The 57671-nt window shown below is 39.0% G+C and carries 39 protein-coding genes and 1 pseudogene (1 of these 40 only partly in view); 24 read left to right on the forward strand and 16 right to left on the reverse strand.

The genetic code is table 11. The annotated features are described in order from the left end of the window. Positions 1–404 precede the first annotated feature (404 nt). From OM074_RS07690 to OM074_RS07795, 22 genes are all read left to right on the forward strand, one after another. On the forward strand, positions 405–1112 hold the full coding sequence (locus OM074_RS07690) for an ATP-binding protein (RefSeq protein ID WP_301198878.1): 708 nt from the start codon (positions 405–407) through the stop codon (positions 1110–1112). Further along, positions 1113–2330 (forward strand): radical SAM protein, encoded by a 1218-nt coding sequence (locus tag OM074_RS07695; protein WP_301198879.1) that lies wholly within the window; start codon positions 1113–1115, stop codon positions 2328–2330. A gap of 8 nt (positions 2331–2338) precedes the next feature. Further along, the gene (locus OM074_RS07700) at positions 2339–3898 is read left to right on the forward strand and encodes a polyprenyl synthetase family protein (protein ID WP_301198880.1); all 1560 of its coding nucleotides are present in this window, start codon (positions 2339–2341) and stop codon (positions 3896–3898) included. Then, positions 3895–4767, forward strand: coding sequence for a hypothetical protein (locus OM074_RS07705; protein WP_301198881.1), 873 nt, complete (start codon positions 3895–3897; stop codon positions 4765–4767). Before OM074_RS07700 ends, OM074_RS07705 begins: the two co-directional genes overlap by 4 nt. 675 nt (positions 4768–5442) lie before the next feature. Next, positions 5443–7191, forward strand: a complete 1749-nt coding sequence (locus OM074_RS07710) for a prenyltransferase/squalene oxidase repeat-containing protein (RefSeq protein ID WP_301198882.1) — start codon at positions 5443–5445, stop codon at positions 7189–7191. Between the two features lie 40 nt (positions 7192–7231). Further along, entirely contained in the window at positions 7232–8437 is a 1206-nt protein-coding gene (locus OM074_RS07715) for an outer membrane protein assembly factor BamB family protein (RefSeq protein WP_301198883.1), read from the forward strand. 31 nt (positions 8438–8468) lie between these two features. After that, positions 8469–9893: an outer membrane protein assembly factor BamB family protein gene (locus OM074_RS07720; protein WP_301198884.1), complete on the forward strand. Its 1425-nt coding sequence runs from the start codon at positions 8469–8471 to the stop codon at positions 9891–9893. Positions 9894–9914: 21 nt separating this feature from the next. Continuing rightward, on the forward strand, positions 9915–10826 hold the full coding sequence (locus OM074_RS07725) for an NHL repeat-containing protein (RefSeq protein ID WP_301198885.1): 912 nt from the start codon (positions 9915–9917) through the stop codon (positions 10824–10826). Positions 10827–10904: 78 nt separating this feature from the next. Then, complete coding sequence (locus tag OM074_RS07730) at positions 10905–11939, forward strand: NHL repeat-containing protein (RefSeq protein WP_301198886.1); 1035 nt, start codon at positions 10905–10907, stop codon at positions 11937–11939. A 75-nt stretch (positions 11940–12014) separates the two neighbouring features. Beyond that, entirely contained in the window at positions 12015–12587 is a 573-nt protein-coding gene (locus OM074_RS07735; protein ID WP_301198887.1) for a 4Fe-4S binding protein, read from the forward strand. Between the two features lie 163 nt (positions 12588–12750). Then, positions 12751–14007, forward strand: coding sequence for a 4Fe-4S binding protein (locus tag OM074_RS07740; protein WP_301198888.1), 1257 nt, complete (start codon positions 12751–12753; stop codon positions 14005–14007). 112 nt (positions 14008–14119) lie between these two features. Continuing rightward, positions 14120–16030 carry an outer membrane protein assembly factor BamB family protein gene (locus OM074_RS07745; RefSeq protein ID WP_301198889.1) on the forward strand — a complete coding sequence of 637 codons (1911 nt, stop codon included), beginning with the start codon at positions 14120–14122 and terminating at the stop codon, positions 16028–16030. Continuing rightward, a complete protein-coding gene (locus OM074_RS07750) occupies positions 16023–18431 on the forward strand; it encodes an NAD(P)H-dependent oxidoreductase subunit E (protein WP_301198890.1) in 2409 nt (802 codons plus the stop codon). Before OM074_RS07745 ends, OM074_RS07750 begins: the two co-directional genes overlap by 8 nt. 78 nt (positions 18432–18509) lie before the next feature. Continuing rightward, positions 18510–19481, forward strand: a complete 972-nt coding sequence (locus tag OM074_RS07755) for a 2Fe-2S iron-sulfur cluster-binding protein (RefSeq protein WP_301198891.1) — start codon at positions 18510–18512, stop codon at positions 19479–19481. Between the two features lie 88 nt (positions 19482–19569). Beyond that, positions 19570–20724, forward strand: a complete 1155-nt coding sequence (locus OM074_RS07760) for an outer membrane protein assembly factor BamB family protein (RefSeq protein ID WP_301198892.1) — start codon at positions 19570–19572, stop codon at positions 20722–20724. Between the two features lie 4 nt (positions 20725–20728). Next, complete coding sequence (locus OM074_RS07765) at positions 20729–21400, forward strand: ABC transporter ATP-binding protein (RefSeq protein WP_301198893.1); 672 nt, start codon at positions 20729–20731, stop codon at positions 21398–21400. Beyond that, entirely contained in the window at positions 21397–24516 is a 3120-nt protein-coding gene (locus OM074_RS07770) for an ABC transporter permease (protein WP_301198894.1), read from the forward strand. The genes OM074_RS07765 and OM074_RS07770 overlap by 4 nt, the downstream gene beginning before the upstream one ends. Positions 24517–24774: 258 nt before the next feature. Further along, complete coding sequence (locus OM074_RS07775) at positions 24775–26031, forward strand: glycosyltransferase family 4 protein (protein WP_301198895.1); 1257 nt, start codon at positions 24775–24777, stop codon at positions 26029–26031. 31 nt (positions 26032–26062) lie between these two features. Beyond that, positions 26063–27337, forward strand: a complete 1275-nt coding sequence (locus OM074_RS07780) for an outer membrane protein assembly factor BamB family protein (RefSeq protein WP_301198896.1) — start codon at positions 26063–26065, stop codon at positions 27335–27337. A gap of 293 nt (positions 27338–27630) precedes the next feature. Then, positions 27631–28644 carry a sensor histidine kinase gene (locus tag OM074_RS07785; protein ID WP_301198897.1) on the forward strand — a complete coding sequence of 338 codons (1014 nt, stop codon included), beginning with the start codon at positions 27631–27633 and terminating at the stop codon, positions 28642–28644. A 3-nt stretch (positions 28645–28647) separates the two neighbouring features. Beyond that, positions 28648–29400: a LytR/AlgR family response regulator transcription factor gene (locus OM074_RS07790; RefSeq protein WP_301198898.1), complete on the forward strand. Its 753-nt coding sequence runs from the start codon at positions 28648–28650 to the stop codon at positions 29398–29400. Between the two features lie 355 nt (positions 29401–29755). Next, a complete protein-coding gene (locus OM074_RS07795) occupies positions 29756–30994 on the forward strand; it encodes a radical SAM protein (protein ID WP_301198899.1) in 1239 nt (412 codons plus the stop codon). 495 nt (positions 30995–31489) lie between these two features. Here the strand turns inward: OM074_RS07795 and OM074_RS07800 are convergent, their stop codons facing one another. The 10 genes from OM074_RS07800 to OM074_RS07845 all read right to left on the reverse strand — a co-directional run bounded on the left by OM074_RS07800 (position 31490) and on the right by OM074_RS07845 (position 48205). Then, the gene (locus OM074_RS07800; RefSeq protein ID WP_301198900.1) at positions 31490–32260 is read right to left on the reverse strand and encodes a pyrroline-5-carboxylate reductase family protein; all 771 of its coding nucleotides are present in this window, start codon (positions 32258–32260) and stop codon (positions 31490–31492) included. Positions 32261–32351: 91 nt separating this feature from the next. Beyond that, positions 32352–32762, reverse strand: coding sequence for a hypothetical protein (locus tag OM074_RS07805; protein WP_301198901.1), 411 nt, complete (start codon positions 32760–32762; stop codon positions 32352–32354). A gap of 257 nt (positions 32763–33019) precedes the next feature. Then, positions 33020–35842 carry a M16 family metallopeptidase gene (locus OM074_RS07810; protein WP_301198902.1) on the reverse strand — a complete coding sequence of 941 codons (2823 nt, stop codon included), beginning with the start codon at positions 35840–35842 and terminating at the stop codon, positions 33020–33022. A gap of 5 nt (positions 35843–35847) precedes the next feature. Continuing rightward, on the reverse strand, positions 35848–37014 hold the full coding sequence (locus OM074_RS07815; protein ID WP_301198903.1) for a retropepsin-like aspartic protease: 1167 nt from the start codon (positions 37012–37014) through the stop codon (positions 35848–35850). 71 nt (positions 37015–37085) lie between these two features. Next, positions 37086–38312: a thioredoxin family protein gene (locus OM074_RS07820; RefSeq protein ID WP_301198904.1), complete on the reverse strand. Its 1227-nt coding sequence runs from the start codon at positions 38310–38312 to the stop codon at positions 37086–37088. Positions 38313–38490: 178 nt separating this feature from the next. Continuing rightward, complete coding sequence (locus tag OM074_RS07825; protein ID WP_301198905.1) at positions 38491–40050, reverse strand: DUF4998 domain-containing protein; 1560 nt, start codon at positions 40048–40050, stop codon at positions 38491–38493. After that, positions 40050–41423: a DUF4959 domain-containing protein gene (locus OM074_RS07830; protein ID WP_301198906.1), complete on the reverse strand. Its 1374-nt coding sequence runs from the start codon at positions 41421–41423 to the stop codon at positions 40050–40052. The genes OM074_RS07825 and OM074_RS07830 overlap by 1 nt, the downstream gene beginning before the upstream one ends. A 128-nt stretch (positions 41424–41551) precedes the next feature. Then, the gene (locus OM074_RS07835) at positions 41552–43507 is read right to left on the reverse strand and encodes a RagB/SusD family nutrient uptake outer membrane protein (RefSeq protein ID WP_301198907.1); all 1956 of its coding nucleotides are present in this window, start codon (positions 43505–43507) and stop codon (positions 41552–41554) included. 12 nt (positions 43508–43519) lie between these two features. Continuing rightward, on the reverse strand, positions 43520–46948 hold the full coding sequence (locus OM074_RS07840; protein ID WP_301198908.1) for a TonB-dependent receptor: 3429 nt from the start codon (positions 46946–46948) through the stop codon (positions 43520–43522). A gap of 93 nt (positions 46949–47041) precedes the next feature. Further along, entirely contained in the window at positions 47042–48205 is a 1164-nt protein-coding gene (locus tag OM074_RS07845; protein WP_301198909.1) for a FecR family protein, read from the reverse strand. Between the two features lie 262 nt (positions 48206–48467). Between OM074_RS07845 and OM074_RS07850 the strand changes: the two genes are divergently transcribed. After that, complete coding sequence (locus OM074_RS07850) at positions 48468–48641, forward strand: sigma-70 family RNA polymerase sigma factor (protein ID WP_301198910.1); 174 nt, start codon at positions 48468–48470, stop codon at positions 48639–48641. 30 nt (positions 48642–48671) lie between these two features. Beyond that, a pseudogene (locus OM074_RS07855) lies at positions 48672–49013 on the forward strand (sigma-70 family RNA polymerase sigma factor); the annotation flags it as partial. Between the two features lie 186 nt (positions 49014–49199). Here OM074_RS07855 and OM074_RS07860 read toward each other — a convergent pair. From OM074_RS07860 to OM074_RS07885, 6 genes are all read right to left on the reverse strand, one after another. Further along, entirely contained in the window at positions 49200–50591 is a 1392-nt protein-coding gene (locus OM074_RS07860) for a TlpA family protein disulfide reductase (protein ID WP_301198911.1), read from the reverse strand. Positions 50592–51158: 567 nt separating this feature from the next. Further along, positions 51159–52367 (reverse strand): thioredoxin family protein, encoded by a 1209-nt coding sequence (locus tag OM074_RS07865; protein WP_301198912.1) that lies wholly within the window; start codon positions 52365–52367, stop codon positions 51159–51161. A gap of 10 nt (positions 52368–52377) precedes the next feature. Beyond that, positions 52378–53517: a TlpA disulfide reductase family protein gene (locus OM074_RS07870; protein WP_301198913.1), complete on the reverse strand. Its 1140-nt coding sequence runs from the start codon at positions 53515–53517 to the stop codon at positions 52378–52380. Between the two features lie 139 nt (positions 53518–53656). Next, positions 53657–54865: a TlpA disulfide reductase family protein gene (locus OM074_RS07875; RefSeq protein ID WP_301198914.1), complete on the reverse strand. Its 1209-nt coding sequence runs from the start codon at positions 54863–54865 to the stop codon at positions 53657–53659. 75 nt (positions 54866–54940) lie between these two features. Continuing rightward, entirely contained in the window at positions 54941–56440 is a 1500-nt protein-coding gene (locus OM074_RS07880; RefSeq protein WP_301198915.1) for a RagB/SusD family nutrient uptake outer membrane protein, read from the reverse strand. Positions 56441–56459: 19 nt separating this feature from the next. Further along, positions 56460–57671: the 3' end of a TonB-dependent receptor gene (locus OM074_RS07885; RefSeq protein ID WP_301198916.1), read on the reverse strand. 2235 nt of this gene lie beyond the right edge of the window; 1212 of the gene's 3447 nt are visible here — the last part of the coding sequence; the start codon falls outside the window, past its right edge; the stop codon is at positions 56460–56462.

Here is a 57671-nt window from a genome sequence, read left to right on the forward strand (position 1 = left end):
AAACAATAGAGGATATCCTATACCCAAAGGTTATCCTCTTTTTTGTTATTCCCTCCAAAGCATCTATTCCATAAAATTCCCTCTATCCGTTATTTTGGTAGGTAAATCCGTAATCTGTATAAATATCTGGTATAGATAAAATCTAATTTTGTAATTGGAAAATTGTTGATCAGAAACCAACGTAGAATGGTCTGTGTTAAAGTTGCTGAATAATAAAGCATATCACTGGTTATATGACTCAAAACAGAACTCTAATACCGATCTAAAAATCAAAAGATTAAAAGACTTTTTTATCTTATTTACGATTCGTTTTTACCTATATTTTTTTCCTTTTTAGGAATATAATAAGGTCTTCAACAATAAAAGGTTGTAATTTAGAGATAAGAAACAAAATGTTATTAAAGATGCCATCAGAAACGATATCTATTTGTTGTTGTAAATCAAGATCTTTTATCGAAAAAGAAAAAGTTGCACGTATTACTTCTATTTTAAGAAAGGCTGGTAAAAAAGTAAATTTAATAGATGATTTATGTGCCCTGTTTACTAATGATCCTGATAAGGTAAAAGAAATAACACAAGGTACCATTATGGCGTGTCATACCAGAGCTGTAAGTTCACAGTTAAAAGCTCTGGATTTAGAGCCCAATCAAATCATCAATATCAGGTCGCAAACAGCGGAAGAAACGCTTAATGGCTATCAGTTAAATCTGGGAGATTCCTCATTAGCAGACTATAATGAAATTATTAAAGAAATTGAAGATTTGCCACAGGCCATAGGTACTGATGCCTGGTATCCGGTAATTGATAAAAGCCGGTGTACTAATTGTGGGAAATGTAATGATTTCTGTTTGTTTGGTGTTTACACTGTCGAAAACAACGAAGTTCTGGTAACAAATCCTCAAAACTGTAAAAACAACTGTCCGGCATGCGCCAGAATGTGCCCCAGTCTGGCTATCATCTTTCCGAAATATGAGAAATCACCAATAAACGGAGGAACAGAGATTGAAGAATCCTTTTCTGAGGAAGATAAGCAGGCAATGTATCAAAAGCGTCTTCAATATCGCTTGCAACAAAACAGAAACCGTTTTTCCCTGCTAAAAAAAGATCAATAAATGACAATAAACCAATATATAGCCAATATTAAAACTGCTATGCGGGTTCCTCTGGAGTGCTCTCCCCGACTGGTATGGAAATTTGCGTATAATTTTGGATGGCGTAATTTGAAAAATATCAACCAGTTTGAAAAACGACAGGCTAAAGGAGAACCCTTCTTCCCTGCTTTTATCATGATTTCGGTAACAGAAAGCTGTAACCTGACCTGTAGCGGTTGCTGGGTGACTCCGGGAGGTAAGAAAGCACTTACCCCAAAACAAATTGATGGCATCATCACCGAAAGCAAAAAAAAGGGTTCGTATTTTTTTGGAATTTTAGGCGGCGAACCACTGCTATACAAAGGTTTATTTGAAATCATAGAAAAACATTCCGATTGCTATTTTCAGCTCTTTACCAACGGGATGCTAATCACTGAAGAAGTCGCTTTTCGCATGAAAAAGCTGGGCAATATCACGCCCCTCATCAGCATTGAAGGACTAAAAGAAGAAAGCGACCAAAGAAGAGGTAAAAACGATGTTTTTGATAAAACTCTTTCAGGAGTAAGAGCCTGCAAAAAAGCAAAACTCATATTTGGAGCCGCAGCAAGCATCTGCAAGAGCAATTATCCAGATTTGGTAAACAGGGAGTATATTAACCTATTGGCCAAAGAAGGGATTCATTATTTATGGTACTATATTTATCGTCCGGTAGGCCCTCATCCAAACATGGAAAATGCACTTAACGAAGATGAAATTTATGCCTTAAGAAAGTTTATTGTTGAGCAACGAAAAGATGCTCCTTTATTTATTATAGAAACCTATTGGGATGCCTACGGCAATGCGCTTTGCCCTGCCGCTACAGGTATGAGCCATCATATATCTCCGGGAGGTGCTGTGGAATTTTGTCCACCCATACAAATGGCTCGCGAATTTATAAATGAAGACAGTTCAAACCTAGTGGAGGTATTTGAACAGTCTGAGTTTTTAGCTGATTTAAGAAAACAAACCGCACAAAACTCACGGGGCTGCATCATTTTAGAAGATCCTGGCAGGCTGGCTCAACTGTTAGAGAAACACAATACAGTGGATACTACAACAAGGAATACCGTTTTGAAGGAATACAAAAATATGGTTCCTGTAGCAGGACACGATCAACGAGGTAGAGAAATACCTGAGCAAAACGTTTTTTATAAACTCATGAAGAAGAAATATTTCTTTGGTTTTGGTGCTTATGGATAATTGGATTTATGGAAAAAACAAAGTTTAAATATACAGTACCCAACAGTAACAAACTCCGGAGTCAGCTTAGAAACGAAGCCCGGGTGTTTGTGAAAAACCAGTTGCTGAGTCCCCCTTTGTCGATGAATTCATTGATTGCTTTGGCCAATGATTTTATGATTCAAAACCAGGTGGATCATGACATTAAAGGATGGTTGATGGTGGAGATGAATAATGCCATCTGGCTCGATACGGTTGCTTCCATCCCTCATGAAAAAAGAATTCTGCTGTTGCCCAAATGTTTAAGCAATTCAAAGAATTGCAAGGCTGAGATTGATGATTTAGGTTTACTATGCAACTTATGTGGAGGTTGTAATATTCCTGATTTACAAACCAAAGCAGAAGAATTGGGCATGATGAGTTTAGTGGCCGAGGGGTTTACTTCGGTAATTGGCCTGGTTGAAAGCGGGGTAATTGATGCTGTGATTGGGGTGAGTTGCCTTGAATCCCTGGAGAAGGCCTTCCCCTTATTAATCAATCATGCCATACCCGGGCTGGCCATTCCTTTAAATGTTGATGGATGTAAGGATACAACCGTAGATGAGGATTATGTACTTCAGATTATGGAAATGCAAGATGTTCAGGAAGCCCCGCTTTTGGATTACGACCAGTTGAAGTCTACCATAAAAACATGGTTCACTAAAGAAAACCTTGAAAAAGTGCTGACTGCTTCAAACGACCAGACCTCCATGATTACCATAAAATGGATGAGTGAGGAAGGGAAACGCTGGAGACCTTACTTATTAGCGGCTACTTACATGGCGCTAAACGGAAAAAATGAAATTCCGGAAGAAGTACAACTTGCCGCCATTGCCATTGAGTGTTTCCATAAAGCTTCGTTGGTTCATGATGACATAGAGGATGAAGATGCAATCAGGTATGGAAAAGAAACCATCAATGCCGCATACGGGGTTCCCATAGCAATAAACGTTGGTGACATGTATTTAGGCGAAGGCTATCGTTTATTGTCGCAATGTAAACATATGGAGTTATTCAAAGTGGCCTCTGATGCCCATATCGCATTATGCAAGGGACAGGGAATGGAGCTGGAATGGAGTAAAAAACCTACAGCCCTGGATATGGATTTTGTGCTGGATATCTTTTGCCATAAAACAGTCCCCGCGTTTGAGGTTTCCCTGCTAATGGGTGCCATCTGCGTTAATAACAACGAAGAGGTTAAAAAACACCTGAGTGAATATTCAAAAGCTTTGGGTATTGCTTATCAGTTAAAAGATGATATAGAGGATTTTGCAGATAATAATTCATTAAGCATCCGACCCTCATCGGTATTGGCTGCAATATGCGATATTAATCGTGATGAATTGTTTATTCATACCATGTTACACCATACTGACGTCAAAACATTTTTAAGAGCCGATGAGAATACAGACTTATTGAACAAAGCTCTGAAAACGGTTCATAACATGGCCAATGAATACCACAATCAGGCTTTGGGCATCATAGAAAAGATTTCTAATGTTGAATTGAAAAGACTCTTATTCAGAGTAACTCAAAAGATATTAAAATGAAAGGGGGCATTTCTTCAAAGCTATTAAACAGGCTTAACAAAGGTAAGCTTAGCCTTGGTAATGAAGCCAGGGATTGCTTTGTGAAGTTTATTCAATCTCAATTATTGGATGACCAGTCTTTCAAGGACAAATCAGGTATATCCGATTTATATTATACCGGGTTTGGATGGATACTTTGTCTGGTTTTGGGAATCCGGCTCGACACACAAAAGATGTCTGTTTATTTGAAAAAGCATCAGGAAGGAGACCTGGATCTGATTCACTATGCTTCCCTGAAAAGATGTGAGTTAATACTCCAATTGATGGCATCCGGTAAAATCCTTACCTGGCTTAGGTTGATAAAAACTCAACCCATAAAACCATTAAATGAATTTAACCACGTCCCTCATCTGGATATTTATGCACCCTATTCACAATTTATATGGATGCTATTATTGGAAGCTACCGGAAACAGGAAACAAAGCGATGTGGAAATGCAAAAAGTTTTGACCCAATATCAACTACCCCAGGGAGGGTATAAGAACAGCAGTGAAGGAGCGTGTGCCACAACAAATGCCACAACGGCAGCCTTATCGGTACTGGGAGAAACAAATGGATATAAAACAAATAAAGATATAGTTGCTCTAAAATCATTTCAGGATATAAGCGGAGGCTTTTGGGCTGTCAAATCAGCACCTGTACCTGATTTATTATCTACAGCAACCGCTCTGTTTACATTAAGTTGTTACAAGGAGGAACCAACCTATCCTCCATCGGATTTTATTGAAGCTCATTGGACAGAATCCGGCGGTTTTGTACCTACATTAATGGATAATAAAAGTGATGTGGAATATTGTTTTTATGGATTATTGGCGTTGGGATGTGTGTGAAAAGAGCGGAGGGCAGAGGGCGGAGGGCGAAGGGCTGAGAGTTGAGGGCAGAGAGTGGAGAGCCAAGAGCAGAGAGCGGAGAGTTGAGGGCCTTGATTAATGAGATGAAGGAAACTGGGAAAAGGGAAAAAGGAGAAAGGAGAAAGGAAATTGATGATTAATTGAGTTAAAGAAAGAAGTAATTTAAACGAGATATATTTTGAAAGATAGAGTTTCAATCTCGAATGGTTCTCCCGGCATCAGCTGGTGAGCCAAAAAACAAGACACTGTAGTCGGCAAAAGCGGTGTTGGCTAAAGCCTTGAGGCACGAAAGGCAAGTTTCAGCGCTTTCGACGTAGGTACCGTAGTTTTTTTTGTGCGAAGCAGGTGCAGCCGCCGGACTTTTTGTTTCCTTTTTTGACTGTAGAAAAAAGGAAAAGCCCAGCGGCTTGAGCTACGGAATGAGAATGAGAATAAGAATAAGAATAAGAATGAAAAAACGATATAATAAAATAAGTAAGAAAAATGAAATTAAAAAACCACCTCCCCTCTCCTACGTCGAGGTACTCCTCCTTGGTAAGGAGGAGAGTTTATTTGCATAATGCATAGCTATTTAAAACAGAAAATAATCAATAACAGGGAGCTGTATTCATACAGTATTCTTAAATTAATTAAAAAGAGATAACCAATTAGACAATGCAAAAAAGTAAAACAGATACAATGATCGAATATCTTCAGCATGAACTCCTGAAAAGACGTTCTGAGGACGGATTATGGACAGGATTTTTATCATCCAGTGCCATATCTACGGCTGTATCCGTATTTGCTTTATTTATTGAGGACAAGGAAAAACACGCCTCTCTTATTCAAAAAGGTATTCATTGGTTACATAGCCATATGCTCCCTGACGGATCGTGGGGCGACAGTCCGGAAAGTCCGTCGAACATGACAGCTACACTCCTGTCTTATGCAACACTAAGTGCCACCGGAGAAGTACCTGAAAAAACCAGGCAGTACATCTTAAATCATTTCAAGGGTTTAACAGATCAGCATATCATTAAAGGCGTGCTCAGCTATTATGGTAAGGATTTAACCTTTTCTGCCCCAATTTTGGTGATGTGCGCTTTGGCTGGCGTTATTTCTTCATGGAAAGAGATTCCTCAACTCCCCTTCGAGGTTTCAGTATTACCCCAAAAACTATTCAGGTTTTTCAAACTTCCTGTTGTAAGCTATGCTATTCCTGCTTTGATTGCTGTTGGTATTTTAAGGTATAAAAAAGGGAGAAAGAATGCTATCCGACAGTCATTTATTGCCCCATCGTTAAGGATACTTACAAAACTTCAGCCTTCAAACGGTGGTTTTCTTGAGGCCGCACCACTTACCGGTTTCGTAGCGATGTGCATGTGTGGATCAGGTTTCCAGAAACACACAACTACGCAAAAAGCAATTGAATTTCTTACAGATTCTGTTCGTGACGATGGTTCATGGCCTATTGACACCAATCTCTCATCCTGGGTAACAGCACTAAGTGTAAGGGCTTTGGGAAACAGCATAGAGAATCCGGAATATTTGGCAAGTCAAATAAAAAATAACGCCTTTACATACAAACATCATTTTACAGGTGCTCAGGAAGGTGGCTGGGGATGGACCAATTTACCGGGATCAGTTCCGGATGCGGATGATACGGCTGGTGCTTTGGTTGCCTTGCATATTTTAACTAAGGGGAAATTTAATCTTCATATAGAAAAAGGAATTAAATGGTTGCTTAACCTGCAAAACAGTGATGGAGGCATTCCTACCTTTTGTAAAGGATGGGGAAAACTTCCTTTTGACAAAAGTAGTCCGGATATCACGGCGCATACCCTGCTGTCCTTTCATCTCTGGAAAGATGAATTAGATCCTGCCTTAAAAAAGAAATGTATCAGAAGTATGGATCGTATGCTAAACTGGATGAATAAAGAACAGGCTGCGGATGGCTCATGGTATCCCTTATGGTTTGGAGATCAAGATGCAAAAGATGAACGGTCTCCGGTTTATGGAACTGCCATAACTACAGAATACCTGCTGGAAATTGATCACCCACTGTCAAAAGAAATGGCATCCCGGGGAGCTAAATATCTGATAGCAACACAAAATAGTGACGGAGGCTGGGGAGGCGCAAAAGATGTACCCTCAAAAGTTACCTTAACATCAAAAGCTTTAAGCGCTTTAGCAAAACTTAATGATAAAACTGATATTCATGTTATAACCAAGGCCTATGACTATTTGTATTTGAAATATGATAACAATAAACTTTTAAATCCGGAACCCATAGGCCTGTATTTTTCCCGCTTATGGTATTCTGAAGAATTGTATAACATCACTTTTGCATTAAGGGCAATAAAGGATTATAAACTATTGGAAAACAGCAACAAATTAAACACAAAAGAAGCAATACTATTATAACGCAATAAACATCAGACAATAACAACTAAAAATCAGAAAAATGAAACATGGACTAATCTTTTGCTTACTGGTAGTCTCCATCCTGACACATGCACAGGATAATATTCAATGGAGAGGTACAAACCGAACCGGAATTTATAACGAAAAAGGCTTGCTTACATCATGGCCTGCCAACGGCCCTGATTTAGAATGGAAGTATGAAGGATTGGGCGAAGGCCATTCCTCTGTGGCTATTGACAACGATAAAATTTACCTGACAGGATTAAAAGGTGACAAAGGAATTTTATATGTACTTGACCTTAATGGTAAGTTATTAAAACAAAAAGAATATGGTCCGGAATGGTCGGATAGTTATCCCGGCCCAAGAGGAACAGCAACTATTAACGATGGAAAGATATACCTGATTAGTGGTATGGGTGACTTATATTGTTTAAACCAAAACACCCTTGATATTATCTGGAAAAAAAATGTGCTAAAGGAATACAATGCTTCTAATATCCGATGGGGTATTAACGAGGCACCTTTGGTAATTGGTAACAAAGTGATAGCCACCCCTGGCGGCAGCCAAAACAACATGGTAGCACTTGATAAAAATACAGGTAAATTAATTTGGACAAGCGAAGGTGAAGGTGACCAGGCAGCATACTGCTCTCCTCTATATATCAACGATCAGGAAATTCCTCAAATAGTTTCCATTACATCAGGAAACGTTATTGGAATAGATGCCCAAACTGGAAAAAAGCTTTGGTCATTTGAAAAAACTAACCGCTGGTCGGTACATGCCAATACTCCTGTGTACAACAACAACATGATTTTATGTACCAGTGGATATGGCGGAGGTTCTGTTATGTTAAAACTGACAAATGGTGGCAGAGGTGTTGAAAAAGTATGGTCTTCGGAGTTATTGGATAACCGTATGGGTGCCATGGTAAAAGTGGGCAACTATGCCTATGGCTCTGGCGATAAAAACCGTTACTGGTTTTGTGTGGATTGGAATACGGGAGATATCAAATTTCAGCAATCAGGTTTGGCCATGGGAAATATCATAACCAATGGTGAAATGCTATACTGTTATACCGACAGGGGTGAAATGTTACTGGCCAAAGCAACACCTGATAAATTTGATATCGTTAGTCGCTTCAATATTACGCTTGGAACTGCACAACACTGGGCACACCCGGTTATTTACAAAGGCGTTTTATATGTAAGACATGGAGATGCTTTAATGGCTTATAAAGTACAATAGATTGTTAGGCTAAAGTATAAAGAGAAAAGATTTGAGACAAAAGAAAAAAATAATAAGTGGTGTTACACTGCTAACCATACTCATTTATACTGCAGTTATTGTGGGGTGGCATATTATGCCTTCCCGCAACGACTTTTCAATACAGGCTCCGGGTGCAGATAACCGCCCGGAAAACCTGTCCAGATCGGCCAATGATGTAAAAATTGGCGAGTTTTTTATGAAGTATGGCGAACACGATTCTCAATTAACCGGACAATGGACCGGCTTTAGAGGAGGCAATTATAATAACATCGTAAAAACCAATAAAGATCTTCAGGTTTCTGAGCGACCCTTTGCGGAAAAGTGGAGGGTGGAAACTGGCGAAGGTCATGCTGCCCCGGTTATTTACAAGGGTAAGGTTTATTTCCTGGATTATGATGAACAATTGAGTTCCGATGCACTCCGGTGTTTTTCACTCGAATCAGGAAAAGAGCTATGGCGTAGATGGTACCGCGTTCCCATCAAGCGTAATCATGGTTTTTCAAGGACTATTCCGGTTATTCGTGATAATTATATCATTACCATCGGACCAGAAGGACATGTAATGTGTTGCGATCCTCAAACAGGTGATTTAAAATGGACACTCGACATGCAAAAACAATATGAATCCGATGTTCCATTTTGGTATACAGGCCAATGCCCAATGATGGATGAAGATGTTTTGGTTTTGGCTCCTGCCGGAAAAGAGGTTTTAATGACTGGGATAGATTGTTTTACAGGCGAAGTTATTTGGGAAACACCCAATACACCCGGCTTTAAAATGTCGCACTCATCGGTTATGCCTATGACCTTAAACGGACAAAAAACCTATGTATACACCGGTGTTGGTGGTATTTGCGGAGTATCTGCCAATAGCAAATCAAAAGGCCTGCTATTGTGGCACACTAATGAATGGCAACCATCGGTTGTGGCTCCTTCTCCGGTTCAGGTTTCAAACAACCAGTTTTTTATGGTAGCAGGGTACGGAACAGGAGGTGCATTGGTACAGGTAAACAAATCAGGAAATCAATGGAATGCAAAAGTTATAGATCAATACAAACCCAATTCGGGAATATCTTGTGAACAGCAAACCCCTGTTTATTATAAGGATATGCTGATCAGTGTCATGCCCAAAGATGGAGGCAGGCTAAGAGGAAAGTTAGTTTGCTATTCAAAGTCTGATCTGCACACACCATTGTGGAGTTCTGCAGCCGAAGAACGTTTTGGTCTGGGACCTTATATGGTCATTAACAATTATCTGTTTGCTTTTAAAGATGATGGCGAATTGTATGTATATGAGGTTATAAACAAAGGGATGAAACTGATAAAACAACAACGCATCATGGATGGTGTGGATGCATGGGGCCCTATGGCTTATGCTGATGGAATGCTGATTGTAAGAGATGCACACCATGTAGTTTGCTTAAATATATTATGATTTTCTTAATAGATAGGAATAATGGGTAAAACACTAAAGCTAATTATCAACTTATTCATTTTTGTAATGATTGCCGGTTTTATTGCCTATATGGTAACATCGGTCAATGACAATGAAGAAACGCTGACTGAATACAACGCAGAAAATTCATTTAAGAGCAGTTACAAAAAGGCTTTTACTATTGACATTAAGGATACTGTTTCTGCCTTTGAAATGAATGATACCAGCTTATTTATCCTGTCAAAAAGTACCATTAAGATAAACGATAAAAAAGGAAATCATATCAACAGCTTTGCAGTGAAACCCAATGCCAGGGATATTAAAATAAGCCAGAATTTAGTTTTTCTGCTTTATCCTACATTTTTTGATGTGTATTCACTTAGTGGGAATTTAGAATATTCATGGGAAGCTTGTAGTGAACTCTCTGATTACTGTTCTTTTACAATTGCTGATAATTTCGTTTTTGTAACCGATGCTGAAAATAAAAATATATGCAAATACACAAAAGAAGGAAATTTTATGGCGTTCATCCAAAGCCCTCATGGGTTTATTACACCCAGCCATGCCTTTGATATAACAAGTAAAAACGACACAATTTATTGTGTGAATCCGGGAAGACACCTGATAGAATCCTACACGTTAGATGGAGAGTTTTTATCGGCATTTGGAGGATCTGGAATGGAGGCAGGATTTTTTTCAGGCTGCTGTAATCCTGCCTATATAAGCTTAAATGAAAACGGAAACATCTTTACATCAGAGAAAGGAATGCCACGGATATGTTATTATAACTCCAATGGTAAACTCATTGAAGTGGTGCTAAATAGCAGGTTATTGGGTGGAGGCCACCAGGCTTGTGAAATAAAAGCAAACAAAGATACGCTCTATGTAGCTTCTATAAACAAGATTGATATGTATACTAAAGCAGATCGTTAGATAATAGATAATAGACATGAGACTGATTTACAAGGCGCCTAAAAACACTTTTGCGGCTTTGCGTGAAAATTAAAGCATATGAAACCAGATAACAAAAACAAACAAAAAATATCCCGTAAAAAGTTCCTTGAAATGGGAGGATCTTTAATGGCTGCCGGAACGATTTTAGGAACCACGGGTTATCTTATCGGTAACAGAACCAAGAGTTTAAACAACAACAGCAAAGAAAACGCTTTCGCCAAGGAACCGTTATTGAATCAACCCTTTGAATCGCCCTATAAATTAGTCTCTTCATTTAGCACTAAAGGTGAGATAAAAGGGTTTGAGCTATATAAAAACAAAATGTTTGTGGCCGCTTCTAACCATATTCAAATCTATGATTCTTCAGGAAGACTGGAAACCGATTTTGATATTGCCGATAATCTAAGAGATATTGCTGTGGAGAATGATAGCATCTATCTTTTATACCCTAATCGGATTGAAGTATATGGTTTTTCAGGAAAACGGACTAACCAATGGAAAGCCTGTAGCGAAAACTCAGACTACTGTTCTATAGCGGCATCTCCCTATCACCTTTTTGTAACCGATGCCTCCAACAAAAACATATGTCAATACAAGATTGATGGTGGTTTAGAACGCTTTATCGAAAGTCCTAACAGGTTTATTATACCCAGTTACACTTTTGGGATAACTTATGCCAACAATAGCATATACTGTTCAAACCCCGGCCGACATTGCGTAGAACGCTATACGGTAAAAGGACAATATCTTGGCTCATTTGGAGAACCCGGAAATGCTCCCGGAAAATTTTGCGGTTGTTGTAATCCTGTTTATATCGATTACACTTCGGCCGGAGAAATCATTACCTCTGAAAAAGGAAACCCAAGGGTGAGTTGCTATGATAGCGAAGGTAATTTTAGAAATATCCTGTTGGATGTGGATATGATGGGCGGAGGCAATAAAGCCTTCCGGATTAAGGTAAACGAAAATAAAATATTTGTTGCAGGAACTACTATCATATCAACTTTTCAATATGATAAGGTATTGGCTAAAAAATCAGGCTGCTCAGCCTGCAGTATCAATTGCCCTTTAAAAGAAGGAATCAATATATAATTGGATGAAAGGAAAAGGGAACAGGGAGAAGGGAACAAGGAGAAGGGTGATTAATGCAGAATAAACGAATTAGAAATGAGTGACAATATTAAAAATAGCAAAAGCCCGATAGAACGACGTAAGTTCTTTAAGATGGTGGGTTCAGTGATGGCTGGAGGATCTATTCTTGCTGCTTCCGGCTTTTTATTGAACCGAAGCAAAAACCTTCAGGCATCGTATTACTGGCAAATAGATCCTGAAAAATGCACCCAATGCGGAAAATGTGAAACACATTGTGTTTTACCTGTCTCTGCTGTTAAATGTTTTCATGCCAATAAGGTATGTGGATATTGCGACTTATGTGGTGGTTACTACCGTTCTAACGTGAAGGATTTAAACACAGCAGCAGAAAACTTAATGTGCCCAACCGGAGCCATAGAACGCAAATTTGTTGAAGATCCCTATTTTGAATACTCAATTATTGAAGATTTATGCGTGGGCTGTGGAAAGTGCGTTAAAGGGTGTACTTCTTTTGGCAACGGATCTTTATATCTGCAGATAAAAAGGGACTTGTGTACGGATTGCAATGAATGTGCCATAGCTAAAGTATGCCCTTCGCAAGCAATTACACGCGTTCCCATTGAACAAGCATATAAATTAAAAGGATAAAATAAAAAAGGTTAAAGGTAACAAGGTTAAGGGTTAAAAGTGTTATTAAAGCTTAATATCAGCGAAGAGCAAAGGGCATGGAGCAAAGGGTTGAATCCATATAACGATCTCTTATCTCATGTCTTTTATCTTTTGTCTTTATACTTTATACTAATAAAAAAACATGAAACGCATTACATCAATTATATCATCAATATTATTATCTGTTTCAGCCGGAGCTCAAAACAGGTTTCCCAAGCCTGATTTTGAATCTGGCTACCAATACCCAGACATACACTATGCTGTTCCCAACGAACAGCTTTGGATGTATATCGACATTATTTTACTGGTAGCACTCATGAGTTTTGTGGCCTGGTCCATCATAAAAAAGCAAACTCGAAAACCGATTATCTGGGTTTCAGTTATTTCAGTAGCTTATTTTGGATTTTACCGCAGTGGGTGTGTGTGCAGTATTGGGTCTATACAAAATGTGGCTTTGGCAATTGCTGACCATACCTATATTTTACCTATATCGGTATTGCTGTTTTTTATCTTACCCATCATATTTACCTTTTTATTTGGAAGGGTATTTTGTGCTGGCGTATGTCCCTTTGGGGCATTACAGGAACTGGTCAATATTAAAAATTACAGGTTGTCCCGATCGGTTACCGCTATGCTGGGGGTAATACCTTGGATTTACCTGATTTTCGCCGTTCTCTATGCCGTTACCCGCAGCAGCTTTATTATCTGCCGCTTTGATCCGTTTATTGGCATCTTCAGGTTAGGGGGTGATTTTGGGTTAATCCTGTTTGGAGGGTTATTGCTGGTAGCCTCCATATTTACAGGTCGCCCTTTTTGCCGGTTTATTTGTCCCTACGGTGCTTTGCTTAGCTTATTTTCTAAAGTTTCTATCTGGAAAGTACAAATTACCAAACAGGGATGTATCAACTGTGAACTTTGCCACAATGCCTGTCCGGTAGATGCCATACGTTCGCCTTATGAAAACAAGGTAAAAGAACAACGTCTGACTGGCGTTAAAAGGCTGTTACTATACTTTATTGTTCTTCCTTTGTTAATAACTGCCGGTTCTTTAGTTATGCGGTATTACAGTGCTGATTTAAGCAGAGCACACAAAGATGTTCGTTTATACGATATGGCTGTACAGCAGGAAACCTCTCCCCAAGACAGGATAACCCTTGAACTGGAGACATTCTATGCCCAGGGGGGACAGATGGATGTTTTAAAGCAAAAGGTTGACGCCATACAAACGGATTACAAATTATATTCTACCATCGCTGGAGGTTTTATCGGACTTGTTTTTGGTTTATTGCTGATCAATTTATCCCTTAAACGCTCCCGCAAACTATATGAAATAGAACATGCTGATTGTATTGCCTGCGGCAAGTGCTTTAGCTACTGCCCACAAAACACGATTAAATAATAAAACTAAAAGAATCTAAAATGTAAAATAACAAGGATTTGATTTAAGAAGAGAATTCATTCTCAGAATGTCTCTTGTCTTTTGTCTCTTATCTTTTGTCTAATTTTTGAAAATGAAAAAAATAATAGCACGAAACATAGCCATCGTAACTGCGATTTTCATGATAACGCTCTCCATCATGTTAATCACCAATTATTTTCAGGCCAAAGAGGTTTCTCCTCTGCAGACCCAGGTTGTAGAAACCCTAAAGCAATTAAACGATCAAAACGCAGATAATCCAGAGCTGCAAGAACAAATCAGGCAACTGGATTTAATGGCTCGTAAAGCCTATTTCGTAGGCAAGGATCATTTAATGCGCGGTGTTTATTTACTGATAGGAATGCTGGTTGTGTTTCTGGTAAGTGTACGAATCTATTTTACCGGGTATAAAGATATTCCGGATAAGGAAATTGACCTGATTGATGAGTGGGCCATCAAAAGTGAAGCGCGTAAATATGTAAGTATTCTGGCCTCCGGAATAGCCACCGTGGCCATAGCCTTTGTGGTTTTCAGTATGCCTTTTATGCAGACTTCTCAAAATAATAATACAGAAGAAACTGGTCAACAGATTGCACAAAACACCAACCAGGAAACTGCTACCAAAACGGTTACTCCGGAAACAAATACTGAACCTGAACAGGTTTCAGAAGTCACCGGGGAAATAGAAGAAGCTACAGCTGAAGATAAAACTCCTGCACAACCAGAGATGAAAGCTGATGTTGAAAAAACAGAAAGTGAGGACACTCAACCGACAATAAAGGAAGATGCTGAAGAAAAAGTTGAAACTGAGGTTAAAAAGGATGAAAAATCTGCGGAAATAATCTCAACCCACAAAATAACCAGCAATGGTTTTAGGGGGAACCATTCAAATGGCTACTCCGAAGCAACAAACATCCCGGTTAAATGGGATTTGGAAACAGGAACAAACATTGCTTGGAAAACAGCTATTCCATTACCGGGACAAAGTTCACCTGTCATCAGCGGTAACAAGGTATTTATCACAGGAGCCAATGAACAATCAAGGCAATTACTTTGCTACGATTTAATTACTGGAAAGCAACTTTGGTCGCTTGCTGCAGCTAACATTGCGGGATCGCCTTCATCAGTCCCGGAAACTACACCGGATACAGGATTGGCTTCCTCAACCGTTGCAACAAATGGCAATGAGGTTTGTGCCATTTTTGCCACCGGCGATATTATTTGTGCCAATATGCAGGGCAAATTATTATGGTCGAAAAACCTAGGTGTGCCTGATAATCATTATGGTTATGCATCTTCTTTGTTGGCGTATAAAAACCAGGTATTTATTCAGTACGACAACCGGAACATCCATAAGATTATTGCTTTAGACACAAAAACAGGGAATGAGGTATGGAGTAAGGACAGAACGGATAAAATAGCATGGAGTTCTCCTTCAATGGCTACAGTCAATAACGTACCACAGCTGATATTAATGAGCGACCCTTCTATTACAGCTTATAATCCTGAAACCGGGGAACAAATCTGGAGAGTTGAATGCCTGACAGGAGAAGTGGGAGCCAGTGCATGCAGTTACAACAATGTTGTTTTTGGAGCCAGTGAGTATGCCAAAATGGTAGCTATAGATGCCACAAATGGTGCAGTTCTATGGGAGTCGCTGGACTATCTTCCTGAGGCTTCCAGTCCTGTTGCAACCGCCAGCAACGTATATCTCGCCACTTCATATGGTGTGGTGGCTTCATTTGATACCAAAACAGGAGCACTCAAAAAAGAACATGAAACAAATGCAGAGTTTTATTCATCGCCCATGATCGTGGAAGGAAAAATATACCTGTTTGCCAATGATGGTAAAGCACATGTTTTTTCTGCTGATGATGAGTTTAAATTATTGGATTCGTTTGAAACAGGTGAAAAAACCTTCGCTACACCGGCATTTACAGATGGCAGAATGGTTGTTAGAACAGAAAAAAGTATTTACTGTGTAAAGGAAAATTCAAATGAGTAGTTGCCAGTGCGAAAATAACGGAAAGCTGAGTCAGGAGGAATTGATGACTAAAATGGATGCCATTATCGATCGTATTGGCACTTCCAGGGATGTTATCATTCCTTTATTGCAGGAGATACAAAACGAATTCAGCTATTTACCCTCTGAGGCCATAGAACGCATCTATGAAAAAACAGAGATTGACAGGGCTCAGTTAATCAGCGTTTCAACCTTCTATTCCCAGTTTCGACACATTCCGTACGGAAAACACCTGATAAAAGTCTGTACCGGAACAGCTTGTCACGTAAAAGGGGCAAGCAATGTTTACGACTCTTTCAAACGCGAACTGCAAATGGAGGGGGACAGCATCACAACAGAGGATCAACTTTTTTCCATTGAAAAGGTAGCCTGTTTGGGGTGTTGTACCCTGGCGCCTGTAGTGCAGATTGACGATAAAATATATGGCCATGTACTACCCGGAAAAGTGAAGGATGTAATTGACGAGTTTATTGAAGAACAAGATAATCAGACTTCAACAGAATCCCAGCATAAAAAAAATCTGGTCAAAGGTGAAATCCGGTTGGGAATGGGTTCGTGCTGCCAGGCAAGTGGCTCAGCTGATATTTATAAGGAATTAAAGCGTACTTCTGACGAACTGGGTATCGGGGTTAAAATCAAATCGGTGGGCTGTGTTGGGGTTTGCAATAAAGTGCCGCTGATTGATGTGGTACTTGAAAACGGAACTATTAAAAGATATCCTAATGTAAAAGCAGTTGAGATAAAAGAAATTTTACATCATCATTTTAAACCTGCAGGATATCTGAAGCGATTGAAAAACAATATTATCAATCGTGTAGATACTTATCATACCGACACCACTTGGGATAATGTCATTTGGAAACCTGAAAATGAACGTACAGGTTTAATTGATACCTTCCTGGAGTCTCAACATCATATTGCCACAGAAGGCTATGGATTTCTGGCGCCTCTAAACCTTGATGAGTACATCGAGCACGAGGGCTTTAAGGCATTGAAAACAACCCTCTCCTCCTATACACGTGAAAACCTGATACAAGACATTCTGAAAAGCGGTATCAGGGGCCGGGGTGGCGGAGGGTTTGCTTCCGGTAAAAAATGGGAGATTGTGGCAGCGGCTGATGGACAGCAGAAATATGTGATCTGTAACGGAGATGAGGGTGATCCCGGTGCATTTATGGATCGTATGATCCTGGAATCATACCCTTATCGGGTGATTGAAGGGATGATCATTGCCGGGTATGCTGTAGGCGCCACTAAAGGTATCTTTTATATCCGTGCAGAATATCCTTTGGCAGTAAAACGCATCAAAAGGGCACTGGAACTTTGTCGCGAGAAAAACCTTTTGGGAAAACAGATTTTAGGGAGTGATTTCTCTTTTGACATCTCCATATTCGAAGGCGCAGGCGCATTTGTATGTGGTGAAGAAACCGCTTTAATTGCCTCCATCGAAGGCGATAGAGGCTTTCCAAAACAACGCCCCCCCTTCCCCGCTGTAAAAGGTTTAAATGGCTTCCCTACCCTGGTGAATAACGTAGAAACACTAAGTCAGATTTCATTTATAATCAGAAAGGGTGTTGAAAGTTATACTCAGATTGGAACAGAAAACAGCAAAGGAACCAAGGTATTTGCCCTTGCCGGAAAAATTAAAAACGGTGGTTTAATTGAAGTTCCCATGGGAATCTCCCTAAATCAGATTATTGAGAAAATTGGCGGAGGCTTAGAAAACAACGAAAAATTAAAAGCGGTTCAGATTGGAGGTCCATCAGGAGGTTGTATACCGGCTGACTTGTGTGATGTGAAAGTCGACTTTGATGCTTTTAACCAAATGGGTGCCATGATGGGTTCCGGTGGTTTGGTGGTGTTAAGCGAAAAGGACTGTATGGTGGATATGGCCCGTTACTTTTTAGCTTTTACTTCTGAACAAAGCTGTGGAAAGTGCACTTTTTGTCGCGTGGGAACTCAAAGGATGTTGGATATTTTAGATAAACTGTGTAGTGGCCAGGCACAAATGGATGATATTGACAAACTGGAAGAACTGGCCATCAACGTGAAACAATCCTCTTTATGCGGACTTGGAAGAACAGCGCCTAACCCGGTTCTAACCACGCTCAAATATTTTAGAGAAGAGTATGTGGAACATGTAAACGGCATCTGTAAAACAGGAATCTGTAAAGACATGATTGACTTTGTGGTAACCGACGACTGTATCGGGTGTACCAAATGCGCAAAAGCCTGTCCTGTTGATGCCATCCCATACGAGCCATACGAAGTTCATCATATTGATACTGAATTGTGTGTAAAGTGCGGACTATGTATTGATGAATGTAGCTATGATGCGATTATAAAGGTGAAAAAGGGAGAAGGGGACAAGGAAACAAGGTGAAAGGTGAAAGGGTGAAAGGTTAAAGGGAGAAAGGAGAAGGGTGGTTTAAGACAGGATACTTGATACTAAAAAAAAGAAATGCAAATTACAATAGATAATAAAAACATAGAGGTCGCAAACGGAGAAACCATACTGGAGGCGGCTCGCCGAAATGGGATTGATATTCCATCAATGTGTTATGCCAAAGAGGCCGAGCATAAATCATCCTGTATGGTGTGCGCCGTCAAAAATATGCAGAATGGGCAGGTTATTCCATCTTGTACCACCATGCCGGTTGAAGGTATGCAAATTGAATCCAATAGCAAAGAAGTACAGGCTATTCGAACCATGTCCTTTGAACTGTTATTAAGCGATCACCGGGCCGACTGTGAGGCACCTTGTTCCATGGTATGCCCTCATGGTTTAGATGTGGAACAGATGTTGCTGTTTTATGATAACGCAGCATATAAAAAGGCTTGTGAGCTGATTAAAGGAGCTTTTTCTTTGCCTGCCATTAGTTGCGATGATTGTAAAGCGCCCTGCGAAAAAGCATGCAGAAGAGGGAATATTGATCAGGCCGTATCCATCCGGAAAATCATAAAAGAAGTGGTTGAGATGTTTGATGTAACTGAAATAGATGCGGCAGATAACAGAAAAATTGATAAAAAGATGTTTCAGTCCCGTCTAGGGCGTTTTTCTGATCCTGAGAAACAACACTTAAAAGAAACTGTCAACACAAAATCGCGTTGCTTACATTGTGCCTGCGCCGGGAAAACCGACTGCAAATTAAGAGTGTACGCCACCCAGCAAGCCATAAAAAGACCAAAATATAATGTAACCTCCGCATTACCCATTATGGATAAAATCCATGTAAATGGTAATTTATGGTTCGAACAAGCCAAGTGTATTCGTTGTGGTTTATGTGTTTACAACAGCAACAATGGCTTTACATTTAAAGACAGGGGATTTGGTATGCAAGTGTGTATACCGGAAGAAAATTGTAATCATATAGATGAAAAACTGGCTGAGCTTTGTCCTACAGGGGCGCTTTACAGGGTAAACACTCATTAATAAAAAAGAGATGATGAAAATAGAATATATCACCCCGAAGAAGAATGAGTGGGGAGTTGGTTAATTTTTTAATAGTAAAACAAAATCCATGATTAAGAAATTGATATTATACCTGATCACAATTATACTCAGTACAGCCTGTCAATTTGAATCCAGATCTTCTGATGCTGTTGGAGATTTAAATTGGCGACTTTTCAGGGGGAATAGTGGGTTGAGCGGATATACCGATAAATCATTACCAGAAAATCCAGTTCTCCTATGGACGTATAAAGCAGGCATACGAACAGTATCCTCTCCCGTAGTGGAAGAAGGAACTACTTATTGGTGCGATAGAAGGGGTTTAATACATGGTGTTGACATCAATGGCAAACAGGTATTTTCTTATTCGTTAAACACAACAGTGGAGGCAACTCCGTTAATCAAGGATTCCGTATTATACATTGGAAGAATAGATGGTTTTCTGACGGCTATATCCCTGTCGCAAAAGGATACCCTATGGAACTATGAAACACTGGGACAAATTTCGGCGTCGCCCAACGTAGCCACTTTTAAAAACCAGCAAGCCATTGTTACCGGAAGTTACGACAATTACATGTACTGCATTAACCAACAAACCGGTACCCTGATCAATAAGTTTGAATCGGGATATTACCTGAATGGAGCTGCCGCACTTTGGAACAACTATGTATTGTTTGGGGGCTGTGATGCATGGTTGAGAATCATTAATTGCGAAACGGGTGAAGCTACTGATTCCCTGGAGACAGAGGCATACATTCCCTCCTCTCCTGCCATCATGGGAAATTACTGTTATGTTGGCGACTACAGTGGCAATATGTATGAAATATTATTGAACAACGGCAAAATTGAAGGTCACAAAAAGGTAGCCAGTGCCACAAACGACAATGGTTCCTTTATTTCGGTGCCAGCCATCAGTGCTCATGATGTCTATTTTTATCCGGACGACAGGCACCTGCTTTCGGTTAATCGCAGGACTGGAAAAACCAACTGGAAATTTATGATGAAAGGTGATGTGGGCGAAAGTGCTCCGGTAATTTGTAACGATAAAATCATTGCATGCACTAAAACCGGAATCATAACTATTATTGATGAAGAATCCGGAAACCAGATATGGGAATATGATGCAGGTGAACAAATCATTGGCAGCCCTGCTATTATTAAAGATCACTTTATGATATTAACCTCCAAAGGAACCTTATTCTGTTTTGGATCACAAAAGAAATAACTCAATGACAATACTTAACTTATCAAATATTAAAAAACACTTCCAGGACGGTAAAAACCGGGTTAACCAGGTTCTTCGGGGCATTGACTTACAGGTTGACAAAGGGGATTTTGTAGCCGTTAAAGGTGCTTCCGGTTCGGGTAAAACCACCTTATTGTCAATCCTTGGAACGCTGCAACAACCTGACGAAGGCAGTTATTGGCTTGATGGGAATGATGTAACCGGAGCTGATGTTGATAAATTTAAAATCCGGAACGAAAAGATCGGTTTTGTATTTCAGAATCATCGTTTGCTTCCTCAGTATTCTGCCTTGGAAAACATTTTATTACCCATACTGGCCTTTCAGTCAGAAGCAACAAAAGAACAGGTTGATTATGCCCGTGAACTCATGCAAATTACACATATTGATCATGTGGCCAATCAATATCCCCATACGCTTTCAGGGGGCGAATCCAGCCGTGTGGCCGTTTGCAGAGCTTTAATCATGAAGCCTGCCGTATTACTGGCCGACGAACCTACCGGTCAGCTGGATATGGAGAATGCACAGAATGTTATTTCGCTGCTCGCTGAAATAAACCAAACATTAAATACAACCATTATTATGGTCACCCATGCCGATGAAATGGCCCGTGAAGCAAAACGAATCGTGACACTTAAAAACGGAATTTTACAGTGAAAACAAGAGATCTGACACATAAAAATTTAGTTTTCTACCTCCGTTATTTTAAACTGGCAGGCCTTGCTGTACTAATTTCTGTAGCAGTAATTGCAGGCAGCCTGGTAATTGGTGACTCTGTTCGGAGCAGTCTGCTGAACCGGGTTAACGAACGACTTGGAAACATTGAAACCGTTGTTTTTGCACACCAGTCGTTTTTATCCGAGGATTTTTACAAACAACCTGAGTTTGGTTCTTCTGCCAGGGGCATATTGCTGACCAATGGATTTATTTCACACAATGGTTCCTTGCTGCCCGTTATGGTTTGGGGTGTTGATGATATGGATATTGAAAAAGGCATGGCTAAAATTAACCCCGCGCTCAATGATGAATTGAACATACAACCTGGTGATGCCGTGGTTTTACGCCTGCCCGCACAAGGACTGGTTCCTTCTGGTTCCTTATTTGTAACTGAAAACTATACCACAAGTCTGCGCCTGGATTTGTCAGGCATAGCTGATCCTGAACAAGGAGGAAATATAAGTTTGAAAAACGAACAGACCCTTCCCCTGAACATTTTTGTAAACAGAAAGGACCTGGCCGAAGCCATGGAGGTTCAGGGAAAAATAAACCTGGTATTGACCGGTGAGAACATCAAAGACTCCATCATTGAAAACACCTGGGATTACTCTTTTTCAGGTTTAAGCCTTACCCATCAAAGTGATTTTACCAATATCGTTTCCGACAGGGTGTTCCTGCAAAAAGAAGTCATCGAAAACATCGGTAAAAACAATACCAACACCAATCGAATCTTCTCATACCTTGCAAATTCTATTGTTTTTCAAAACTCATCAATTCCTTATTCTTTTGTAAGTGCGGTAGATCAGTACGATAACAAAAAATTAAAAAATGATGAAGTCATACTTTCTGATTACTCGGCCAAACGATTAGGAGCAGGCATTGGCGATTGGCTACATATCAGTTTCTATGTATCTCGCGACTTTAAAACCCTTCAAGCGGATTCTGTGCAACTAAAGGTAAAACAGATTATTCCCCTTGCTGAATTAAGGGCAGATTCTACCTTAAGTGCTAATTTCCCGGGACTATCAGATGTAGAGCGCTGTACAGAGTGGGACAGCGACCTTCCGATAGATATGGATTTAATAACAACTGAGGACGAAGAATACTGGGAATTATACCGCTCTACACCTAAAGCCATTTTACCCTATGAAGCTATTGCCGATAAATGGGGAAATGAATATGGATATGCTACGTCTGTGAGGATTTATGATGCTGATCCTAATGTTCAATCGCTCAGACATGATATGTTTGGCATACAAATTTTCCATCCTCGCGAATCGGCGGTTTACGCAGCCAGGAATGGAGTTGATTTTGCCGGCCTGTTTATGGCTTTGGGATTCTTTATCATCCTTTCAGCCTTGCTTTTGATGGTTATTCCCATCTCTGAAATGATGGTTCAGAGAAAAGGTGAAATTGATTTGTTGAAATCGATGGGCTATACGCCTGAAAAAATCAGAAAGATCATCTGGATGGAATCCACACCGATGGTTTTGTTATCATCATTTACAGGCGTTATTGCCGGCATCCTTTACACCATTGTAATTATGTGGCTACTAGGGAGCTACTGGAAAGGAGCTACACATACCGAAGGTTTTTCTGTTTACCCACACTGGATTACTCTTGTGGCAGGTTTTATAACCGGAATTCTTCTTTCCCTCGCCATATTAAGAAGGGTCATTTCCCGGAATATCCATCAGGAAACCAAAAAAATCAGATCTCATCACATCCTCCTGAATCGTAAAAAAGCCGTGGTAATCATTCTGGCAGTTATCACAATAATCATTGCCATTTACAACTTGTTTATCACTACTTCAGTTGCTTTATTTTCGATTGTTGGCTTGTTATTGATGATCACTTTTGCTTTACTGGGCGATTACCTGATTTGTTCCAAAGGAAAACCTTCAAGTACCGATTTTACAGACCACAACATGATTTTCAGAACGCTTTATGCCCATCGAAAACAGGCTATCTTATCCTATTTTTCGTTGGCCTTTGGAGTATTCATTGTCTTTTCGGTTGGGTTAAACCGTCCGGATTTCTCTAATGCCTCACATCTCAAAAATGCGACCGGGGGTTATTCTCTTTGGTGCGAGAGTAGTATTCCTGTATACCACAATATCAACACTCCTTTAGGCAGGGAAAAACTGAATCTCCGGGATTTGCCGGAAAGTACTTCTATTTTACAGTGTTTAAAATACAGTGCCGACGAAGCCAGTTGCCTGAACCTCAATAAAGTTAGTTCTCCATCGGTTCTGGGAATTGACTTGAAAGAATTGTTAAGCAGTTCGATGAAGGTTCAGAAAAGCATCTTCCCTGACCAGAAAGGAGAGGAATTAATCCAGTTATTAAAATCATCAAATGAAAAGGTTATCCCTGCATTAGTGGATGCTACGGTACTTCAATGGAGCTTGGGAAAATCATTGGGCGACACCATCTATTACACCGGATCCAATGGACAGGAATATGCTATTCAACTGGCAGGAACACTCCCGAATACCATTTTCCAGGGCTATATCTTAATCGATCAATCGCAGTTTTCGAAAATATGGGAAACCACCAGGGGTAGTGAACTGTTCTTAATGCAGGTAGAAGAAAATCAGCTACCCAATGTAAAAACAATGATTTCACAGGCCATGCATGAATATGGAATAAGGGTTACAAGTACCAACGACAGGCTTAAACAATTTAATACGGTAACAGATACCTACTTAACTATATTTTTAACCCTGGGAGGCATTGGTTTATTGCTGGGTATTTTTGGTTTTATCATTGTCATTCGCAAAAACCTGAGCATCCGTCAAAATGAAATTGAGCTGTACCGTACTTTGGGCTTTTTCAACCTTAAAATAAAAGATATTTTATACCGCGAAAACCGGATTGTACCCTTATATGCAATAGTTACAGGACTATTCAGTGCCTTAATAGGGATTGGAACCAACTTTAAAAATGTGCATAGCAATGTTTGGATAACCGCTTTGTTATTTGCCGTTTTATTTATTGTGCTAACCATCCTATTTGTAAAAAGAGTTGTGAAAAATGAAGTGGAGAAAATGTGAAGTGTGCTTTATTACAGGACACCACGCGTGAGGACACGCGCGGCAGCTATAGAAAGAGGGAGAAGGAAAAAAGGATAAAGACAAAAAGGTTAAAGGATAAAGGGAGAAAGGTGGGTGAAGACACGCGCGGCAGCTATAGAAAGAGGCAAAAAGGTTAAAGGTTAAAGGGAAAAAGGTGATTAAACATAGACATAAGGAGAAGGCGGTTTAAGACATTGATACTTGATACTTGATACTTGATACTTGATACTAAAAAAAATGAAAACAATATTTATCATACCCGGAGCAGGAGATTCATTTTACTGTGGAAATTGTTTTCGCGATAATTTGCAAGCTTCAGCATTAAAAAAGATGGGACATGAGGCCATAATCATGCCTCTGTATCTGCCTTTAAAAAATGAGGCTTTTAAAACTGACAGTCCACTGTTTTTCCCGGCTACTACCTATTATGTGGCACAAAAATTCTTTCAGAAAATAACCATGCCCGGGTGGATGAAGCGGTGGCTGGGATCTGATTCCATGCTTAGTTTTGCCTCCTCCATGTCAGAAACCACTTCGGCCAAAGGAATGGAGAAAATGACACTGTCGATGATAGATGGTGATAGTCCTGCTTTCCTAAATGAAGTAAATCAATTGATTAACTGGCTAAAACAGGAGAAACCGGATGTGGTGCACATATCTACCTCTTTGCTCATTGGCATTGCAAAAGCCATAAAACAGAAGATGGATATTCCGGTTGTTTGTTCGCTGTTAGATGAGGAAGTATGGATTGATTCTATGAAAAAATCCTATGCCGACCTCGCCTGGAAAAACATTGGCAAAAACCTGCAATTTGTAGATAAGCTGATAACTACCAGTAACTATTACAAAGCATATGCACAACAAAAAGTGCCTGAGATAGGAAATCTTGAAGTCATCTATCCAGGAATAAATCAGGAACAATACAAACCAGGAAAACCTTTACAAGACCCTGTTATTGGTTTTTTCTATCGCCTGAATCCCAAAAACGGATTGGATATTCTGGCCAAAGCCTATGTTGCCTTAAAAAACAAAAATACCATCCCCAACTTAAAACTTAAAATTGGAGGGGGATTTACAGCACAGGACAAAAAATTCATTGCTAAAGTAAAAGCTATCCTGAATCCATATATAGATGATGTGGAGTTTGTTGACTCCTACTCCATGTCGGATCATATTGGATTTTATCAATCCATATCAGTTCTTTCAGTACCACTTACCTTTAACGAAGGGATTGGCGTATACATCTGCGAGGCCTTTGCCTGTGGTATTCCGGCTGTTGAACCGGCAACAGGCTCCTTCCCCGAAGTAGTAGGCAAAGCTGGAGTTTTGTACGAGCCCAACCACCCTGATAAGTTAGCCGAGGCCTTAGAGAGCTTGCTGGGGGATGAAAATCGCTATCAACAGGCTAAGATAAATGCCTTGGAAAAAGCGTCGACTCTATTTAATGATGCTGTTATGGCAGAAAAGTTACTTAACATTTATAAATCGATATAAAATAAATAAACAAACAAAAAATAGATTACCTATGAAACTAACAAAAATTATTAGAAACACGACCTGTGTATTTGCATGCTGCTGCCTGTTTTTTACTAACACCGATGCACAAAACCAACAAGGATGGCGAGGGCCAAACAGGGATGGCATTTATCCAGACACCGGATTGTTAACAAAATGGGCAGAAACCGGTCCAAAACAACTTTGGGAAACCTTAGATGTGGGCAAAGGTTATTCGAGTCCTGTAATTGTTGACGACTACCTGTACATCACAGGCATGAACGAAGCCGAAGACAAAGAAATATTTTCAGCTTACACCTTAGATGGCAACAAGGAATATACCATTGAATATGGCTCACCCTGGAACAAATCATTTCCTGAAACAAGAACCACCCCTACAATTGTGGGCAATAAAGCATATGTAATCAGCGGAATGGGTGAAGTAGTTTGTATCAATATTAAAAAAGGTGAGATTATTTGGAAAGTTGACGGGGCGGCTCTTTTTGGTGCAAAAATGGGAACATGGGGCGTATCTGAATCACCCTTGGTAATTAACGATAAAGTGATTTTTACAGCTGGAGGAGAAAAATCCTCTATGGTTGCCCTAAATGCAAAAAACGGGGAAACCATATGGAAAAGCAAGGGCTTGGGTGATATTCGTAATTATGCTTCACCCCTGTTAATTGAACACAACGGCATACAACAGATTATTGGCATCACCGGCAATAGTGTTATTGGCGTTAACCCCGATAATGGCGATATTTTATGGACCTATAGCGACTGGGGACATGAGGCCGTAAAAAGGGGCTGGGAGAAAATAGCCCCCAATACACCCCTGTACAAAGACGGTAAGATCTTTGTTTGCAATGGTTACAACCTCAATTCTATCATGTTGCAACTTAGCGAAAATGCAGATACAGTTAGCGTTTTATGGAAAAACGATATATTGGATACGCATCATGGCGGATTTGTGTTGGTTGATAATACAATTTACGGATCGAACTGGCTCAACAATGCCAAAGGAAACTGGGTAGCAGTTGATTGGGAAACAGGAGAAACAAAATACGAAACCGCCTGGGAAGGCAAAGGTAAGGGATCCATCATCAGTGCAGATCATATGCTTTATTGCTACGACGAGAAAAAGGGCTACGTAGGCCTGGCTCCTGCCACACCTGACACTTTTAAGGTAGTTAGTGAGTTTAATATAACAAAAGGCGAAGGACCATTCTGGGCTCACCCGGTTATTCATAATGGGGTTTTATATGTACGCCACGGAAATGCCCTGATGGCCTACGATATTAAGTAGGAGTGTTTGGTTATTAGTTGTTAGCTATTGACTATTGGCTATTTGCTATTAAAAACTTATTATATTCTTTAAAACATGAACCACAGAGCCACCAAGATACGCAGAGCCTCTAATATTCTTTGTGATTCTTTGAATCCTTGGTGCCTTTGTGGTTTTAGTATTGTAAGGCTCAAAGTATAAGACAAGAAATCTTCATTCTCAAAACGAACACAATTGCCAGAATGAAGTTTTCTGGCTGAGACTAAATACTTATTTTTGAAGCGTAATAAATCATAAAACTAGGATTATTATTTATGAAATTTTTAAACAACTACAATCCATATAAATTAATAATCATAAGCCTGTTGGGATCAGCATTTATCGTATATCCCAACATTGCCTGGTTGCCCTGGAAGTTGGGTTACCTGGAAGGTCATGCACGCATAACCCACATTAACTTCTTTATTTTCAGATATATCTATTTCTCAATTTTAATAGGATTATTGGTTCATGTAAACCTAAGAAAAATAACAACCCTGGTTTTTGGCAACCGGTTTTTCCGGAATCTGATGATCTCTACTATTGCTTATCTGATATACCTCTCGGTTTCGTACTCCTTCTGCTCCCATGCTGATTGTTTTGGAAGCATACTGATTTTCCAGTTTATTGTAATGTGCTTTTTATGCTCCTTCGTGGGGCACGTATATTTCATGTACAAGGATCAGCATAAAAAAGACCTGGAGATTGAACAGTTAAAGGTTGAGAACCTTCAGAGTCGTTGCGATGCATTGGCCAACCAAATCAATCCGCATTTTTTCTTCAATTCTTTAAATAGCATAACCGCCCTTGTACGCAAAAAAAATGATACCAACACCTTAGAATTTGTCAATAAGCTATCGGATGTATTCAGGTATATCTTAAAAAGCGAAAAAAAAGGGTTGGTCTCATTGGGTGAAGAGCTACATTTTATTGAATCATTCAGGTATATGCTGGAAGTCCGTTTTGCCAATAAAATTGAATTTAAAATTGACATTAATGATAAGCAAAAAGAATTAAAGCTTCCCAGTCTGTCGCTTTTACCATTAATTGACAACATTGTTGTTCATAACACCATTGATAGTGAAAACAAAATGTTGGTGAGCATACGCATAAACGAAAAAGATGAACTGGAAGTAAGCAACCCTATCCATCCCAAACTATCACCCAATGTTACCAATGGCACAGGTTTAAAGAATCTGGAAAACCGTTTTCAGCTGTTAATGGACAAAAAAGTAATAGTTTTAAACGATGGCATCTCTTTTACAGTGTGTTTACCTTTAAAATATTAGGATATGAAAGTATTAATTGTAGAGGATGAAACCGTTGCTTTTGAAAATCTGGTTGAAATATTAAAAGAAATTGATGAAACCATAGATATTGCTGCCAATACCGAAGGTATCAGCCAAACAATAACATGGCTCAACAGCAATACATCTCCTGATTTAATATTGATGGACATCCACCTGTCTGATGGGAATGCTTTTGATATATTTCAGCACATTACAGTTGAAATCCCAATTATATTTATCACGGCTTATGATGAATATGCCATTGATGCTTTTAAGGTAAACAGCATCGATTACCTTTTAAAACCAATTAAGGTGGAGGATCTGAAAAAGGCGTTGGGAAAATTTAAAAAATGGTCGCGAACTGAGAAAGTACAGTATCTCTCTAATATGTCGGAACTGCACCCCCCGCAGAAATTTATGAAAAAGATGCTCATCCCTCACGAAAACCAACTGATACCGACAAACATTAAAGACATCAGCTTTTTTTACACCAGTGATAAAAATACTTTTGCTTTTTTAAAAAACGGCCAGCAATACCCCTATTCAAAAACACTGGAACAAATTGCATCTACACTAAATCCCAATGAATTTATCAGGGCCAATAAACAATACCTCATTTCACGGGACAGCATTGTTAATATCACCATTTGGTTCGACAACCGCCTACTTTTACAATTAGACATTGATACCCCTGAAAAAATATTTGTAAGTAAAAATAAAGCTGCCGAATTTAAAAACTGGATGGTGAATGAATGATTTCTTTTGCTATTAATTGTAAGTGACGTGCTATAATAGCTAATAAACACTTTTAATCTCTACCAATATAAAACCTTCACCTTAAACAGGTTAATGCTTTTTATAATTTTTATGACCGGATTAGGAAAACAATAGTCATACTAAGAGAAAAATAGTATATCTTGCGCTCCTATTAATAAAGCAAATGTCTTTAAAAACAAAAACTCATAAAGCAATCCTTCTATTGGAGTATTTCTTGATGTTCCTGTATATTTTTTCTGAGCTATAAAGCTTCCGTTCTATTTTATACACCCTTATTTATTTTAATTAACGGCATATATTGATATGCCATGTATTCTTCGTTTATAAAATATTAATGAAAGCTAAATATCAGTGGCTGAATTCATTATTAACAAATAACAAAAATGAATTTGCACAATTTCCTGAAATAAAATGGTTAAATCCCTATTTGGCAGATAATTACATACACCAAAGAAACCATCTTTTAAATAAGATGATTGATGCGCCACTTTTTAAGGCAACAAAACCGTATATCAACCATATTTCAAAAGGATGTCAAATATGCGGTTCAGGAAAATGGAGCTGCTTGTTTATTACAAACAAATGTAATGCAAGCTGCTTTTATTGCCCGGTACCACAAAAAAATGATGAAGTTCCATCAACACAGGGTCTGGATTTTAAAAACCCGCTTGATTATGCACATTACGTCAATAATTTTGGATTTGATGGGGTAAGTTTTAGCGGGGGTGAGCCTCTTTTATATTTCGACCGTACACTTGAATACCTGAAAATATTACGGCAAGAGTGTAAACCAGACTTGTATATCTGGATGTACACCAATGGGATTTTATCCGATAAATCGAAATTTATGGCCCTGGCTAATGAAAACCTGAACGAAATACGCTTTGATATAGGGGCTACTGGTTTCAGTTTAGATAAAATTAAGGCTGCAAAAGGTATTATCCCGGTAATAACCATTGAGATACCCTCCATCCCTGAAGAAAAGGACCGCCTAATTGCCATGATGCCCCAGATGGTAGAAGCAGGTGTGACCAACCTCAATTTACACCATTTAAGGTTGACCCAACATAATGTAAGTAAGCTAATCAAAAGAGATTATAACATCACAAGCGCAGAAAGGCCACTTGTTGTAGAGTCTGAAATTGCGGCACTTGAAATTATTAACGAAGCTCAAAACGCAGGACTGAAAATTGGTATTAATTACTGCTCGTTCCATTACAAGCACCGCTTCCAAAAGGCCGGTTACAGACGCATTATTGCAAAAAAAATATTTCCTGATGCCCAAATTACCGAGAATGGTTATATTCGAACATACAATGTGGATTCTATTGTATATCAGAGCATAAAACTATGTGCCGCGACTGAATGCCTGGATAACAAACATATTGAAATAAACGGAGTAAATTATGGTTATAAGGTTTCATCCTCTTTTACAGAAACCAATCTTTCTGATACTTACCGAAAACAGATTGATGAACTAATAAAAAATGAACCCGAAAACCCTCCAGCAGACATGCTTTTATATAAAATATACCAATTTGAATATATTGAAAGTGGATTGAGAGATTATTAAATCCCGGTTTATGTCAGTTTATGCAGAAAAGGCACGAGGGAGCTCTTGGGCTAACAGATAAAACCAGAAACTCATACTATTTTGACAACAAAATGAGCACTTGGTATAATGCCGATAGATTAATGACTGTGTTAAATGCGAAGCAAATTTAACGCTCGTGTCATTAACAAATCGGTATCACTAATCAATCACATAAATAACACACAAAACTCACACTAAACTCACTAAACAGTGAGTTTGGTGTGAAGAGGATATGGCTATAATATGTGATTCTTCAGAATCATTCACCTATCCATATCTATATAAACCCTTGTTTCAAAAGGCTATTTCATCCATTCAGGCTGATCTGCATCCTTGAGATAATAGTCGAAAAATGATTGTAACCTGTAGGTCCAGTCTTTTTGAGATGATAACTTATGTAAATCATGAGCCTGACCTTTATAATTGATTAACTAATGATTTGTTCCAAATAATAAAATTTTATATTGATTAAAATCACAAAGGCTTTATCTTTTGGAAAAGGGTAAGTAGCTTTTCATTAAACAGCTCTTTTACCAGCTCTTCTTTATCTGCAATAGGTTTAACGGGTATCAGATCAACAACCTCATTGTTATTGAGTTTTGAATGATACATTAGATCCAGTGCTGCCTTTAAACTTTCATAAACGGCATTTTTGCTTTCTTGTGCTGTCAGACCTATCTTTTGCCCTATTTGTTCCATCTCATTCCACTGAAACCAGAAATAAGTGGGTAACATGGCTGAAACAATGGCGTAGGCCTCTAATTTTTCCTCCTCTGTTTCAAAACAAGCACCTGTTACTTCCAGCATTTCAAAAAAATGTTTCCGGGTATCTATACTTATATCTTTTGAAAAACACACAGGATTAAACCCCTTGTTAATAAAGGAGGTTGCATTGGGTATAACACGGATAATATTTGTTGTATTCAGGAGTTGGGAAAGCTGCTTAATGGTAAACTTGGGAGCCAAAGAAACCACTGTAGTTCCATTTGAAACAACTTCGGCTATTTCGCTGCTTACTTCCTTTATTACTGGAGGGTGCAAAGCTATAAAAATAACATCTTGTTCTGATAATGATGATATCGATGGAAAGGTTTCAATATAAGGGTATTCCTGTTTCAGACGATCCAATGTTTCCTGGTTAATATCACATACTTTAACGGAAGTGTTGACAACATTTTTCATTGCCTGAAGAAAAATCCTGGTGATTCTACCTCCCCCTATAAAACCTAATGATGTTCGTTTCATAATTATAAGCCCATTATTTTATATCTAAAAAAATAAAGAACAATAAGTTACGAAAAATACAATGCTGATTAAGGTTTTTCAGGAGATTTTTTTATTGAATCAATTCAACCTTAATTTTTTTATCAGTTTGTTCTGTGATTTTTAAATTTGTACCATCTATAGCGGTCAATATTGCATCGCGAATACTCATCCTACCTTTGATTGCATTTACCTGGATACTTCCTGTTTTGGACAGGTCGGATTCTATAAAGCAGCCAATAGCATGGGCCAGAATCTGTGCTGTTTCATCGAAGCGCTGAGCAGGAATATCATAAGGAATTTCTGTAACAACCTCCAAACATCCACGGCCAACTATTGTATCCATATGATCTGCTGTTCTTTCACTTGAAGCCTCTACAGCTTCGGTTTCTACTGTTTTCTTGTTATTTGAATTAGGGTTACTACAGCTTATGAAAAGCGATGTAATAAATAAAAGGAGAGAGAACAATTTAATATTTTTCATCAGTATAATAATTTGTATCAAGATGCAAGTCTGGTATCAGGATTGATAAATTAAGTTATGAAAAAAGGGAATTCAAAACTTCAATTTCATCATCTCGCATGGTTAGTACTTAATCATGATAATTTCATTCCAATAAATCTATTATTTAATAACCTCATGAAACTCACCATAAAGAACAGTCTTATTCGTTCATAAGTACTTATCCTTATGGCTCGTTTCATATTATACACATTATTAATTGCTATTTAAATCAGACATTATTTAGCAGGATCCATGATGATCTTAACTACATTGCCATCGCTTACTATTTTTTGCGCAAATTCACGAACACGCTCTGGCGTAATATTTTTAATCACAGCCTCATAATCAGTATTCCAGTCTTCACCCCATGCGTTATAGTTTTGCATCAAAGTAAGCCAGACGCCATTATTTTTCATGGCATCCGGACGGGTTTTCAACCAGTACGAAAGGTTCTTGTCTACCTCGGCACGATTGGGCCCGTTTTCGGCCATCTTGCGTAATTCATCGTCAACAATCTGAGCCAACTCATCAGCCATTTCCGGGTTTGTTTTAAACGATACCGACATGGTGTAAGCCTGTACTGGCAAACGGGATAAACTGCCATTTACTGTAACCCCGTACGATCCTCCTTTATCTTCACGGATTGTTTCCAGATACCGGGTTTGCAGACATGAACTCAGCATAGCCATCAGTAGCGTATTTTCCTGATTGTATGCAATATCGCCTGTGTAATTATAAAATACGGTACTCTGTGGCGTTTGCATCGGAACCTCGAAGCGCTTTTTGGTTTCACCCTTGTGGGCTCTCACCATGTCGTCATGCCAGCTTAGCTTTTGCGTTCCAACCGGTAACGAACCAAGGTATTTCTCTACCCAAGGTTGTAGTTGATTAAGATCAATATCTCCAAGGAAATAAAAAGTGTAGTTTCCTGCAGCATCACAAAAAAACTGGTTGTAGATATCATCCATCCTGTCAAAATCAATGGCATCAAGCGTTTTAACTGTTGGTGGCTGGGTTCTGACATTATCTTCCTCGCCATATATAGCCACATTCATTTTTTCCTGAAAAATATAATCAACCGAAGTCTTTGTCAGCTCAATTTTTCTACGACTTGTCTGCATCATCCTATCAAATTTATCGCGACTCATTTTGGGATTGGTAAAATACAGGTAGGTCAGCTGCAGCATAGTCTCCACATCCGACTTGGCAGCACCACCACTGATTCCTGTTGAAAAGCGTGAGATGGTTGGTGTAGCCATGGCAACCTTTGTTCCAATTACCTTTTTTAAGTCAATAACATCAAAATCCCCTAATCCCGACATATTAATCAATGGAATTAAGTTTTGGGTTGTAAAATAATCAGCATCGTCAACCATAGAAAGGCCTCCATCAGCATAAGCACTCATTGACACCTGGCTTGGGCTGTAGTTTGTAGGCTTCACAAAAACTTTAATACCATTGTTAAGCGTCCACTCTGTTGAGCCATAAATCCCTTCTTCAGTTTTAACTACTTTCCCGGGAATAATACTTTCCTCATCAGAAATTAAAGGCTTATCAATAACCTTTATTTCGTAAGGTTTTAATTCTGTACCACGAACTTTGGCCATGATGGACGCCATCTGCTCTGTTGTGGGTACAACAAGGCCAACCTCTTCTGGCACCAATGTTACCAATACGTTATTTGATTGAGATAACAATACAGATAACAGCTCATTGACTTCTTCCAGCTTCATTTGGGACACAAGCAACTGAAGCACTGCCCATTCATGTTTAGCTGAAAGAACAGGCTTATTTTTTGAATAATGGTTGATACATTCCCAAACGTAACTTTCATTATCCCGCCTGGAAGCGTTCTCAAAGCCATACTTAGCAGACCTCAAAATACTGGTTTTGAAAGTTTCTAATTCCGGAGCCGTGAATCCATAACGACGAATGCGTTCCAACTCGGTATAAGCCGCTTCAAAAGCCAAAGGCAGGTTTTCTTTTGCCGATGAAACGTGTAAACCAACTGCTTCGGTAGTGGAACTGACAGGATTATTAACTAATTGTGCACCCCGAAACGGAGCAACTGCCTGAGCCATCTCTGTAAAACGCATATTTGCCATTGAAAGTGCCGCATTGAGCAACAAATCCATTTTATAAACACCAACCCGGTTGTTATACTCCACGGGAAAAGCTTCTCTCTTGATATAAAGGCTCGCACTTGATTCGGTAAATTCAGGATCAGTAATCACCGTCATTAACGGCTCTGTATTTCCGGGTATTGGGATGATTGCTTTAGGTTCGGGATTAGTCGGAGCCGGAATATCTGCCATCATGTTTTTAATTTTTTCCGCTACCTGCTCCACATCAATATCACCTACAATAATGATCGCTTGTAAATCGGGACGATACCACCTGTGATAGTAATCCCTTAGTTGCTGAGAGGAAAATGTTTTCAGGAACTCCTCAGTTCCCAACATATCACGATCCGCATACCGTGTATGATTGTAGAAGACAGGGGCTGCTTTTCGGCTGGCCCGGAATGAAGCATTATTTCGCTGGCGGCGCTCTTCGTTTATAACGCCTCTCTCCTTATCTATCTCTTCATCCTCTAGTGAAATAAAGTGCGACCAATCATGTAGGATCAGCAAAGTTGAATCGATAATTGACTCCCTTTTCAATGGGACTTGTGACAGCATATAATATGTCATCTCCATACCTGTTGCTGCATTTATGTTTGTACCAAACTGTAGCCCAACACTTTCAAGCCAGCTAATCATCGATTTGCCCGGAAAATTTTTAGTTCCGTTAAAAGCCATATGCTCAAGGAAGTGAGCCAGCCCGTCTTGAGAATCTTCTTCCTGAATAGACCCTACATTATGTAGAATATAGAAATCAGCCAAACCTTTCTGGCTTTCATTGTGGCGCAAATAATAGGTCAGTCCATTCTTCAATTTACCAACCTTTACTTCCGGATCAAACGGAAGTGTATCTGCCATATTTAATTGCTGGGCACACATTGATGTAACACCCAGGATCAGGGATACCATCCCTGCTATAATTCGTTTTATAATCATTGCATTTATTTCTTAATATTAACGGGTAGGAATAATGATGCAGGTAATTGTTTTACTGTACCTATCTTGTCCTGTACAGTTACCCTGGCATTTTGGGCTCCGTAGTGAAGAATGAGCTTGTCAATATTCGGGACCGTGTCGTTTACATTACTGATCTCATGCTTGCCTATTGCCGTTATAATATTACCCGGATCCAATTTAGCCCGGGCATCTTCACCCCAAACTGCCGCCACTCGCAATTGGCCATTATCCGGACCTGTCATCACAGGACGGTTATCAACCTTCCAGACAGCACCATCTTCATACACATCAAAGTGGTATCGGTTATTAGGATAGTCAATGGTTATTTTTCCCAGGTCAGTTATTTTAAAGCATAACAGCAGGTAACCAATACCACCGGTCATTACCGGGATACCATTAAACACATACCCACCAATATGCAGGTCGTTTAATTTTCCACGATAGAGCTTGTCCATTCCTGACAAACCGCCAACCATAGAACCGGTAGCACCACGGCCTTCGATTACGTTATTAATAATTCCGGCTCCTGTCCACTGTTCAAAACCTTCAACCGAAGGCAGGCTCACAGAAGCGGTCCCATTACCACTATCAAACAAAGCAGGCACATCGTAAAGTTCATCTTTACCTTGTAGTTTAATATTAAAAAGAGGTACGTTATTCCATAATTTCAGCGTTTCCCAACCCGTAATGGATGACTCCACCTGATTGGAAAGCGTAATTGATTTTTTCTTTGAATCGAATGTAACTACATAGTCAGCCAGAATATTCGCCCCAATAATACCATCCGCATCAAGTGTTGACAATATCACATTGTCGGCACTCATTACAATGGCCTCTTTTTTTGTTATCTCCAGACTTCCCAGGCTGGCATTTGAAATATTGGCAATAAACAAGTTGTCGCCAAGTCCCTGCATGGATTCCTGAGACTGTGCATATTCAAGTTTTTCGGCATTGACCAAACGATCCGACACACAAGTCTTTCCTGCACCGGTATCGAGCATAAACCGATAGGTATTTCCGCCAATAACAACATCAACTACAGGAACCCCATTCTCATCGCTGTATTTCAATTCGGTTTCTATACTATTTTGCGCAATAGAATGCGTAAAACCGATCAGCGATAATATGATGATTAGTAAATTTCTTTTCATAATTCATAAGTCTCTAAATAGATTTGCCTGAGACGCAAATTATACATCAATAAGTATTAATAACAGTATTGTTATTGTTGAACAGCAGCTTGTTCGTCCTGAATTAGCTTGACGTATTTTTCCATCTCTTTTTTAGCCTTTTGAGCAGGGCCATATTTCTTAGATGCCTCGTAAAGTCCTGCTTTTGCACCGTTCATTGTAGCACGCACTGAATACGATGTAAGATCATCACCAGAAGCATTGGTAATTAATTCGTCCAACCAGTTAACTCCAGCTTCTAAAGCTTCCTTATCGTCCATTTCTGCCAGAGATTTGATGAAGAACATAAAATACTGCCCATAAACCTGCGGGGGAAATAGCTGTTCATCTTTGACAACGTGCATCACATCCAACATCTTATTCCAATCGCCTTTGCGCGACAGCATAGAGGTGTTTAACCAAATGGCAGCCATATCTTTCCCAGGACCTTCTGCTTTCTCCAGATAATCAACAAAATCATTGTAACCTGTTGGATCAATAGCTGCCAGGTTTGGCGTTGTGGCATACTCTATAGCCCTGCTTAACATTGCATTAGCCAAAGTAATATCCACTACCATTTTTTGATTTTCGCCAGGAATGGCATAGAACTTTTCAATATGATCACGAACAGTAAGCAAAGTTTTCGACAATGGATCGTTTTCCCACTGCATGATTAGTGACCAAACGGTTGGAGTTGCCAATTGTTCCAGCGTCAAAGTATTCAGAAAATCTTTAGTCACCTTCTCAATTTCGTTTTTCATATCGGCGTCTTTCAGCAACTTAACTAACTGAAGCATGAAAACCGGTTCACGATCTCCTTTATTGTATCGATTGAGCATAGCCTGCAATCCGTTTTTCGGATCAGCAACCAGATTAGCACCATTTATCAGCCATTCCCCATCTCCTGAACCAACCATTTTATGCACCGGCTGCTCTGTTTCCGGATCAATAAAAAACAAAGTGGGCAACACGGTTACTTTCCAGCTTTGAGCCAACGCTTTTCCATCTTCATCCTTATCAACATTAAAACTAACATTAACAAACTTCTCGTTAAATAAAGTACCAACCTTCTCCTGTGTAAAAACCTCTTTAGCCAGCTTTTTACATGGACCACACCAATCAGCATAACAGTCCACAAAAATCAGTTTCTTTTCTTCTTTTGCCTTTTTAACAATCTTCTTCCACGATTTCGTCTCCTCGAAAACAATACCTGTGTTTTGTGAGAAAGCATGAGCTCCCAAAGCCACCAAAAGCGTTATTATGAATAATATTCGTTTCATGCATTTAAATTTTCTTCCAGTATATCGTTTCTGTAATCATTGGCACAGTGCATAGGATTATCTCAAAAGTTTAAAAACTTCCGTTAATTAAGGATTTATACCATAATCATATTTCCTATTGCCAGAAATACTATTGAGATAACCCCATACAACTACCATTATTTAGTCTCTGCAAACATTATTTAATCAACATAAAGTCTGCAAGAGCAGTACCGTAAGAAGATCCATAGTAATCTTTATCGGTAAGATATAACCGAATTCTACGAACCTTTTGTGTTTCCTTATCTTTATTCAGATAGATAATAGTTGTTTCACCATTACTGTCTCCCAGAGGAATATCTTCCGTAAAAGCCGCCTGTTGATACTGACCTCCTTCTGCTGCAATTTCAATCTGAATATAGTTAGGTACCAAAGAACTTGTAACCAAAGCAGACTGAACCACCTTGAAACCTCTAACATCCACCTCTTCCGGAAGGTCGATTTCAATTTGATGCACCAACAATTCAGAACCCATTAGTGGAGTCCAGGCTGTTGCGCTTTGTCCATCAAACAGGTTACTCAAATATGAATCATAGCCAGGTTGATCAGCCGGAGTTACCGAATAACTCCACGATGAAGTGCTTTCAATCAGGTCTACGGATGGTACAGTTGGGTTTCCTTCTTTCACAAACCAATCCGGAGCTTCATAGGAGGCCAAATAGTGTGCATTGTACTGATGAACATCCAATTGCAACTTATCATGAGCCACATTTAATACTGCCAGGCTTCGTTCCTTATCCGACAAAGTAGATTGTGCCGAATAATCTGATGCATAAGTAGCTGTCATATACCTGTTTTTCCCGAGGTAAACCGTTTTCAGATTTGGAAAATAGAGCAAATCCTCCAGCGAAGTCAGATCCTGATCCAGTTCCAAAACCTCTACATCTTCAATAGTGCCGGCATCCAGCTCAGTTACATTCAGATAATTCTGTACCTGCGTTGCAAAATCACTATTAAATGCCAAAACATCCAGGTTTAAGTTAACAACAGGAAACTCTATGCTAAATTCAGGATCATCCAGCGATTCGATCGATCCTGTTCGGTATACATTGACACTTTGGGTTAAGTCAATTCCCGGGATCAACAAGTACTTTTCCCCATCTGGCCAATACTCAGTCCCCAAACTTTCCTTTGTTAGCTGAATGCGTGTTTCTGTAGTTTCATTGGTTTTGTAATAACCGATTTCAACAGCCACAAGGTTGTCTTTCCACGAATCGAAAAACAGCAACAAATTGTCGTTCCCTACTTTAAATTGTTTGATAACCACCCTTGTAAAAGTAGAAAGCTCTTCATGATCGAAAGTAAAAGGGCGTGCATAAACTGTCGATGCCAACGAACTTGCTGTCACCTCAAGATCTTCATCATAGCTGATAGCACTTACCGAAAAACTATATTCGTAGTTTTCCAGTCCAGCAATCACACAACTTGTTGCATCCTTGTCAATAATAGTATCACGGCTTGTGTTATCATCCTGCCATTTAACCAGGATTGCATCTCTGGCAGCATCAATTTTATTTTCCCAGTTAAGCACAACCTCTTCCCAACCGGGAGTACCTTCCAGATAATAAGCTTTAGATAAATATCGGATCGGGCCATCCCCGGTATAATCCGAATAAGTATCCTCCAGGCTTTCGCAAGCTGAAAACAAGCCAACGAATAATGCTGGTAATATAATATATAAAAGATTTTTTCTCATCATCAGTTCTTTTTAGCAAATACTTCAATCTCGTGAAAGCTCACATAACCATCATTATTATGGAAATAGCTTGGCAACCATAAATTCTCATAAGTATCTAGTACTTCAATCCTGAAGTAACGATACTCGTTACCATCAAAATCAAGGGATACTGACAAATAGGCGGGATCAGCAGCCTCCATTGCAGCCAATGTCTGAATATCATAATTATAACCAGTTTCTTTATTTGTATACCACCTGTTTGCAGAGGCTGCATTTGGATCTTCATTATAATAACCAAGCTCTTTCCAGCTTCCGGTTTCTGCTGTGGGATCAGTACTTTCTACATAATCATTACATCCGTAAACCTTCACCTTGCAAGGTGCTTTGGTATAATAATCGTTGTTATAAATAGTCGGGTTCATCATGCGCCCGTGGCTCAAAAGAGCATATAAACGCAATTCCCCAACAATTGATTTTTCCTGAATATCAAGAACAAAATACATCTGATTGCCGTCCAGGTCTTGCATAGCCCTCGGACCTGCAATAAAGGTATATTGTGCCGGTGGCCATCCCAATGTAAAGTTTTCTAAGCGCTGCGAACCTTTGATATCCCCATCAAATAAATACTCTTTACCAAAGCGGACCGGATAAGATGGATTGTCGTCATTTTGATCTTCTATGGACAAACCAAAGGGATCAATCAGCTCAAAACCGGTATTCGGAAGTCTCACGCGAGAAAAAGACTCAACATTCTCCCATGTATTGCTTTGGGCTATCCGTTGATTATAATCTTCAGTAGTAATAATCACAGTGTTATAATCACTCTTCTGCGATTCATCCAAAGAATAGAATCGAGCATCACCACCAGCTTTTATCGGAAATGTTTCTACCAGAATACTATCACGCTCTTTAGTCACCGGATTGGTTCCCATAAAATAAACATTCGCAAAACCACTCACCAACTCAGGCGCTTCATAACTAACAGCAAAACCATCCCAATATGAATAAACCTCTGCGGCATCAAAAAATGAGTACACAGCCGAAGCTAAGGTATTAAAGGTAAGATCTACGGATGACGATGCGTTATCATTTTCATCCAGATAAGATACAAGGACATGGACGTTTTGATGGGGAGCATTAAACCCGGTTAGCATTAATGAATCGTTGGCAAAACTTGCCATCTTTACAATGTTATTGCCATACTGATCGTTATACTCAGCCTTAACGCGGTATATGCGAGGATCATCCAAAGTAAAACGCATAATTGCACCTCCCTCAACCGCATCAAACGAGATGGTATTCTGGTCGACCGTGATGTCGAGATAGCCTTTATCGTCTTTGCTACAGGAATAAAAACCTGCAACAATTAATATTAATAAGAATACTTTTTTCATGTGTCTAAAATTTGCTTTTAATTGCCATTACCTGTCCCGCCTTAGCGGGATGGAACTCACCTGGATAGTCATTTCCCAATATGGCAAATTCGTATCCACGGCTCGTTTCATATCATAAAAGTTAATTTTTACCATTCAGGATTTTGCACAACTCCTGAAATCATCACTTCCTCACTCTTAATGGGGAACAGGTAATCGCGCGGAGACTTAAACTCTGCTTTATCCCATACAACTGATGGTCCCTCAAAGTTGTTAAAATACTCCCGGGCATCTCTCCCCAGCACATTCCATCCCCGAGGTTTTTTATTTAACTCTGTTTGCGCTATTTTCCACCTGCGAAGATCCCAAAATCGGTGCCCTTCAAAGGCAAGTTCAATGGATCTTTCCTGACGGATTATATCCCGCATTCCTTCCTTAGTAGTAATTTTCAAAGGGTTTTTCGAATACTTGGTCCATGAATCTTCTACCGTTGGGATTCCGGCACGCTCACGGATCTTATTTAGCGAGTCAAATATCTTTGCACGATTTGCACCATCAGGTCCCTCATATTCATTCCATGCTTCTGCCTGCATCAAATACAGTTCGGCCAAACGGATGGCTGACTTTGGCAGAACAGAACCCACGGTTGACCACAACTGGTTTGAATAGTTATTTATTGGAACTTCACAGCGCGAGTTTTTTTTCACCCAATAACCGGTCAGGTTTTGTGGGTAATTCGGGTCAATATGATCTTGCTTTATACCCACGGCCTGCCCCCTGTATGTTTCCATCAACAGGTTATAGTAGGTTGATTTTAGCGGACCGCGTTGCCAATAGGTTCCGGGAGCAGCAATATTGGCATAAAAACGGGGCTCCCGGTTTAAGTGAAGCACTAAAACGTCGTTAGCCATATCTACTACGTTTTTATAATAGCTATTGTTCTCCCTTCCCAATGTGTAGCGTCGTTCGTAGTCCCATGTATTATCCTGATCGATTGGCAGGCCATTCTTTGTATAGAAGGTTTCAACCATCTTTATATTTGTACCTATATCGCCATAAATATTCGGATCATAATGAATATTACTGGAACTGGTACCAACTGAGGGCAAAGTATTTCTATACAGCAGATCCGAAGTTGAAACCATCATTATTCCCTCAGTCGACTTATAGTTAGGCGACCAGATTGACAATTCGAGATCCCGCATTGTATTCAGCAATGGAGTAACCGTCTCTTTGTTTCCTGATATTAATTCATATCCGTTTTGTTCACAAAGAGCAATCGCCTCATCAATAGCCTCTGCGGCTGCCTTCCATTTTTCAGCATCATAATCTGGTTTGAATAACTGTTCACCATTACGATTGCGGAAGTCGCGGTAAAATGCATTCCCATTAAACAACGGAGAAGCCTGAAATAAAAGAACTTTTGCTTTTAATGCAACCGCTGCTTCTTTCGAAAAATACTGGTAACGTTCCGGATCTTTCTCCGCCATTAGTTTCAGGTCCGGAATAGCTTCATCCAGCAAAGTAACGATTTCGGCAAAGCAAACATCTATATGAGTTCGCGTACCTCTCATCTCATCCAGGGAAGCCCATACATCTATATTTTCAGAAACCAAAACGATAGGCCCATAACGCTTCACCATCTCAAAATAGTAAAAAGCTTTTACAGCTTTCACTTCTGCAGTCCAGGTTTCCAACTCACCTTCATACAGGTTGTAAACCTCACTAATATGATCCAGAAAGGTATTACAATAGCGAATTGTGTTGTATAGTCCATCAAATCTCCAAAGGTTTCCATAAGGTTCTACCGACGATTGAAGACCATCGCTAATATAAAACATAGAGTGGTACGATACAGCTCTGGCATGCTGGCCTCCCACATACTCGTCTCCTCCCAATATTGCAGGATCTGAATATTCTCCTCCATACAAAACCGACACTCCAGCGTACACATCTTTCATCCATCGCTCAGCTCCATCCCTGGTTTCAAATATGGCAGGGATATCCAGAATATCATCTTCAGGAGTTATATCCAGGTATTTGTTACATGACGGAAATAATAAAAGCATTCCCGCTAAGCCAACTAATATATTTTTTAAGTTCATAATCAAATGTGTTTAGAAACTGATGTTTGCACCCACAGAAAAAGTTTTCTGAATTGGGTAGTTAAATCCGTTGTTACCTAATTCTACATCCCATAATTTGAAACTACTGATGATAAATGGGTTATTTGCACGAGCAAACACCTTCAGCCTTTTCAAATACATTTTATCTGTCAGACGCTCCGGCAGGTTGTAAGCCAACTCCAACGAGGTACAACGCAAGAATTTAACCTCACGCATAAAATAGGTTGAGTAACGTGCCACTTCCTTATTGGCAGATATGTTTTCTTCCCCATTGTGATATATGATATTATTGGTCGACAAACGAGGCCAAAAAGGTTTGGTCTGCATGTTATCCGGTGTCCAGTGATCTTCATATATTTTTGACAATAACGCATGGTCTTGGGTAAACGGGCTAATAGCTGCCGAATTGATAAACATAGAACGTTGACCCGATCCCTGGAAAGCGAAATTAAACTCGAAAGCTTTGTAAGCAACCACTCCGTTGAAACCATAAATAATACGTGGCGTTGTTGGATAACCAATATGCACGGCATCATTAACATCAATAACACCATCGCCATCAACGTCGCGGTAACGGATATCTCCAGGCATCACATCACCTGACTGAACCGGTGCAGCATCAATTTCTTCCTGATCCTGAAACAGCCCTTCGGCAATATAACCTACTTGTTGCGAGATATCGTGACCTACACGTTCTTGCCATACCGGCTTATCCAAAGCCTCTTCAATTTCTTTAAATGTTGCTTTGTTATAAGTCAGGGTTCCATTCAGGATAAACCAGAAATCAGGAGTAATTGCTTTTTGGATTTTCCCCTGAAAGTCAATACCTCTGGACCGTACTTCGCCAATATTATCCAACGGAGATAATCCCAAACCGGCACTGGCAGGCACTACTAATCTCGATGAAAGGATGTTATGACGTATCTCCTGATAGGCATCTATCGTAAAGTCCAGCAATCCATCCTTTAAAGTCGCTTCAAGCCCAAAGTTGGTTTGCTCTGCAATTTCCCAGGTTACCTGCGGGTTTTCATAGGAATTGATATTATACAAATCCTGTGAATTAATTGAGATATCCGACAAATAAACAAACCTTGAACCTGATCCGCCAATTCCGTCATTTCCCACCTTTCCGTAAGAAAGTCTTAGTTTCATAAATGTTAACCAGTTAGATGCCGATTGCATAAACGGTTCTTTTGAAACAACCCAACCTAAACCTGCAGCAGGGAAAAATCCGAAACGGTTATCCTCATCAAAGCGTTCTGATCCATTATAACCAAAACTACCTTCTGCATAATAGCGCTCTTTATAACCATAAGCCATACGCATCGACATTCCCATGTTGCGGGCAGGAAGTGCATCCAACAACGAACTTGGCTGTGAGTTTGTGGATTGTTGCATATTGAACACAGCTGTATAACTTGTGGTATGATCCTTCCATGCTGCGGTATGTAACAACTTGAACTCTCCTGTCAACTGATTCGACCCGGCCGAATTAACCTGCGGATTGGTTAATTTCAATGTCCTGCGACCTTCTTTTACCTGTTGTAAGGTGTGCTCCCCTGTCTGATAGTTGTAATCCAACAGGCGGTACAAATAATCTTCAGTTGAAAACACATTTACATAGTAGCCTTCGTGGTACAAAGATCCATTTGCCCTAATTTCCAAACCCTTAATCAATGCCGATAAGTTTTGAATATATTCCAGGCGGTTTACCGTAGCAAAACGGCTTCTTTCTTTGTAACCTTTCTGAATTTGAGCATACGGGTTACTTGTGTTTAAGGTTAAACCACCAAAACGAATATGCGGCCAGTCGTGGAATTCATCAGCAGGATAAACAGCTGCATAATCAACAGGGTTGGCAGCAAAAGCCATTTGGTAAGCTTGCCTTACATCTGCCATGGGCCCGTGGTATTTATCCTGAGTAGTTGATGAGTTTACAACCAGCTTGGCACTTGGTGTAAGGTCAATATTCAGGTTAATACGCAGAGCTGTTGTGTTGTTTCGGATGTTTACATCATATTGATTTAAACGATCCGTATTCAACATACCGTGATCCATACTGTGGTTCAAAGATGCGTAATATTGAATAATCTTAGATCCACCACGAATATTCATACCCATATGATGGTTAATAGAAACATCTTTAAAAAGTAAATTATACCAGTCGTTTGCAGGATAAACATAAGATGGGAATTTACTACTCCCTGTATTATTGATCTTATCAGCTGTATACAACGGAGTAGCTAATGGGTCGCGACCAGTTAAAGCCTCATTGTAAGCCTTCATATAAGTAACCGGATCAACCACATCAATTTCGCGCGTAGGCATTGAGGCAATCGCTTCGTAACGTACAGAAGTATATACCTGGCCTTCTTTACCTTTTTTTGTAGTAACCAAAATAACCCCGTTTGCTCCACGTGCACCGTACATTGCTGTTGCTGATGCATCCTTCATCACACTGAAGCTTTCGATATCATCCGGATCGATACGGGCCAGATCAAGTTTTGAAACTTCAACGTTATCTAATAAAATCAATGGGTCGATATTTGCATTTTCACCAAATGAAGTGATACCACGAATATAGAATTTCGTATTCATCTCTTCCTCTGTCAATGCTCCCGGGATACCACCTGTTTGCCAGGCTACAAGTCCGGGAATACGGCCTGCAAAACTTGAGGTCAGGTCACTGTTCGATGATTTTAATGATTCCGGTTTTACTGTTGTAATGGCCGAAACCACACTTTCTTTTTTCTGAGTACCAAAAGCAACCACAGTTACTTCATCCACATTCTCTTGTGTCGGTTTCATCCCAACATTCAGCTTGGGTTTTCCATCAACCAGTACTGTTTGCGGTTTAAAACCGATAAAAGAAAACTTCAGTACATCATCTTTTCTAACCAGAATAGCATAACGACCGTTAGTATCAGCAGCAACCCCCTGACCGGTTTGACTAACAATAATGGTTACCCCGGGAAGCGGATTTCCTTTTTCATCGGTTACCCGGCCGGTTAACTTGTACCTCTCATTTTGAACCTGCTCTTGCGGTAGTTCCTCTGCCTTACCTATCAGTATAACATTATCCTTTATCTGATAACTGTAACCATTTTTTACCAGTACCTCATTAAGAACATCCTTAATGGTGGCATTTTTAATGGTAACACTAACTTTTTTATTTTCAGGTATCAGTCCTTGCATATAAGTAACTTTCATACCTGTACGACTCTTCAGGTCGTTTAAGACCGATACAATGGTTTTATTCTCATAGTTGACATTTAATGTTTGTTGTGAATACGCCACTGTGGTCACAAAAAATCCCAGATAAAAGAACAGTAGCAATTGTACCGTTTTTGAATTCTTTAGCCATGAAGTCCCCTTCCATTTCCGCACCGGAAAATGGCCATAATGATAACATTTTTTCATACATTTGTAATTCGAGTTAAATTATAATTACTGTTGCAACAGTTTTTATTTAAAATTTAGCGGTTGGTTTTACCAGAACCTACCGCTTTTTTTTTATTTCTTCATTTTAACTTCTATTTCATTTTTTTGATATTTAAACTCAACAGGACTGATAGCCTGGAGCATATCTAAAACACTAATTAAATTATCGTATCTCGGTACGCTCCCTCTAAATGCCAACCCTCTTGCACTGTCGTCCTCAAAAACAAATTTCACATCATACCAACGCGACAGCCGGTTTAAGAATTCTTCCATGGTTACGTTTTCCAGGGAAAAGAATCCTTCTTTCCATGCTGTAATTTCAGAAACATCAACCGAATTAACTTTTAAATTTCGGGAGTCTTTATCTACAACAGCCTGTTGCCCTGGAATTAACAATACTTTTTTGTCAGAATTTTTTACATTTATTTTTACACTTCCCGACACCAATGTTGATTGCACGGAGCTCTCATCAGGGAATGCTGTGATGTTAAACTTTGTTCCCAAAACGGCCAGTTCCTGGGCTTCTGTTTCTACAATAAACGGCATACTACTATTGTGGGCCACTTCAAAATATGCCTCCCCTTCAAGAAAAACCCTACGCTCTTTACCTTTAAATTTAAGCGGATATTTGAGTTTCGACTCGGCATTTAACCAGATGGAAGACCCATCACTCAGTATAATCTTGTATTCTCCTTTGCGTGGAATAACTATCGTATTATATACTATGGAATCTGCTATTAGGGTATCGACGTTATTTGTTTCCTTATACGAAACCATACCTTTGTCTATGTTAATCACAGCATCTTGATCCTTTACCACATCTTTAACCAGGGGCGACAATTCAATTTTACTACCGTCTGCCAGTTCAAGTGTAGCCTGGTGGCTACCTGGTTCAATATTACCCACATAATTATCCGGCCCGGAATTACGTCCTATAAACAGCGCCGATGTAATGGCCAATATCAACAATACAGAGGCTGCTGAAATACGGTACCAAAGTGTTCGCGTGGCTTTAGACTTGCGATATTCCAACTTCTTCCTTGTTGCAAAATAAGTATCGTCTAATTCCTTATGGAGTCTTTGGCTTAGTTCCCTGTCTTTTTTTAAGGACTCCATATTTTTTAAAAACATATCATTCTTCTGGTTCTTGATTTTCCAATCATCAAGAATCAAAAGCTCTTCGTTTGATAAAGGCTCCTTATTTAAGTATTTATATATTATTTCATCTATTCCCATTCCGGTTCATTATTTAAAATAAAAGGTGTTTTTGAAATAAGTCTCATAAACAGTCCCCCCACTTTTTATATCACTAAGACAATAAAAAAATGCTTTTCAGTGACAACATGTGTGTTTTTTTTTGAAAAAAAATATAAAACGTTATAAATTTCATTCTTCACCCCATATTTATGGCTTTTAACACACTCTTGTAATTATTTTTTTATATTTGTGCCTGTTCGGAGTAGCCGGAAACATTCTTTCATTGTGAATCAGTACATTTATGTCTCGTCAAAAAACAAACGAAATATTAGCCTTATACAGGAAGGACGAGAAGTCGGCTTTTAAACTTCTTTTTGATACATATTATATTCCGTTGGTACTTTTTGCGAATAAGATTATCCACAACGAACACTCATCCGAAGATATTGTACAGGAAACTTTAATTAGTTTTTGACAGAAAAAGAACCTTGCCAATGTTGAAACCAATCTTGATTACTATCTTTTTCGATCGGTTAAGAATAAAACATTAAATTACCTGAAATCGAAAAATTTGCGACAAGAGGTATTTATGTCGACCACTGAAGAATACCCCAAGACCGAATTGTTAAATACCGAAGATGTTGAAGAGTACACAATACTTTATAAAACCATTGAAGAATTACCTCAAGAACGTCGTAAGGTTTTTGAACTTGTTTATATTGAAGGACACAAATACAAAGAGGCCGCCGACATATTGGGCATAAGCATCAACACTGTTCAAACCCAACTTCGCCGTTCCCTTCAGTTTTTACGCGAAAAGCTGACAGGAAATGATCGTAGAGAGTAAAAATCCCCAAACATTAGATGGGACATTGAAATAAGGGAATGCAAAGATAAGCCTTTATTCAATCGAGACAGACCTATGCCATCTTGTCACATTAGTAATATATTAAGGGGGTTGAATGGAAGAATTTTGTTACAACTAAAAAAAGGACTGCTTTCTACATCAGAAAACAATCCTTTAAAATTAATGTTAATTCTGTTTTATTTGATGAATCAGCGCTGAGAGTTCGGCCACCAGTTCATCATCACCTCCTCCAAAACCAGCACCTTTATATCTTATAAATCCATCCTTATCTATAATAAATTTAGCAGGAATACCCTTTATCCCAAATGCTGTTGCTGCATTATTTTCACCAGTCTTCTTGTCTTTTAAATCCATCAAAAGATTAAAACTGTAATTATATTTCTTCAGGTATTTTTGCGCAACTAAAACAGGTTCTTTAGCATTCTCCCAGGTATGAATGAATAAAAACTCTACCTCTTTATCATTTTTAAATTTATTAACAGCCTGTTGCATAGCCGGGAAAGACTTTTTACATGGGCCACACCAGTTTGCCCAAAAATCTAAAACCAGCAACTTACCTTTAAAATCATCCAATGTTTTAACATTGCCATTTACATCTGTTACATAGAAATCAGGTGCTTTTTCTTTTATAATCTTTTTTGATACGTCATGAGCGATTTCTTCATGTAACACTTCTTGGATTCCTGCCAGATAATGATCAAAATCAGAAGCTGGAAATACATTACTAAAAGCCACCTGAAAATCAGTCCTAAGTTTTTCATTTCCTTGACCTGCTCTTACTAAACTATCGAGCATAACAAAGGCTTTATCATACTCCTGATTAAGGCTCAATACATTTGCATATTTAATCAGAAAATCATTACTTTTTTCCTGCTTGTATAAAAATACGGGTTCAATACATTTCAATGCATTTTTATAATCTTTCAACGCTACATACAGGTCGGACGATATCTCCAACAAATCGTAAAATTTATTTAAATCATCTTTGGCAATATCAAATTCCGTTAACTTCTTATCAAAAACTTCTTTCATCCTTTCCGGTTCGGAATCTATAAAGGCAGGACTACAAACATTCAAAATCAATCCTTTCATGTCCTGATCCTCAATCTTGCCAAGATACATGAGAAAATGATCCAAACTCCTGTTTTTGGCGGATCTATCAGCTGCAACAGTATACATATTGCTCAAATTCAGAGTTGGAAACCGATTCAAATACTCTTGAACCAGTTTTTCTACTTCTGCCATATCACCTTCTTTGTAGATTTTCATCACATATTCCGAAGCGGCCGTATATCCATTCGGAAATCTTTTCTTAAGATTATCTGTAATACTATTAACCTTGTTTTGATCTTTTTTAGCCCTGTAGTACGCCAATACTTCCATACCATCCTGCTCCGAACCTTTTAATAATGAATCAACATAATTCTCTATTGCAGTGGTTTCTTTCATACCCATTAACCTATCATAATGGGGCGTTTTTTGCTGGGCATATCCTGCTATTACAACACAAATATTTAACAGTACTATTATTGCTATTGATTTAATTCTTGATTTCATTGTACTTTCTTATTACTTAATTATGCTTATGACTTCATCTTTGGTAGCTGGTGATAAATTAATAAACTCTGGTTCAGCGCTATTTCACACATCCCTTTGAGTAGACACACAGTTTTTATTAATTAAAACCTATTTAGTGCTTGCAAGAAAACTTCTGTTTTATAGTGAACCCCACCGCTAACCCCTCGTCCCCTAAAGGGCATAGCCGTCAGGCTAATGCTTTAAATTAATTATAATCATTTGTATATTAAGGCTGAAAGCCTATAACATCAAAACTTGGGGCATCGCCCCAAGAAACTTAGCGCCTTGCTAATTCAGGCTGTAAGCCTGATACATTAATTATTTGTTTCAGACTTACAGCCTGATATTTACAGCTTGTTATTTTCAAGGGGCGATGCCCCTTGTTGTGATGTATGAGGCTTTCAGCCTCTCCTTAGCCTGACGGCTATGCCCTAAAGGGGAAGCCTCTCGCACTGTGAGGGTTGAGACTCTCCCTTTAGGGAGTTGGAGGGAGAGCGTAGGAATCATGAGTTTTCTTGCAGAAATCACTTAATATCTAAAGGATTTTTACATACCTTCTATTTCACTTTTAAGTTTGGTTACCCTTGGCGACTCTTCTTTGGATATTGAAATATAACTATTAATGTTTTCAAGTGCTTTCTCTTTATCTCCTAGCTTTTTATACAGGCTAGCCAGGCAAAAATACCCTGCCAACACTTCTTTATCAGATTTTTCAATTAGCTCTTCAATATATTTTGCAGCTTTCTCTGCCAAGTCATCAGCCTCTGCAAATTCTGGTCTCACACCAACCTCAAATGCACTTTGTATAATCATAGAAGTTCCCTGGTCCTTATCTGTTTTCATCAGCTCCTCAGCTTGATCGATACTAAACTGAAACCAATTGTCATATTCTTTATGCGACAAGTAATAAGTTTTATATGCATTGGTTTCTAAATAATCCTGATAAGCAGATACATGCACTTTCTTTGTTGCCTCAATGGCACTTTTAAGGTCATTTAAAGAACTCCCGGATGCCACTTCTCCATAATAATTATTTATTGCACCGGCTAACAGCCCATTAATATCTTCTTCACCAATACCGTCAAAGCTTAGATACTCATCCTTATTATCTATGATAAATTGAAAAACCTGGCTACCATATTTAAGAATCCCAGAATAACTGATTATAGTTATAGCATCAACATTAAGCAATTCTTCGGTAGCTGTATTTTTGATAAACGCTTCACCTACTTCTGCCAATTTATCCATTTGATATGCATTAGCAAGAGCTTTCACATAATTGCTTAAAAACGTAACGCTACGTTCCCCTTCATCATACTTTTTATGCAACGCTCTAATCTGCTTACTGGGGTCTGATGCTATTTTTGCCTGTTCTATCAATCCTGGTCCATCAGCTCCCCCAACTTTTGTGTGCAATACTTTACCATCAGCATCCAGGAATAACAATGTTGGATAAGCTTTTACACCATACTTTTTAGCCAGCTCTATTCCTTCACCCTTTTCCATATCCATTTTAACACACACAAAGCGTTGGTTAAAATAGTCCCCCACTTCTTTAAGAGGAAATACATTTTTTGCCAACATCTTACATGGGCCACACCATGAAGTATAGCAATCCATAAAAACCATTTTGTTTTCAGTTTTTGCCTTGCTCAGTGCTTCCGAAAAAGTTGCGTGTGTAAATTCAATTCCCTGGGCAAACAAACCAGCAGTATTTACAAGTATAACAGCTAAAAAAAATATAATCTTCTTCATTTTTTTCTTTTTACTTAAATAATTCTTCCAATTTTTTATCCAGATCTTCACCATGTACCTTTCCTATGATCACACCATCCCTGTCAATTAAAAAAGTAGTTGGCAGGTAAGGGATTGCATATAGGGTTGCCACTCTTGCCGGTCTATATTTTTCGGGAAACTCATCTACGGTTTGTACCCATGTAATTCCATCATCCTTAATCGCTTTTCTCCATTTATCACGATTGGAATCGTTAGATACCCCAATGATTTCAAAACCCATTGGCTTATACTTTTTGTACAACGACATAAGATGAGGAAATGAAGCACGACATGGGCGGCACCACGAAGCCCAAAAATCAACCAACACCACTTTACCTTTATAGGATGAAAGTGAAATATCGTTTCCTTGCGGATCTTTTAATGTGAAATCCGGGGCTGGTTTGCCGGGCAAAGTCCTTTCCTTATTTTCAATATCAGTTTTTGTTTCAGCAAGTACCTCTGATTTCTTCCATCTATCAGAAAATAAATTGTACAAAGCCTTTAACTCATCAAGCGAAACAGCATCATGCATCCAAGGCATCACACTTGCTGCGGCAAAGGTATTGATATGCTTTTTGATAAATTCCAATTGAAGAGCAGTTACCTCTTTTGACAATTCCTCCTGATAAGGCGCCATCTTATCCTTAATTTCCGATTTCTTATCTATATCTTTTTCCTGGCCGTATTGTTCGCTTAAAATCCTAAACACAGCATATTTTTCCTGCTCCAATACTGTTTGGGTTAAACCAGAGGCTACCTGACTTAATGAATCATTATAACTTCCCTCTACATCTACCTTAAAATATCCACGTTCTGATTTGCTTGCATCACCAGTAATTTTGATTACTCCATTTTCAAGTATGGCAACAAAATTCAGACCTGACGGTTTAAGGGTAAACATATAAAATGTTGTATCCTGAAGTTGCCTCTTAAAAGAGAATTTTCCTTTTGCAATGGGTAACGAATCAATTTTTTCAAAATTCATTCTGGATACACTTTTCGAGAGAACGATTGTTCCATCTTCCGCATTTTTTAATTCGCCATGCAACTCCATGGTTGGCACTTTGGTTTCTGAACATGCCCAAAGAGCCAGTAATAATATGATCAAACAATATTTACCGCTTTTCATCTGCTTAAATTTATTTTCAATGGACAGATGGAACTCCCAAATAAATTTAATCATCCGCCTGTTTGTCAATTTGGATAATCAAATTTACATGGTCGTTTCATATGTCTTTATTATTGTTTTTTATTTTTAATGGTAATTATCACTGTTTATTTTTAAACAAATCAGCTAACATTTTATCCATATCATGATCATTACCACCCCCTGAACCAAATCGTCCTAAAATAATTCCATCAGGACCAACCAGTATTTTTGTTGGCAATGTATGAATGTTGTAACCATCACTAATGTCTTTTTCGGGGAATTTGTTTTTCATAGTTTTACGGTCAAATGAGGATCCTCTCAACACATGATGCCAAATGCCAATCTGATCCTTCTCAACGGCTTTTCTCCATGCTGCAGGATTGCTATCATCGTCGGATACACCCAGAATTTCCAGGCCTTTATGGTGATATTTATGGTAAATGTCTATTAAATGAGGATTACCTGCACGACAAGGGCCACACCAACTTGCCCAAAAATCAATCAATACATATTTACCCTTAAAATCGGCTAACTTAATTGGCTTTCCATTAATGTCGGTAGTATTAAAATCCCCTGCCTCAGCACCAGGTATGCCTTTTTTCATATTAGCAATATCACTTGCTAAACGTGTTGCCATCCCAATTTTTAAGTGCTCAGGGTTAAATTGGTCGTAAATAGCTTTAGCTTCATCATACTTCATATCTCCCAACTGGAAAACAAGGGAATATACACTGACATAAGATTTTGGATTATTTTTGATAAACTCCAATGTTGCATTATTTTGTTTATCCCACATGGGTTGGAGTTTCTCTCTGCATACATTGTCTTCATTTTTAATGGCCTCAATTTCTTTGGCACTTGCTTTAGCTTTTTTTGCCGCCAAAAACCTTTCACTAACCTGATCAAAAGCCTTCTGCTCTTCCGTATAGTTTTGTGCAATTTCATTTCTAATCTGGTCTAACCTATAGGCATCATCCTGGGTATTTGAACCACTCAACTTTGATTTCGAAAAGTCATTATAATTCAATTGAAGTGTCATAATTTTAGGTTCAATAAACAGATAAAGCACATTTTCGAGTGTCATCCCTCTTTCTGCTGGATCTTTGATCAAACCAATTTGACCTACAATACCATCCAGTTTATCTTCAATCAGAAATTTTCCATTTGTTACTTTTATGGTATCGATAGCAGGATACTTTGAAAGATAAATTTCTCCATTTTCCATCCCCACTACCTCTCCATTGATTCTATATTTACCTTTTTCCAGTGGCTTTTGGGAGCATGCCATAAAGGATAATAACAATACCCCTATTAAGATTTGTTTCATAGCTAATTATATATTTGAAGAATGATTGCCGAGAGACCAGAAGAATAACCAATCTAACCCGGCAACTAATATTATTTACTCATACGATGGATTTTGTTCTAATACAAAACCTCCTGCTTCAACTGTTTCAAAAGGAATAGGCAGGATAAATTTATCAGAATTGGTAGCAGATGGCTTTACATCAGAAATCTGGAATCCGGTACCAAAACCATCAGCATAATCATATCGAACAAGATCATACCAGGTTTCACCTGTTTCAGCCATAAGCTCAGCTGCTTTTTCCATACGTACTGCCGTTAAAAACTGGTCATAGCTTATTGTTGCCGGATAAGTTTCATAACCATCTTCTCCGGTTGTGGCAGCTCCACGCTGGGTACGTAAGGTATTTAAAGCCTCTAAAGCTTCAGATGTTACGCCAGAACTATTCCGTGCGCTGGCTTCAGCTAAAATAAGGTAAACCTCTGCCAACCGGAGATGATAGATCATTTCATAATCGCCGGCTGAAAAATAAGATGTATATTTTGAAGTCCAGTAACCACCGTAAGATGTATTAACTGTTAGCACTGAAGTAGCCCTTCCGCCATCAAACAATATATTTTGTCCATCAACAACAATTCCTCCTGAAATATCATTAATATATTTTTCTGTAATAGCGCCAAAAAATCCACTGTAAAAATTTCCGATTCCAAGGTTTGAATCCGGATCTCCACTAGATCCAAATAGAATTTCAGGATTATCAAAAAGTGCAGCAGAGGTGTGAGGCTGAAATCCTGCAGCAAAATCTGCTGCTAATGAAAAATGTTCATCACTAATAACCTCTTTAGCCAGGTTTGCGGCTGCAGAATAGTCACCCATATAAAGCAAAACCTTAGATTTCATTCCCTTTGCAAAAATACTATTCACGTACATACTGCCTCTGGGAGAAGGTCCCTGAGCAATACCAACATCCAAATCATCTAAAATACTTTGATATGATTCAGATACTGTTTTGCGAGGATGTGCTTCTGCACTGGTAGACGGGGCTGTTCTAATATCAATACCGTATTTTGAGGTTGTATCATAAAACTGACCATATAAACGCAACACATAAAAATGTCCGACTGCCCTTAGTATTTTGGCTTCTGCCATGATCTCGCCCTTTCTTCCCGGTGTTTCAAAATCATCATCTGACAATTTTTCTAAACTAGCTATTAACCAATTTGCACGGTTAACTACATCATACATACGAGTATAAACACCTAATTGCACAGTGGAACCTGTTACGATAGGGTTATTATTAACCCAACCCATAACCTGCTGGTCAGTATTATTATAGGCTGAAGGCTGAGTATAACCTGACATCATATCTGGAAAAATATAAATCTGAGGATTTCCATTACCACTGCTTAGCTGCCTAAACCCGGAATAAATACCACTAAGAGCGAGCTCTGCTGCAGGTTCCCCATCAATAGCCTCTTCTGCCGGCAAAGAATAAAGAGGTTCATAATCATCAAGCCTTGGAGTTAAATCGCAAGATGCCAATACTGATAAAACCAGGCAAGCTATCATATTGAAAATATATCTTTTTATCATCATAATTCTACATTTATTTGTTTTAGAATGTCACATTTAATCCGATGGTGAAAGTTCTGGTATTAGGATAGGCAGTACCTCCATCTCTTGTCATATCAATTGTAGCTCCTCCCCGTTGTGCATTTACACTCTCCGGATCTAATCCAGGATAATCGGTTATTGTTATTAAATTATTTCCTGTTAATGTTAACCTTGCACTGGATATTGGAAGTTTATCCAATAAATTTTTCGACAAATTATAAGCAATTGATGCAGATCGAAGCCTGATATATGAAGCATCTACAACTGATCTGGAAGTTGGCATATATCCATGTGTTCCTGAACCCAAACGGGCATATGGTGCATCGGTAAAATCTTCTGTCCAGGTTTCTTTCACTATATCCAATGAATTACCTGTTGTATCAAAGTAATACAAGTTATTAATACCTCCATAATTCCTTTCAGATCCTTGTACAAATTGCCAGTTAAAGCTGAAATCGATATTTTTATAGGTAAGTGTATTGTTCCATCCTCCAAAATAATCAGGGTTTATGTCGCCGAGTACCGTACGGTCATCTGCTGTAATTTTACCGTCAGGTACTCCTTGCGGTCCTGAAACATCTTTAAAAATATAATCTCCGGGTGCTAACAGGGTGGATTGATAACTCCCTCCCGCAGCCTGGTTCAAAGCATCTATCTCATCCTGCGATTGGGCTATTTTTATCACGTCATAGCCAACAACTACACCTATAGGATGACCTTCAACTATACCACTACTCCCACCTGATGAAGTAGCACCGCCCTTTAGGGCATCCACCTTATTTTTTACAAATGAGATGTTAAACGTTGAATTCCAGCGAAAGTTTTCAGAACGTATAACATCGCCCCCTAAGGTAATTTCCCATCCCGTATTTGACACATCTGCCACATTGTTTTGCCAATACGACATCCCTGTCTCAGCAGGAATAGGAGTTAACAATATAATGTCGGATGTGTTTTTTTCGAAATAAACCACTTCTCCACTCAAACGGTAATCAAATAAACCAAACTCGATACCCAAGTCCAACTGGTCTGTTGTTTCCCACTTAATACCGGTATTTGGAACACCCGGAACTGCAATACCATTTACTCCGTTATAGAACGAATCGCCATTCTCTAAAGACTGATAATAGGCCAGATAACTAAATGAAGGCAGGTTGTCTTGTCCTGTACGCCCCAAACTAGCTCTCAATTTCAACTGACTGATTACCTCAAT

It is taken from the genome of Plebeiibacterium marinum (genome assembly GCF_026013615.1).
Classification (GTDB): Bacteria; Bacteroidota; Bacteroidia; order Bacteroidales; family Marinilabiliaceae; genus Saccharicrinis; species Saccharicrinis marinus_A.

Bases quoted from the DNA above. Each gene is read 5' to 3' on its own strand.
- OM074_RS07690 (WP_301198878.1), top strand. From the start codon at position 405: ATGCCATCAGAAACGATATCTATTTGTTGTTGTAAATCAAGATCTTTT.
- OM074_RS07695 (WP_301198879.1), top strand. From the start codon at position 1,113: ATGACAATAAACCAATATATAGCCAATATTAAAACTGCTATGCGGGTT.
- OM074_RS07700 (WP_301198880.1), top strand. From the start codon at position 2,339: ATGGAAAAAACAAAGTTTAAATATACAGTACCCAACAGTAACAAACTC.
- OM074_RS07705 (WP_301198881.1), top strand. From the start codon at position 3,895: ATGAAAGGGGGCATTTCTTCAAAGCTATTAAACAGGCTTAACAAAGGT.
- OM074_RS07710 (WP_301198882.1), top strand. From the start codon at position 5,443: ATGCAAAAAAGTAAAACAGATACAATGATCGAATATCTTCAGCATGAA.
- OM074_RS07715 (WP_301198883.1), top strand. From the start codon at position 7,232: ATGAAACATGGACTAATCTTTTGCTTACTGGTAGTCTCCATCCTGACA.
- OM074_RS07725 (WP_301198885.1), top strand. From the start codon at position 9,915: ATGGGTAAAACACTAAAGCTAATTATCAACTTATTCATTTTTGTAATG.
- OM074_RS07730 (WP_301198886.1), top strand. From the start codon at position 10,905: ATGAAACCAGATAACAAAAACAAACAAAAAATATCCCGTAAAAAGTTC.
- OM074_RS07735 (WP_301198887.1), top strand. From the start codon at position 12,015: ATGAGTGACAATATTAAAAATAGCAAAAGCCCGATAGAACGACGTAAG.
- OM074_RS07740 (WP_301198888.1), top strand. From the start codon at position 12,751: ATGAAACGCATTACATCAATTATATCATCAATATTATTATCTGTTTCA.
- OM074_RS07745 (WP_301198889.1), top strand. From the start codon at position 14,120: ATGAAAAAAATAATAGCACGAAACATAGCCATCGTAACTGCGATTTTC.
- OM074_RS07750 (WP_301198890.1), top strand. From the start codon at position 16,023: ATGAGTAGTTGCCAGTGCGAAAATAACGGAAAGCTGAGTCAGGAGGAA.
- OM074_RS07755 (WP_301198891.1), top strand. From the start codon at position 18,510: ATGCAAATTACAATAGATAATAAAAACATAGAGGTCGCAAACGGAGAA.
- OM074_RS07760 (WP_301198892.1), top strand. From the start codon at position 19,570: ATGATTAAGAAATTGATATTATACCTGATCACAATTATACTCAGTACA.
- OM074_RS07765 (WP_301198893.1), top strand. From the start codon at position 20,729: ATGACAATACTTAACTTATCAAATATTAAAAAACACTTCCAGGACGGT.
- OM074_RS07775 (WP_301198895.1), top strand. From the start codon at position 24,775: ATGAAAACAATATTTATCATACCCGGAGCAGGAGATTCATTTTACTGT.
- OM074_RS07780 (WP_301198896.1), top strand. From the start codon at position 26,063: ATGAAACTAACAAAAATTATTAGAAACACGACCTGTGTATTTGCATGC.
- OM074_RS07785 (WP_301198897.1), top strand. From the start codon at position 27,631: ATGAAATTTTTAAACAACTACAATCCATATAAATTAATAATCATAAGC.
- OM074_RS07790 (WP_301198898.1), top strand. From the start codon at position 28,648: ATGAAAGTATTAATTGTAGAGGATGAAACCGTTGCTTTTGAAAATCTG.
- OM074_RS07795 (WP_301198899.1), top strand. From the start codon at position 29,756: ATGAAAGCTAAATATCAGTGGCTGAATTCATTATTAACAAATAACAAA.
- OM074_RS07800 (WP_301198900.1), bottom strand. From the start codon at position 32,260: ATGAAACGAACATCATTAGGTTTTATAGGGGGAGGTAGAATCACCAGG.
- OM074_RS07805 (WP_301198901.1), bottom strand. From the start codon at position 32,762: ATGAAAAATATTAAATTGTTCTCTCTCCTTTTATTTATTACATCGCTT.
- OM074_RS07810 (WP_301198902.1), bottom strand. From the start codon at position 35,842: ATGATTATAAAACGAATTATAGCAGGGATGGTATCCCTGATCCTGGGT.
- OM074_RS07815 (WP_301198903.1), bottom strand. From the start codon at position 37,014: ATGAAAAGAAATTTACTAATCATCATATTATCGCTGATCGGTTTTACG.
- OM074_RS07820 (WP_301198904.1), bottom strand. From the start codon at position 38,312: ATGAAACGAATATTATTCATAATAACGCTTTTGGTGGCTTTGGGAGCT.
- OM074_RS07825 (WP_301198905.1), bottom strand. From the start codon at position 40,050: ATGATGAGAAAAAATCTTTTATATATTATATTACCAGCATTATTCGTT.
- OM074_RS07830 (WP_301198906.1), bottom strand. From the start codon at position 41,423: ATGAAAAAAGTATTCTTATTAATATTAATTGTTGCAGGTTTTTATTCC.
- OM074_RS07835 (WP_301198907.1), bottom strand. From the start codon at position 43,507: ATGAACTTAAAAAATATATTAGTTGGCTTAGCGGGAATGCTTTTATTA.
- OM074_RS07840 (WP_301198908.1), bottom strand. From the start codon at position 46,948: ATGAAAAAATGTTATCATTATGGCCATTTTCCGGTGCGGAAATGGAAG.
- OM074_RS07845 (WP_301198909.1), bottom strand. From the start codon at position 48,205: ATGGGAATAGATGAAATAATATATAAATACTTAAATAAGGAGCCTTTA.
- OM074_RS07850 (WP_301198910.1), top strand. From the start codon at position 48,468: ATGTCTCGTCAAAAAACAAACGAAATATTAGCCTTATACAGGAAGGAC.
- OM074_RS07860 (WP_301198911.1), bottom strand. From the start codon at position 50,591: ATGAAATCAAGAATTAAATCAATAGCAATAATAGTACTGTTAAATATT.
- OM074_RS07865 (WP_301198912.1), bottom strand. From the start codon at position 52,367: ATGAAGAAGATTATATTTTTTTTAGCTGTTATACTTGTAAATACTGCT.
- OM074_RS07870 (WP_301198913.1), bottom strand. From the start codon at position 53,517: ATGAAAAGCGGTAAATATTGTTTGATCATATTATTACTGGCTCTTTGG.
- OM074_RS07875 (WP_301198914.1), bottom strand. From the start codon at position 54,865: ATGAAACAAATCTTAATAGGGGTATTGTTATTATCCTTTATGGCATGC.
- OM074_RS07880 (WP_301198915.1), bottom strand. From the start codon at position 56,440: ATGATGATAAAAAGATATATTTTCAATATGATAGCTTGCCTGGTTTTA.